The organism is Streptomyces himastatinicus ATCC 53653 (genome assembly GCF_000158915.1).
GTDB classification, from domain to species: Bacteria; Actinomycetota; Actinomycetes; order Streptomycetales; family Streptomycetaceae; genus Streptomyces; species Streptomyces himastatinicus.
Window position 1 is genome coordinate 9,058,595 of the sequence record NZ_GG657754.1, and the last position, 56,006, is coordinate 9,114,600.

General features: G+C 70.6%; 53 protein-coding genes (1 of these 53 cut by a window edge). 26 read left to right on the forward strand and 27 right to left on the reverse strand.

The genetic code is table 11. The features are described 5' to 3' along the window. From SSOG_RS56810 to SSOG_RS38545, 4 genes are all read right to left on the reverse strand, one after another. Window positions 1-1,434, reverse strand: a 1,434-nt coding sequence (locus SSOG_RS56810; RefSeq protein ID WP_483754812.1) for an AfsR/SARP family transcriptional regulator, incomplete at its 3' end; no start/stop codon positions are given. Between the two features lie 60 nt (window positions 1,435-1,494). Continuing rightward, window positions 1,495-2,940 carry a GntP family permease gene (locus SSOG_RS38535; RefSeq protein ID WP_039939710.1) on the reverse strand — a complete coding sequence of 482 codons (1,446 nt, stop codon included), beginning with the start codon at window positions 2,938-2,940 and terminating at the stop codon, window positions 1,495-1,497. Between the two features lie 55 nt (window positions 2,941-2,995). Then, on the reverse strand, window positions 2,996-4,273 hold the full coding sequence (locus tag SSOG_RS38540; RefSeq protein ID WP_009719731.1) for an MFS transporter: 1,278 nt from the start codon (window positions 4,271-4,273) through the stop codon (window positions 2,996-2,998). A 46-nt stretch (window positions 4,274-4,319) separates the two neighbouring features. Then, entirely contained in the window at window positions 4,320-4,991 is a 672-nt protein-coding gene (locus SSOG_RS38545; protein WP_050800099.1) for a GntR family transcriptional regulator, read from the reverse strand. Window positions 4,992-5,226: 235 nt separating this feature from the next. Here SSOG_RS38545 and SSOG_RS38550 point away from each other — a divergent pair, with 235 nt between their 5' ends. Together SSOG_RS38550 and SSOG_RS38555 are read left to right on the forward strand one after the other, a co-directional pair. Next, window positions 5,227-6,039 (forward strand): amidohydrolase family protein, encoded by an 813-nt coding sequence (locus SSOG_RS38550; protein WP_050800100.1) that lies wholly within the window; start codon window positions 5,227-5,229, stop codon window positions 6,037-6,039. Between the two features lie 438 nt (window positions 6,040-6,477). Next, the gene (locus SSOG_RS38555; protein WP_063631615.1) at window positions 6,478-7,275 is read left to right on the forward strand and encodes an AfsR/SARP family transcriptional regulator; all 798 of its coding nucleotides are present in this window, start codon (window positions 6,478-6,480) and stop codon (window positions 7,273-7,275) included. 48 nt (window positions 7,276-7,323) lie between these two features. Here the strand turns inward: SSOG_RS38555 and SSOG_RS38560 are convergent, their stop codons facing one another. From SSOG_RS38560 to SSOG_RS38585, 6 genes are all read right to left on the reverse strand, one after another. Then, a complete protein-coding gene (locus tag SSOG_RS38560; RefSeq protein WP_009719735.1) occupies window positions 7,324-8,073 on the reverse strand; it encodes an SDR family NAD(P)-dependent oxidoreductase in 750 nt (249 codons plus the stop codon). 122 nt (window positions 8,074-8,195) lie between these two features. Next, complete coding sequence (locus SSOG_RS38565; RefSeq protein WP_078510508.1) at window positions 8,196-9,425, reverse strand: class I adenylate-forming enzyme family protein; 1,230 nt, start codon at window positions 9,423-9,425, stop codon at window positions 8,196-8,198. 179 nt (window positions 9,426-9,604) lie between these two features. Then, a complete protein-coding gene (locus SSOG_RS38570) occupies window positions 9,605-10,156 on the reverse strand; it encodes a methylated-DNA--[protein]-cysteine S-methyltransferase (RefSeq protein ID WP_009719737.1) in 552 nt (183 codons plus the stop codon). Between the two features lie 41 nt (window positions 10,157-10,197). Beyond that, the gene (locus SSOG_RS38575; protein ID WP_063631616.1) at window positions 10,198-11,013 is read right to left on the reverse strand and encodes an MGMT family protein; all 816 of its coding nucleotides are present in this window, start codon (window positions 11,011-11,013) and stop codon (window positions 10,198-10,200) included. Beyond that, window positions 11,010-11,597: an RNA polymerase sigma factor gene (locus SSOG_RS38580; protein ID WP_009719739.1), complete on the reverse strand. Its 588-nt coding sequence runs from the start codon at window positions 11,595-11,597 to the stop codon at window positions 11,010-11,012. The genes SSOG_RS38575 and SSOG_RS38580 overlap by 4 nt, the downstream gene beginning before the upstream one ends. Window positions 11,598-11,770: 173 nt before the next feature. Beyond that, window positions 11,771-13,459, reverse strand: a complete 1,689-nt coding sequence (locus SSOG_RS38585) for an FAD-binding oxidoreductase (RefSeq protein WP_245606471.1) — start codon at window positions 13,457-13,459, stop codon at window positions 11,771-11,773. A 305-nt stretch (window positions 13,460-13,764) separates the two neighbouring features. Between SSOG_RS38585 and SSOG_RS38590 the strand changes: the two genes are divergently transcribed. The 16 genes from SSOG_RS38590 to metF all read left to right on the forward strand — a co-directional run bounded on the left by SSOG_RS38590 (window position 13,765) and on the right by metF (window position 33,435). Next, on the forward strand, window positions 13,765-15,228 hold the full coding sequence (locus SSOG_RS38590; protein WP_208867410.1) for an MFS transporter: 1,464 nt from the start codon (window positions 13,765-13,767) through the stop codon (window positions 15,226-15,228). A gap of 82 nt (window positions 15,229-15,310) precedes the next feature. After that, window positions 15,311-15,751 carry a GlcG/HbpS family heme-binding protein gene (locus SSOG_RS38595; protein WP_039939711.1) on the forward strand — a complete coding sequence of 147 codons (441 nt, stop codon included), beginning with the start codon at window positions 15,311-15,313 and terminating at the stop codon, window positions 15,749-15,751. A gap of 90 nt (window positions 15,752-15,841) precedes the next feature. After that, a complete protein-coding gene (locus tag SSOG_RS38600) occupies window positions 15,842-16,489 on the forward strand; it encodes a cupin domain-containing protein (RefSeq protein WP_234364862.1) in 648 nt (215 codons plus the stop codon). 243 nt (window positions 16,490-16,732) lie between these two features. Continuing rightward, a complete protein-coding gene (locus SSOG_RS38605) occupies window positions 16,733-17,341 on the forward strand; it encodes an O-methyltransferase (RefSeq protein WP_234364863.1) in 609 nt (202 codons plus the stop codon). Between the two features lie 33 nt (window positions 17,342-17,374). Beyond that, window positions 17,375-18,190, forward strand: a complete 816-nt coding sequence (locus SSOG_RS38610; protein WP_050800102.1) for a 2-amino-3,7-dideoxy-D-threo-hept-6-ulosonate synthase — start codon at window positions 17,375-17,377, stop codon at window positions 18,188-18,190. Beyond that, entirely contained in the window at window positions 18,187-19,290 is a 1,104-nt protein-coding gene (locus tag SSOG_RS38615; protein ID WP_009719746.1) for a 3-dehydroquinate synthase II family protein, read from the forward strand. The genes SSOG_RS38610 and SSOG_RS38615 overlap by 4 nt, the downstream gene beginning before the upstream one ends. Before the next feature lie 139 nt (window positions 19,291-19,429). Next, window positions 19,430-20,344: a bifunctional transcriptional activator/DNA repair enzyme AdaA gene (locus SSOG_RS38620; protein WP_039942445.1), complete on the forward strand. Its 915-nt coding sequence runs from the start codon at window positions 19,430-19,432 to the stop codon at window positions 20,342-20,344. Window positions 20,345-20,357: 13 nt separating this feature from the next. After that, complete coding sequence (locus SSOG_RS38625) at window positions 20,358-22,067, forward strand: class I adenylate-forming enzyme family protein (protein WP_039939713.1); 1,710 nt, start codon at window positions 20,358-20,360, stop codon at window positions 22,065-22,067. Window positions 22,068-22,110: 43 nt separating this feature from the next. After that, window positions 22,111-23,118 carry a methyltransferase gene (locus SSOG_RS38630; protein ID WP_009719749.1) on the forward strand — a complete coding sequence of 336 codons (1,008 nt, stop codon included), beginning with the start codon at window positions 22,111-22,113 and terminating at the stop codon, window positions 23,116-23,118. 58 nt (window positions 23,119-23,176) lie between these two features. Beyond that, a complete protein-coding gene (locus SSOG_RS38635) occupies window positions 23,177-25,036 on the forward strand; it encodes an FAD-dependent monooxygenase (RefSeq protein WP_009719750.1) in 1,860 nt (619 codons plus the stop codon). A gap of 1 nt (window position 25,037) precedes the next feature. Beyond that, a complete protein-coding gene (locus SSOG_RS38640; RefSeq protein ID WP_009719751.1) occupies window positions 25,038-26,732 on the forward strand; it encodes an FAD-dependent monooxygenase in 1,695 nt (564 codons plus the stop codon). Continuing rightward, window positions 26,729-28,741, forward strand: coding sequence for an FAD/NAD(P)-binding protein (locus SSOG_RS38645; RefSeq protein WP_009719752.1), 2,013 nt, complete (start codon window positions 26,729-26,731; stop codon window positions 28,739-28,741). The genes SSOG_RS38640 and SSOG_RS38645 overlap by 4 nt, the downstream gene beginning before the upstream one ends. Next, window positions 28,738-30,144 carry a nitrosuccinate lyase gene (locus SSOG_RS38650; protein ID WP_009719753.1) on the forward strand — a complete coding sequence of 469 codons (1,407 nt, stop codon included), beginning with the start codon at window positions 28,738-28,740 and terminating at the stop codon, window positions 30,142-30,144. Before SSOG_RS38645 ends, SSOG_RS38650 begins: the two co-directional genes overlap by 4 nt. Window positions 30,145-30,201: 57 nt before the next feature. Next, window positions 30,202-31,425 carry a methionine adenosyltransferase gene (gene metK / locus SSOG_RS38655; RefSeq protein WP_009719754.1) on the forward strand — a complete coding sequence of 408 codons (1,224 nt, stop codon included), beginning with the start codon at window positions 30,202-30,204 and terminating at the stop codon, window positions 31,423-31,425. A gap of 49 nt (window positions 31,426-31,474) precedes the next feature. Then, window positions 31,475-32,458, forward strand: coding sequence for a carbohydrate kinase family protein (locus tag SSOG_RS38660; protein WP_009719755.1), 984 nt, complete (start codon window positions 31,475-31,477; stop codon window positions 32,456-32,458). After that, entirely contained in the window at window positions 32,455-33,435 is a 981-nt protein-coding gene (gene metF / locus SSOG_RS38665) for a methylenetetrahydrofolate reductase [NAD(P)H] (protein ID WP_009719756.1), read from the forward strand. The genes SSOG_RS38660 and metF overlap by 4 nt, the downstream gene beginning before the upstream one ends. Here the strand turns inward: metF and SSOG_RS38670 are convergent. After that, window positions 33,362-33,841, reverse strand: coding sequence for a nuclear transport factor 2 family protein (locus tag SSOG_RS38670; protein WP_050800105.1), 480 nt, complete (start codon window positions 33,839-33,841; stop codon window positions 33,362-33,364). The genes metF and SSOG_RS38670 overlap by 74 nt on opposite strands. Before the next feature lie 131 nt (window positions 33,842-33,972). Between SSOG_RS38670 and SSOG_RS38675 the strand changes: the two genes are divergently transcribed. After that, window positions 33,973-34,752, forward strand: coding sequence for a 2OG-Fe(II) oxygenase (locus tag SSOG_RS38675; protein ID WP_078510509.1), 780 nt, complete (start codon window positions 33,973-33,975; stop codon window positions 34,750-34,752). Window position 34,753: 1 nt separating this feature from the next. Here the strand turns inward: SSOG_RS38675 and SSOG_RS38680 are convergent, their stop codons facing one another. The 8 genes from SSOG_RS38680 to SSOG_RS38715 all read right to left on the reverse strand — a co-directional run bounded on the left by SSOG_RS38680 (window position 34,754) and on the right by SSOG_RS38715 (window position 39,707). Beyond that, the gene (locus SSOG_RS38680) at window positions 34,754-35,413 is read right to left on the reverse strand and encodes an alpha-ketoglutarate-dependent dioxygenase AlkB family protein (RefSeq protein WP_009719759.1); all 660 of its coding nucleotides are present in this window, start codon (window positions 35,411-35,413) and stop codon (window positions 34,754-34,756) included. After that, the gene (locus tag SSOG_RS38685) at window positions 35,410-35,973 is read right to left on the reverse strand and encodes an ABC transporter substrate-binding protein (protein WP_039939715.1); all 564 of its coding nucleotides are present in this window, start codon (window positions 35,971-35,973) and stop codon (window positions 35,410-35,412) included. Before SSOG_RS38685 ends, SSOG_RS38680 begins: the two co-directional genes overlap by 4 nt. Beyond that, window positions 35,970-36,281: an Ada metal-binding domain-containing protein gene (locus SSOG_RS38690; protein WP_009719761.1), complete on the reverse strand. Its 312-nt coding sequence runs from the start codon at window positions 36,279-36,281 to the stop codon at window positions 35,970-35,972. Before SSOG_RS38690 ends, SSOG_RS38685 begins: the two co-directional genes overlap by 4 nt. Beyond that, entirely contained in the window at window positions 36,278-37,015 is a 738-nt protein-coding gene (locus tag SSOG_RS38695) for a 2OG-Fe(II) oxygenase (RefSeq protein ID WP_009719762.1), read from the reverse strand. Before SSOG_RS38695 ends, SSOG_RS38690 begins: the two co-directional genes overlap by 4 nt. Next, window positions 37,012-37,542, reverse strand: coding sequence for a methylated-DNA--[protein]-cysteine S-methyltransferase (locus tag SSOG_RS38700; protein WP_009719763.1), 531 nt, complete (start codon window positions 37,540-37,542; stop codon window positions 37,012-37,014). Before SSOG_RS38700 ends, SSOG_RS38695 begins: the two co-directional genes overlap by 4 nt. A gap of 43 nt (window positions 37,543-37,585) precedes the next feature. Further along, window positions 37,586-38,095: a methylated-DNA--[protein]-cysteine S-methyltransferase gene (locus tag SSOG_RS38705; RefSeq protein WP_039939718.1), complete on the reverse strand. Its 510-nt coding sequence runs from the start codon at window positions 38,093-38,095 to the stop codon at window positions 37,586-37,588. 314 nt (window positions 38,096-38,409) lie between these two features. After that, window positions 38,410-38,709: a hypothetical protein gene (locus SSOG_RS47210; protein ID WP_208867411.1), complete on the reverse strand. Its 300-nt coding sequence runs from the start codon at window positions 38,707-38,709 to the stop codon at window positions 38,410-38,412. A 113-nt stretch (window positions 38,710-38,822) separates the two neighbouring features. Continuing rightward, a complete protein-coding gene (locus SSOG_RS38715) occupies window positions 38,823-39,707 on the reverse strand; it encodes an NAD(P)-dependent oxidoreductase (RefSeq protein ID WP_050800106.1) in 885 nt (294 codons plus the stop codon). 119 nt (window positions 39,708-39,826) lie between these two features. Here SSOG_RS38715 and SSOG_RS38720 point away from each other — a divergent pair, with 119 nt between their 5' ends. Then, window positions 39,827-40,189: a winged helix-turn-helix transcriptional regulator gene (locus SSOG_RS38720; protein WP_009719767.1), complete on the forward strand. Its 363-nt coding sequence runs from the start codon at window positions 39,827-39,829 to the stop codon at window positions 40,187-40,189. Window positions 40,190-40,306: 117 nt separating this feature from the next. On the opposite strand, the gene SSOG_RS38725 is transcribed toward SSOG_RS38720, so the two are convergent. From SSOG_RS38725 to SSOG_RS38740, 4 genes are all read right to left on the reverse strand, one after another. After that, complete coding sequence (locus tag SSOG_RS38725) at window positions 40,307-40,636, reverse strand: hypothetical protein (RefSeq protein WP_009719768.1); 330 nt, start codon at window positions 40,634-40,636, stop codon at window positions 40,307-40,309. 69 nt (window positions 40,637-40,705) lie between these two features. After that, the gene (locus SSOG_RS38730) at window positions 40,706-41,359 is read right to left on the reverse strand and encodes a hypothetical protein (protein WP_009719769.1); all 654 of its coding nucleotides are present in this window, start codon (window positions 41,357-41,359) and stop codon (window positions 40,706-40,708) included. A gap of 67 nt (window positions 41,360-41,426) precedes the next feature. Continuing rightward, window positions 41,427-42,449 (reverse strand): zinc-dependent alcohol dehydrogenase family protein, encoded by a 1,023-nt coding sequence (locus SSOG_RS38735; RefSeq protein ID WP_009719770.1) that lies wholly within the window; start codon window positions 42,447-42,449, stop codon window positions 41,427-41,429. A 35-nt stretch (window positions 42,450-42,484) separates the two neighbouring features. Then, window positions 42,485-43,771 carry an MFS transporter gene (locus SSOG_RS38740; protein WP_078510510.1) on the reverse strand — a complete coding sequence of 429 codons (1,287 nt, stop codon included), beginning with the start codon at window positions 43,769-43,771 and terminating at the stop codon, window positions 42,485-42,487. Window positions 43,772-43,909: 138 nt separating this feature from the next. Between SSOG_RS38740 and SSOG_RS38745 the strand changes: the two genes are divergently transcribed. The 3 genes from SSOG_RS38745 (at window position 43,910) to SSOG_RS38755 (ending at window position 47,820) form a co-directional block, all read left to right on the forward strand. Continuing rightward, on the forward strand, window positions 43,910-44,818 hold the full coding sequence (locus SSOG_RS38745; protein WP_009719772.1) for a helix-turn-helix transcriptional regulator: 909 nt from the start codon (window positions 43,910-43,912) through the stop codon (window positions 44,816-44,818). Window positions 44,819-44,955: 137 nt separating this feature from the next. Then, window positions 44,956-47,004 carry a glycoside hydrolase family 84 protein gene (locus tag SSOG_RS38750; protein ID WP_009719773.1) on the forward strand — a complete coding sequence of 683 codons (2,049 nt, stop codon included), beginning with the start codon at window positions 44,956-44,958 and terminating at the stop codon, window positions 47,002-47,004. Between the two features lie 57 nt (window positions 47,005-47,061). Then, window positions 47,062-47,820, forward strand: coding sequence for a DUF899 family protein (locus SSOG_RS38755; protein ID WP_050800107.1), 759 nt, complete (start codon window positions 47,062-47,064; stop codon window positions 47,818-47,820). 10 nt (window positions 47,821-47,830) lie between these two features. Here SSOG_RS38755 and SSOG_RS38760 read toward each other — a convergent pair whose 3' ends face one another. Further along, window positions 47,831-49,024, reverse strand: a complete 1,194-nt coding sequence (locus tag SSOG_RS38760) for a cytochrome P450 family protein (protein ID WP_009719775.1) — start codon at window positions 49,022-49,024, stop codon at window positions 47,831-47,833. 164 nt (window positions 49,025-49,188) lie between these two features. On the opposite strand from SSOG_RS38760, the gene rutA reads away from it, so the two are divergent. Continuing rightward, window positions 49,189-50,253: a pyrimidine utilization protein A gene (rutA, locus tag SSOG_RS38765; RefSeq protein ID WP_009719776.1), complete on the forward strand. Its 1,065-nt coding sequence runs from the start codon at window positions 49,189-49,191 to the stop codon at window positions 50,251-50,253. Window positions 50,254-50,359: 106 nt separating this feature from the next. Here rutA and SSOG_RS38770 read toward each other — a convergent pair whose 3' ends face one another. After that, window positions 50,360-50,935, reverse strand: coding sequence for a CGNR zinc finger domain-containing protein (locus SSOG_RS38770; protein ID WP_009719777.1), 576 nt, complete (start codon window positions 50,933-50,935; stop codon window positions 50,360-50,362). An 82-nt stretch (window positions 50,936-51,017) separates the two neighbouring features. Here SSOG_RS38770 and SSOG_RS38775 point away from each other — a divergent pair, with 82 nt between their 5' ends. Together SSOG_RS38775 and SSOG_RS38780 are read left to right on the forward strand one after the other, a co-directional pair. Beyond that, a complete protein-coding gene (locus SSOG_RS38775; protein WP_009719778.1) occupies window positions 51,018-52,190 on the forward strand; it encodes an epoxide hydrolase family protein in 1,173 nt (390 codons plus the stop codon). Window positions 52,191-52,235: 45 nt separating this feature from the next. Continuing rightward, window positions 52,236-53,855 (forward strand): ABC-F family ATP-binding cassette domain-containing protein, encoded by a 1,620-nt coding sequence (locus tag SSOG_RS38780; protein ID WP_009719779.1) that lies wholly within the window; start codon window positions 52,236-52,238, stop codon window positions 53,853-53,855. Window positions 53,856-53,872: 17 nt separating this feature from the next. Here the strand turns inward: SSOG_RS38780 and SSOG_RS38785 are convergent, their stop codons facing one another. Both SSOG_RS38785 and SSOG_RS38790 read right to left on the reverse strand, forming a co-directional pair. Beyond that, window positions 53,873-55,090: an acyl-CoA dehydrogenase family protein gene (locus SSOG_RS38785; protein ID WP_009719780.1), complete on the reverse strand. Its 1,218-nt coding sequence runs from the start codon at window positions 55,088-55,090 to the stop codon at window positions 53,873-53,875. Window positions 55,091-55,102: 12 nt separating this feature from the next. Beyond that, window positions 55,103-56,006: the 3' portion of a CaiB/BaiF CoA transferase family protein gene (locus SSOG_RS38790; RefSeq protein ID WP_009719781.1), read on the reverse strand. The gene runs 263 nt beyond the window's last position; the window shows 904 of its 1,167 coding nt (coding positions 264-1,167); its start codon lies beyond the right edge, outside the window; the stop codon is at window positions 55,103-55,105.

A 56,006-nucleotide genomic window follows, 5' to 3' on the forward strand; every position in this document is an offset into this window, starting at 1 on the left:
GATGGACATCGTGCGCAGCCGTGCCGCGGCCAGTTCGATCGCCAGCGGCATCCCGTCCAGCGCCCGGCAGACGCGCGCCATCGTCGTACGGTGGCCGACCGCGAGGTCACGGCGCACCGCCCCGGCCCGGTCCCGCAGCAACTGGACGGCGGGGGAGGACTCGATCTCGTCCGGGCTCGCGTCCCCCTCCGGCAGGCCCAGCGGCTCGACCTGCCACAGCGCCTCCCCGGTGATGCCGAGCGGCTCCCGGCTCGTCGCCAGGATCCGCAGCCGCCGGCACTCCCCGAGGACCCGGTGGGCGAACACCGCCGCGGCCTCGATCACATGCTCGCAGTTGTCCAGGATCAGCAGCGCGTCCCGCTCGCGGATCGCGGCGATGAGCCGGTCCGCCAGCTCCGCCTTCGGGGCCCCGCCCAGCAGGGTGTCCCGCAGGCCCAGCCCGGTGAGCGCCGCCTGCGCCACGTCGCCGTCCGCGCCGATGGCGGCGAGCTCCACCAGCCACGCCCCGTCCGGCAGGTCGCCGAGCAGCGTGCGCGCGGTTTCCGTAGCGAGCCGGGTCTTGCCCGAACCGCCTGGTCCGATCACGGTGGTGAGCCGGTGTTCGGCGATGAGCCCGCGGACGGCGGCGACATCGGCGCCCCTGCCGACGAAGGTGGTCAGCTCGGCGCGCAGATTGGTCTTACGGCTCTCTTCCCGCTGCCCCGGCCCCTGCCTCAACTCGCCCCGCAGCAGCGCGATATGCAGCGCGGCCAGCTCCGGCGAGGGGCCGACGCCCAGTGCGTCGGCCAGGGCCTCCCTCGTGCGCTGGTACACCAGCAGCGCCTCGCTGTCGCGACCGGCCGCGGCCAGGGCGCGCATCAGCGCGGCGACGAGCGGTTCCCGCAGCGGATGCGCGGCCACCAGGTCGGTCAGCTCCGTGACCATCTCCGCCCCGTGCCCGAGGGCGACTTCCGCGTCCGCCCGCTCCTCCGCGGCGGTCAGGCGCAGCTCCTGGAGCCGGGCGACCGCGGCGTCGAACGCGGCGCTCTCCCGCAGACCGATGTCCTGCATGGCCGCACCGCGCCACAGCCCGAGGGCCTCGCCCAGCAGCCGTGCGCGCCGGGGAGGCTCCTCGGTGCGGGACCGGCCCGCGGTGACGAGGCGTTCGAACCGTACGGCGTCGACGGCGTCGGGCTCCACCGCCAGCCGGTAGCCCTCTGTCCGCCCCTCGACGACCGCGCCCGGCAGCGCCTTGCGCAGCCGGGACACCAGGCGCTGGAGGGCGTTCGTCGCATCGGCGGGCGGATGCTCGCCCCAGATCCAGTCGATGAGCGACGCCTTCGGGACGACGTGACCCGGCTTGAGCGCCAGGGCGACCAGCAGTCCGCGCAGCCGCGCGCCGGGGACGTCGGCCGAGCCACCGTCGTCGGTACGCACCTCGAGTGGACCCAGCATCCCGATCTGCACCCGCTGATTTTGCCATGGCCGCCTTCCACGCAGCCGGTAGCCGGAAGTTCAGGCGAGGATCGACAGCAGGAGTGCCATTCCCAGGCCGAGCACGCTGACGAGTGTCTGCACCGCCGTCTGCGTCTTCGCCGCCTGGGTGAGGCTCATCCCGAACGACTCCTTGACCAGCCAGAAACCGGCGTGGTTCACGTAGTTGAGGCCGAGGGAACCGGCGCCGATGGCCACCACGAGCAGCGACGCCTCCAGGCCGCCTCCGGTGCCGATCAGCGGAGCGACGATGCCGGTGGCGGACACGATCCCGACGGTGGCCGATCCGGTCGTCAGGGACAGCAGCAGGGCGATCAGCCAGCCCAGCACGATCACGTTGACGTGGGCACCCTTGGCCGCGGAGGCGATGGCATCACCGATGCCGGAGTCCTGGAGGACCTGGTTGAACGCGCCCCCGCCGCCGATGATGAGCAGGATGGTGGCGACGGACTTGAGGCTGTCGTTCAGCGAGGTGCGGGTCTCCTCACCGGAGCGGCCCTGGTGGACGAGGGTCACGCCGAGGGCGAAGAGTAGGCCGCCGCCCATCGCCACCAGCGGTTCCCCCGCGAAGGTGAGGGCGGCACGCAGCCGGCTGGACTCGTCGAGCGCCGTCTCGGCGACGGCGCGCAGCAGCATGAGCGCGACCGGAACGAGCACGGCGGTGACGGCCAGGCCCGTGGGGACCCCGGCGCGGGGCCGTATCTCGTCGCGATGCTGGGCACCGGGACCGGCCGACGCGACGGCCGGGGTCGGCTCGGGCCCGGCGTGCCGCCCGGCGCCGGTGAACTGGGTGACCAGCGTGGCGTCCGGGCGTACGTCAGCCAGCCGGGGCGCGATCCAGCGGGCGTAGACGGGCCCGGCCAGGATCACGGTGGGGACGGCGCAGACGATGCCGACGGCGAGGGTCAGGCCGAGGTCGGCATGGAGGCCGGTCATGGCGGTCAGCGGGCCGGGGTGGGGCGGGAGCATACCGTGCAGGGTGCACAGCGCGGCGATGGCGGGCACCCCGAGCAGGACGTACGGAGAGCCGTTCGTACCGCCCCGGTCCTCCAGCCTGCGCGCCACGCTGAAGATCAGCGGCAGGAGCACGATGAGGCCGATCTCGAAGAACATCGGAATACCGATGACGAAGGCGGCGGCCACGACGAGCCAGGGCAACCGGCGGGTGCTGGACCGGTCGACGATGGCGTGCGCGATGGCGTCGGTGGCCCCGGAGTCGGACAGCAGACGTCCGAGCATGGCGCCCAGCGCGAGGGTGAGTCCCACGTCGCCGAGGGTGCTTCCGGCTCCTTCCTCGATGGACTCCGTCAGCGTGGCGACGGGTTCGCCCGCCGCGAGCCCGGTGCCGACGGCGACGATGATGAGCGCGACGAACGGGTGGACGCGCAGCCGGGAGTTGATCAGAAAGATCAACGCGGAGAACCCCACCATGAGGGTGAGCAGCAGAAACCAGGTGTGGGCGGTCATGCGCGGATTGCCTTTCGATGTCTGACCGTTGAGCGGGCCGGCGCGGCGCCGGTGTTCAGGCTCCGGTGGGCTGGGGGACCTGCTCGTCGTGCGCACGGAGCGCGGCCGGGCGGTCGAGTTCCCGATGGGAGGTCTCGGGGAGCAGGAGGGCGGCCACGACGGCGATGCCATAGGCCGTTCCGGCGAACAGGCCGATGCTGGCGCCCACACCGATCCGGTCGCTGAGGTAGCCGACGAGGGCGGGGAAGGCGGCCGCGACGATACGGCCGAAGTTGTAGCAGAAGCTCTGCCCGGTGCCGCGCATGGCCGTGGGATAGAGCTCGGCGAAGAGCGAGCCGAGACCGGCGGGAATGCCCGCGGAGAAGAAGCCGAGAGGGATGCCGAGGAAGAACATCTGCGTCTCGGTGATCGGTACGAAGAGGTAGACGACGACCGAGACCAGGCACATCGCCGCGAAGAAGACGATGTTGCGGCGACGGCCGATGCGGTCGGCGAGGAAACCGGAGACGACGTATCCGAAGAAGGCGGCGGCGATGAACACGGCCAGATAACTGCTGGTCTTGAGCACGGACAGATGGTGCTCGGTGCGCAGGTACGTCGGCAGAAAGGTGGTCAGGGCGTAGTAGCCGCCGTGGCTGCCGAGGCCGAGGAAGCCACCGAGAAGGGTGACCCGCAGCAGATCGGTCCGGAAGATGCGCAGCAGCGAGACCCGGTTCCCGGACGTGGCCACCCGCTGCTGATAGATCGGCGGATCGGTGACCTTGCGGCGGATGACGATGACCAGGACGGCGGGCAGCGCGGCCAGCCAGAACATCGAACGCCAGGCCCACTGCTCGGGCAGGGCGGTGAACAGGAAGGTGTACGCGGCCAGTGCGAGGCCCCAGCCCACGGCCCAGCCGCTCTGCACCGCGCCCAGGGCCCGGCCGCGGTGGCGGGTGCCCATGTACTCGCTGACCAGGACCGCTCCGGCCGCCCACTCACCGCCGAAGCCGAATCCCTGGACGCTGCGCAACACCATGAGCTGGGAGTAGCCGGTGGTGAAGCCGATCAGCACGGTCGCGGTGGAGTAGACGAGGACGGTCCACTGGAGCACCCGGACCCGGCCGTACCGGTCCGAGGCCCACCCGGCGAGCCAGCCGCCGATCGCCGTGCAGATGAGCGTGATCGAGGCGAGCCTTCCGGCGGCTCCGGTGCTCAGCTGCCAGGCGGTCATCAGGGTGGGCAGGACAAGACCGAACAGCTGGGCGTCGGCCGCTTCCAGCGTCCACCCCCCGAACGCGGCCCAGAAGGCCCGTCGTTGTGGCCTGTCGGTGTCCCGGTACCAGGCAAACATGAGCGGCTCATTTCTCGTGCGGGGTGCCCGCGCCGGCGGGGGAGTGTCAGCGCAGGTCGATGCGGTAGCGGAAGGTGCGGGCCAGCCCGCGCGAGCGGCGGTATTCCAGCGGAGTGGCGTCATGGGACCGGGCGACACGGTCGATGACGACGACGGGGTCGTGGCGCGCGCACTGGAGCAGCAAGGCGTCCCCCGCGGTGGCCACGTCGACGGTGAGTTCCTCCGTGGCGGCCGCGACGATCTGCCCGCAGGTGCGCTCATAGAGGGGATAGAGAAGGTCGCCCAGGTCGTCCTGGCCGATGCGCTCCATCGGTTCGAACAGCGGGAGCGGCAGCCAGATGTCCTCGACCAGGACCGGCTTCTCCTCGTACAGCCGCAGCCGGTGCAGATGCAGCACCTCGCTCCCGGCTTCCAGGCCCAGGGCGGAGGTGATGGTCTGCGTGCCCACCTGGCGGGCGATGGAGAGGATGCGGCTCTGCGGGAAGCCGTCCCCCGCGGTGCCGAACCGGAAGAACCGGAAGAGGGAGGCCGTCAGGGAGGCGCGCCGGACGAACGTGCCCGACCCCTGCCGTCGCTCCAGCAGCCCTTCCTCGACCAGGTCGCGGAAGGCCCGCCTGATGGTGCCCAGGGACACGTCGTAGTACGCGACCAGAGTGGACTCGGCCGGAAGGGGCTGATCCGGGGCCCATTCCCCGGCCCGGACGCGTTCCGCGATCACTTCACGGAGGCGGGCGTGCAGGGGAAGCCGGGGATCCGTCCTGGCAAGGGCGGCCTGACCTGGGCTCACGGCATCGTCAGGGGCGGGCGACATCGGCTGCATGCCCCACACCCTGCCCCTGTTTCCTACAGACGTCTAGTCCTTCATAGGGAAAATTCTTCTGAGGTGACTTCGACCAAGCCTGCACGCGCCCCCGACGGAGCTGTCGATACGCACGCCCATGTCTCCCCGAGCGATGAGATTCGCCCCCACTCGTCGCTACACCCCGGACTACGACGCCACCCCGGACACTTACCTGTCGCTCCTGGACACCCATGGGCTGGACGGTGGGGTGCTGGTGCAGCCGAGCTTCCTCGGCACCGACAACTCGTATCTGCTGGAAGCCCTGGGCAAGGCCCCCCACCGGCTGTGGGGTGTCGCCGTGATCGACCCCGGGACCTCCCGGGACGAGCTGGACCGGCTGGTGCGGGCGGGCGTGTGCGGCATTCGCCTCAATCTGGTCGGACGCCCGGTCCCGCCTCTCCATGAGGCCGTATGGCAGCGCCTCGGCCGCGCGCTCGCGGCACGGAACCTGCACCTGGAAGTCCAGGCCCGCGCGGAGCAGTGGAACGAGCTGTCGCCGTGGCTGCTCCGCTGGCCCGGACAGGTGGTCGTCGACCACCTGGGCCTTCCTCTCGACACGACCCTTTCCTCTCCCGGGGCGAAGGCGCTCGTCTCGCTGCTGACGGCCGATCATGTGTGGGTGAAGGCGTCCGCGCCCTACCGATCGGCCCGCGCCGCGGCGTCGGCCATGCTGCACCACGTGCTCGATACGGCCGGCCCGGCCAGGACCCTATGGGGCAGCGACTGGCCGTGGACCCAGCATGAGGAGGGCAGGACCTACGCCGACACGTTGTCCTGGCTCATGCGACAGCTCAGCGCCACGGAGATCACCCAGGTGTTGTGCGCCAACCCGCTGAGGCTGCTCACCGGAGGGCGGGCCGGTGATCTGGCCGCGCCGGTCGGGGGATCGGTATCCCGGCGTTCTTCGCGGAAGCTGCGCGGATGATTTATCGGCGCCCACAAGATCCCTCAGGAGATCGTGCCGCGAGGGTTAACTAAGTGTTCCCCTACTTCTGGGAGAGGTAAGCTATGTGCTTTGTATTTGCTGACGCTCCGGGAGGTAATATCGGGCGCAACGGCCGTGGCTGAATTTTCGCTATTGACTCGATTCACTTCCCGGTATCCGGGAGTTCATCTATGGAATCCACGCCTCTTCGAACGGCTTCGCCTTGGCTATTGGGCCTGGTGAGAGCGGTTGTGTGGCCGGAAACCGATTCGCGTGTTTTTTATCTTAAAATGCGTTCCGGTGGTCATGATCGGCCACGTTAGTTGACACATGTACTTGGCAGTCGTAACGTCCCTTGGTAAGGGGAATGAAGTGAATGCCTGCCCATGCAGGCCTCTGATAAAGCATTGCACTATATGCAACGGCAGGGGGAGCTGGATGGGGTATTCCAAGGGAAAAAGTGTGCAGGTTCTCGGTATGTTGCGTATTGCCGACGACGGTGAGGTGGAGAGTCTGGCGTTGGCCCATAAGCCTCGCACCGTACTGGCGATGTTGGTGGCTCACCCCGATCAGGTTGTGTCGCTGCCCGCACTCGTTCGTGAATTATGGGGTGATCACCCTCCGGCCAGTGCTCTCAGGGTCGTCCAGACCTACATCCTCCAGGCACGGAAGGCGCTCAGTCAGGCCACCCGGCTTCCCATCAAGGTCATCATCCAAGAGGCCCTCACGACGCATGCCGGTGGCTACATGTTCAGTGAGTCGTTCGCCCGACTCGACTACCGGATCTATCAAGGGCTTGTCGACTCGGGGCGCAAAGCGCTGGCCAATGGTGATCTTTCTGCCGGGGTCAGCTATCTGGGTGACGCTCTGGGGATCTGGCGAGGGTCGGCGTTCGCTGATGTCGTCGTCGGAAGGATGCTGGAATCCCGCCGGCGGCAGTACGAGGAGTCCCGGTTGGGGGCGTTGGAGACGCTCGCCGAAGCGAAGATCGAGATTGGGCGCCACTTGGAGGTCACCGCCGACCTCGCCGCCCTTACCACCGAGTATCCCTATCATGAGGGGTTGCACTCCCAATATATGCGCGCCTTGGAGAAGGCCGGGCGCCGGGCGCAGGCACTCGAAGTGTTCCATCGCCTGCGCGTCGGGCTCGTGTCCGAGCTGGGTATCGAGCCCGGCCATACGATTAGCCGTCTGCAATACAGCATTCTCAACTCCTCTCCGGTCAACGGCGTCTGACGTGCCCCTATGGGCACGGTTCATTGATCGTCCCTCGGTCCGGCTCCTTTACGCGACGGTGTATCCGCCGTCCACGGCGAAGATGGCTCCTGTCGCATAACTGGCCAGGGGGTCCGTGAAGTTCAGGATCCACCAAGCGATCTCCTCGGCCGTGCCCAACCGGCCCATCGGTATCTGCTCCTGGGTCTGGTGGATGGTCATCACTGCTTGGTCGTCAAGCGCGTTGTTCTCCAGGATCGGCGTCTCGATCGGCCCCGGAGCCACGGAAACCACCCGGACGCAGCTCTGGGCCAATTCGTTTGCCCAGGAGCGGGTGAAGAAGTCGAGCGCCGCCTTGGTGGCGCCATATACGCATAAGCCCGGCCAACCGTGCTGGCCGATGGCCGCGCTGATGTTCACCACGGTCCCTTCCGCACGCTCCAGGCAGGGCAGTGCGGCCTGGGTGATCAGCAGCGGGGCCCGGAGATTCACGGCGATGAATTGGTCGAACTCCGATGGAGTGATCATGCCAAGGTGCGTTGGCCGGAAGACGCTGGCGCTGTTGACCAGGATGTCGATGCCACCGAAGGCCGCCACTGCCTCCGAGATGATCGCCTGAGGGGCGTCCACCTCGCTGATGTCCGCGGTCACCGGTGTGATCGACGGCCGCCCCTTCGCGGTGGCCTTGAGCTTTTCGAGTGTCCTTCCCACGGCCAGCACATTCGCCCCGTGGTCAGCGAAAGCGCGCGCCGTGGCGCGACCGATCCCGCTGCCGGCCCCCGTGATGACGATGGTCTTGCCGGTTAAGGTGGACTCCATCGAAAAGCTCTCCCTGGCTGCCTCGGCGATGTGCTGTACACACTATGAACACCGTATGCGCCCAGGGAGTTGCACACCGTTAAGGGCGGCTTTGTGCGGAAGTGCCCCGCGGAGCGCGCTCGTCAGCCCACGGGATGACCATCCCGCTCGAAGTGCCGCACCAGGGTGCGGTCGGCGAGCAGGATCTGGTCGAGACCGCGAGTGAGCGCACGTCGGTCGGCCAGCGGGTCGAAACGGCCGAGGACCCGCAGCGCTCCGCTCGGATCCTGCTCCACCAGGTCACGGGTCCGCAGCCAGCCGGCCAGGGTGTGCTCACCATCGGGAAGGAAGCGGCCGGGAGGCCCCGCCTGCGGCAGATACGGCGAACGGTCGAGGCGCACCTGCAACTCCCCGTCCACCAGCCGCAGCTGGAGGCCGGGCACCGGCATCCCGACGGTGTCGGGCCCGTACCAGCCGGTGGGGTCCGTGGCGATGATCCCGGTTTCCGTGGTGCCGTAGGCCTGCCCGATCCGCACCCGATGACGCTCGGCGAAGCGGGTGTACACCCGGTGGGCCATCTGCTCACCGCCGGAGATCGCCAGCCGTAGCCGAGGGATCCGCACGGGACGGTCGATCTGGGCGAGAGCGGCGAAGTGCTGGGGGGACCCGATGATGGTGTCGGCCCCCGACCGGATCGCCGTACGCAGCACGGTGCGGCGGCCCGAGTGGGGAGCCAGCAGGACCGTGCTCCGGGTGCTCGTCGCGTACAGCACGCCGCCGACCAGGCTGAAGGAGTGCGCGAGCGGACCGAGGACCAGGACCCGGGACCTTGGCTCGGGCATACCGCCGACGGTCTTGAACCGCTCCAGCTCGGTCAGCAGCGACTCGGGTGTGCGGCCGATGGCCTTGGCGAACCCGGTGCTCCCGGAGGTGAACTGGACCAGGCAGTGATCGGTGGCGGCGGGGCGGCCTCTCAGGAGGCGGCGGACGAAGACCTCGCACTCGTCGTGGAAGGTCTCCTGGCCGTGGCCCGGCGCGTCGAAGGAGACATGGAACTGGGGCCGGCACCAGTCCAGCTGGCGGCCCAGCTCCTTGCCGCGCACATGCGGGCCCATGAGCATGACCTGGGCGCCGCAGGACCACAGGGCGAACAGGGCCCATAGCTGACTGAAGCTATGGGCACCCTGGAGGGCGACGGTGTGTCCGGAACGGATCCCATAGGCATCGAAGAGCCGCCGCATCTGGGCGACTTGGGTACGCAACGTTTGATAGGTGACGCCGTGCCCGGCCTGGGCCCAGAGGGCGCTGCCCGGTGGTGCGCCCAGCAGATCGGCACCCCACCAGTCGGGCTCCGGGTCCACATATGCAGCCATGACGGGTTCCCCTTCCCGCTCCACCGCTCGGCGCCGGAGAGGACCTCATGCGCCGTCTCTGGGAAAACACCGGACAGCCGCCGAAGGTTGCATCGGAGGTGCGTCGGAGTCGCGTCGGAGTTGCAGAGGAGGGGAACCGGTGCGCGGCGGAAAGCGATCGGCGACCGCGAATCTCCCCGTCAGGCGGCCGCTTCCGTCGCGAGCAGGTAGCGCTTGGCGTCGACCCCACCGGCGTATCCGGTCAGCGAACCCTTCGCTCCGACGATGCGGTGGCAGGGCAGCACGACGCACAGCGGATTGGAGCCGAGCGCCATCCCCACCGCCCGCGCGGCACGCGGGCGGTCCAGCGCGGCGGCCAGCTCGCCGTAGGTGGCGGTGCGGCCGTAGGGCACGAACGACTCCAGGGCGAGCACCGTCTGCGCGGTGAACGCGGAGGCGAGCGAGAGGTCCAGGGGAACGGAGAACGAGCGGATCTCCCCGGCCAGATACGCCGCGAGCTGGGCCCGCGCCTCTGTCAGCACGGCCGACTGCCCAGGTGTGGCGTCGGCCTCCGCGCGGAACTCCACCCCGCTGCCGCCCGCACGGGCCGCGCGGCGGCGCACGGCCTCCGCGGTGTCGTACACGCAGGCGAGCAGCGCCTCGTTCGTGGCCGCGAGGACCAGCCGGCCGCACGGGGTCGACTCCTCGGCGAGCGCCACGGACGTCACCCGGGCACGGGCTTCGGACTGCATGGGTTTTCCTCCTTCTCTGCCTTCTCTTCCGCGCCGGAGGCTCAGACCGTAGCGGGACGACAGCTCTTGCAGGCACGGTAGCCCGCCTGCCGGGCAGCCCCGGCGGTACGGAACGGAACCTGGTGCGGCCGGGTGATCCGGCGGGCGTGCGCACAGGTCGGATGACAGTAGATCCGCGTGGTGTCGCTGCCGAGGAAGACGGCCCCGCGCAGGGTCAGCTCCTCCAGCCGGTGCATGTCGATGCCCTCCGCGCTCCGCAGGGCATCTCCGACGCGCTCCGCATAGGCCGCGTCGCACGGCGCCCCGCCCTCATAGGTGACGCGATGGCAGGGGATCAGCATGGGCACCGGATTCTTGGCCAGAGCCTTGACGATCGGCCCGGCGGCGGAGGGCAGCGATGCCTCTCGCGCGAGCCAGGTGATCGGCCGCAGCTGGCCGGAGGGAATCGACCGCACCGCATGGAGCACGGCGCACTCCAGGTCGGTGAGACCTCCCAGGTCGATCGGCAGCCGCTTCGCCCGGCCCGTGCGCAAGGCGGGGCGCAGCCCGGGGAAGGGCGCCGAGGCGCGGATGGCGGTCCGGCCGGTGCGGGCGTGATGCAACCGCTCGAACTCGTCCGCGTCGGTCACCATCGTGTCGACGGCCGAGCCGGTCACCGCGTCCGGGCTGTAGGCCACGTAGAGGCCGCCGGCCGCGCTGTCAAGATGGCTGTAGGTGTCGTAGCGCTCTCGCGGAATTCCTACGCGCTGAAGTACCCTCAGGGCGAAGTCCGCCGGGGCAGGGGCCGCGAGATCGGCCAAGGCGTGCTCCAACTGTCCCTCCGCGGGCCGCTCTTCCTCATCATTCCGGTAGTTCATCTGGTCACCTCCCCCAACACCGCCGCCTCGGGTGTCAAGATCTCACGTAGTGTGCCGATCCCTCTTGATACTTGTGCCTTGACGGTACCCACGGGGCAGCCCTGGGCCTCGGCCATGTCGCTGTAACTCATCCCTATGACATGACGCATCACCACCGCGACGCGGTGCTTCTCGGGCAGCTCGGTGAGCGCGTTGACCAGAACCGTACGGTCGGCGGACGTCGCCGCCCGCTCCTCCGGTCCCGGACTCTCGTCTACCCAGGTGTCGCAGGCATCCTCCGCTCGGGTGGCCGACACCGGGTGACGGACGCTGGTACGCACATGATTGCGCCAGACGTTCGCCGCGATCGTCATCAGCCAGGCCCGGGGTTTCAGCTTGCGCCGACGCTCCGGGGAGTAGGTCTGGAGCGCCGAATAGGCACGTAAGAAGGTGTCCTGGCCCAGGTCGTCCGCCTCGGCGGCCGATCCCGAGACCCGGAACAGAAAGGCACGCACCGCCGAGGCGTGGACCCGGACCAGCTCTGTGAAGCCGTCATCCAGATCTGACGCCAGGCGCTCGGTCAGCTGCTCCGCCATATCGTCCATCAGCTACAGAAACACCGGGACTTCAGCAATGGTTGCACAGCCCGCGCCGCGATGCCCGGGAGCGGAGCCGGAGCGGTAGGCAAAAGGGCCGCACCGGCCGCCGGAATCGGCAGCCGGTGCGGTGTCCGCGCAGCGTGCGGGCGGGGCAGTGCGCGCGGGTCAGCGTGTACGGGTCAGTCGGGCAGCCCCACCGACTGGCTGTGCCGGAAGATGTTCCGCGGGTCGTACTTCTTCTTGACGGCCTGGAGCTTCGGGTAGTTCTCCTTGTAGTACAGGTCGTGCCACGGCACCTTCGACGTGTTGTACTTCGGGTCGCCGAGGTCGATGTCCGGGTAGTTGACGTAGCAGCCGTCGGTGACGTCGTTCGGCACCGGCACGCCGCCGGTCTCGGCGTAGACCTCCTGGTAGCACTCCCGGATCCAGGCCAGCGACTTGGCCTCGTCGGCCGCCTCCGTCCAGTACAGCATCCACGACATCTTGAACGCCGAGCTGCGGTGGGAGGATGCCGTCGCGTCCTGGGCCACCGCGTTGACCTGGCCGCCGAAGGAGCTCAGCTGCACCGATGCGGTGGGGTTGTCGATGGCGTCGCTGGTCAGATGCTTGTAGAGCGCGTCGAGATGCGAGTCGGGGAAGTTCGCCCGCATATAGGCGGACTTGAAGTCTCCCTTCAGCGTCGGGTCGTTGAGCGTCAGGGTCGAGGTGCCGAGGTAGCGGGTCGCCTGGAGCCACGGCATGCGGCGCGGCTTCACCAGCTCGGGCATGGCGGCCAGCTCACCCGTCCTGGTGGTGGCCGCCTCGTGGGCGACGGACACGCCCTTGCTGATGGCGGCCACGAAGTCCGCCAGCTTCTGCTCGGCGTTCGGCACCGTGGCGTCCATCTGGGTGATCATCCCGATGGCGCCGTTCGACCGGTGGTTCAGCCCCAGGTAGCTGCACATCCCGGCGTACGGGTCGCCCGGAGCGCTGTGCGCGACGTGCCAGGCGCCGTAGTTCTTCACCAGGGTGTCGAAGTCCTTGCGGGAGAGCGAGCTCCACGGCCAGGAAACGGCGTTGATGAGCACCTCGGCCGGAGGGCGGGGGAGCAGGGTGGACGGCTCGGAGCCCTTGGCGTCCGGGCTGCGGAACCAGTAGCGCGTGACGATGCCGAAGTTGCCGCCGCCCCCGCCGGTGTGCGCCCACCACAGATCGCGGTTCGGGTCCGACTCCTCCCGGGTGGCGACGACCGCCCGGGCCGTGCCCGAGGCGTCCACGACGACCACCTCGACCGCGTACAGATGGTCCACGACGAGGCCCAGCAGACGGCACAGCATCCCCCAGCCGCCGCCGCTGACGTGGCCGCCCGCGCCGACCTGGTGGCAGATGCCCGCGGGGATGACGACGCCCCAGCGGCGGTAGAGCCCCTCGTAGACGTCGAGCAGCTGGCACCCCGACTCGACCATGAACGCGTTGCGCTCGGTGTCGAAGTCGACCTGGCGCATCTCCGACAGGTCGACCACGACCTTCGCGTCCGGGTGGTAGACGAAGTCCTCGAAACAGTGGCCGCCGCTGCGCACCGCGAGGCGCTTGCCCTCCTTCACCGCCTGCTGGGTGACCTTCACCACCTGGTCGGTCGTGGTGACCAGATGCACCTTCTCGGGCTTGCCTATGTACCGCTGGTTCCAGCCTCTGACCACGTCCGCGTAGTTCCGGTCGCCGGGTGTGATCGCGACGGCGTCCCCCGCCGCCGCGGCACGCGTCGTGGCGTCCCGCGTCGTGGCCGCCGCCGCGGTACCGGCCGTGCCGCCGAGCAGCATTCCTCCTCCAACGGAGGCGCCCCCGTAAAGGAAACGTCGCCGTTCCATCCCGCCTCTGCTGTCTGTCATCACATGGCCTCTCTGGCCGTCGTCGTGGAGGCTGCGAGCCGGTTCCGGCGCAGCGCGCGACGGCCGCGGGCGACGCTACTTGCCGCTCGACGGGCCCCTCACCCGGAATATTGCTCCGCAATTCGGGGGCGGAAGCCGTCGGTCACTCGGCTTCCGCGGCGATGCAACCCCCCGGCGCCCGACGGTGTTTCTCCTCCCGTCGGCTCGATCACGGGCCGCGCCGTGGGCCGATGTCCGGCCCCAAGACGCACAGCGGCGCGGTGCCAGCCGACGGACGCGAGAGTCGCCAGAGGAGAGGAAAGCGCATGACCGAGCTCGATGCCATCAGTGAGGCGCGGGACAAACCCGCAGAGGATCGGATGACGCCCCGGCACCGGCTGATCCTGGTCCTCCTGCTCGGCGCCCAGTTCATGCTCGCCGTCGACTTCTCCGTGCTGAACATCGCCGTGCCGACCATCGGGTCCGACCTCGGCTTCGAGCTGAGCACCCTTCAGTGGATCGTCACCGGCTTCATGCTGCCCGCCGCGGGCTTCACGCTGCTGTTCGGCCGCATCGCCGACCTCTTCGGCCGGCGGAACCTCTTCCTGGTGGGCATGCTGATCCTCGGTGTCGCGTCGCTGGTCGGCGGCCTCGCCCAGTCGCCGGGCATGCTCCTGGCCGGCCGCATCGGGCAGGGTCTCGCCACGGCCATGGCGACGCCCGCCGCGATGTCGCTGCTCACCACGTCCTTCCCCGAAGGCCCCCTCCGCCAGCGTGCCCTGGGGCTCAACGGCACCCTTCTCACCGGCGGCTTCGCGCTGGGCTCGGTGCTCGGCGGGGTGCTGACCGAGCTGCTGAGCTGGCGCTGGGCATTCCTGATCAACCTGCCGGTCGTGGTGCTCATCCTGGCGTTCGCCCCGCGCGTCCTGAGCGACAGCAGCGAGCGGACCCGCAGCCGCCTCGACGTTCCCGGCGCGGTCACCGTCACCGGTGGTCTGGTCAGCCTGGTCTACGGCATCTCCGCGACCGAGCAGAAGGGCTGGGGCGACCCCGTCGTCATCGGCTGCCTGATCCTCGCCGCGGTGCTGCTGGTCGCCTTCTGGTTCATCGAGCTGCGCAGCTCCAACCCGCTGGCCCCGGTCAGCGTGCTCAAGCGGCCCACCGTGCGCTGGGGCAACTTCGCCGGGCTCCTCGTCGTCAGCATGCCCAGCGCGGTGGTCTTCCAGATGACGCTCTACCTCCAGGACGTGCTCGACTACAAGCCGCTCGCCTCGGGTCTGGCGTTCGGCGGGTCCAGCATCGCCGCCATCGCGGGCGGCCTCCTCGCCCCCAAGGTGATCGGCGCCATCGGCAGCAAGCGCACCCTCGTCACCGCCCTCACGGTCCAGGGACTCGGCCTCCTGGGGCTGCTCACCGTGGACCAGGGCGACTCCGGGATCTACATCGTCCTCATCGCCGTCGCGATCGCCTTCTTCGGCCACGCCATGGGTCTCGTCTCCTACACGGTCATCGCCACCTCCGGCCTGCCCAATGAGGAGCAGGGTCTGGCGACCGGTCTGAGCACGATGAGCCAGCAGATCGCCCTCACGCTCGGCACCCCGGTGCTGGCGGCCGTCGCGGTCTTCGGCGCCGACGCGACCGAGGGCGTGGAGGCGAGCATCGCCGACACCCTCGACGGCATGCACTTGGCGGTGCTCGTGGGCGCGGTGGCGAGCCTCGCGGTCGCTGCCCTCGTGGCCGCCTTCTTCCGCTCCGGTGCCGCGGCCCGGAGCGAGGAGTCGACCGCCTGAGTCCGGCTCCCGCGCCGCCCGATCCGTTCTTCCTTCCCCGTTGTTCCCTCCGGCTCCGGCCGGTCCTACGAAAGGCACACCCATGACCACTGTCGAGCAGCTCGGCGCCACCGTCACCGAGACCCGCACGATCACCCTCGCCGGCGCCCAGCAGGGCATCACCGCGGCGCTGCGCAAGGCCGAGGAGCTGGGTGCTCGGGTGGCGATCGTCGTCCTCGACGCCGGCGGCCACGTTCAGGCGCTGGCGCGCATGGACGGTGCCCCGGCCGTGGCCACCAGCGTCGCGCAGAACAAGGCGAGCACCGCGCTCGTCGTCCGCACGCCCACCAATGAATTCGCGGAGGCCATCAAGCAGGACGCGGTCCTGGTGAGCAGCCTGGCCAGCCAGCCCGGTATGGCGCTGTTCTCCGGTGGTCTGCCGCTGGTTTCCGACGGCACGCCGGTCGGCTCCATCGGCGTCAGCGGCGGAATGGGGGACGAGGACCTGAATGTCGCCCGGGCGGGAGCCGCGGCCATCGTCTGACCGGACGGTGGCGGTGAATGCGAGGGCAAGAATGTGAGTGCGCGCCCAGGGCCTTGGCGCGCAGGCTGTAGTCACGTTGCGAGAAGCGTCGTGGACGAAGGAGAGATTCCGGTGAACGTCAGCCCTGGAGAGGTCTACGAGAACCCCCGTTGCGGAGAGCGGATCGTGGTCCGCACGCCGGCCTCGGAAACCGGGGGCAAGCGCTCGGTGATGGATCTGTATGTCGAACCCGGCGGCTTTGCCGCGGGCGAGCACATTCATCCGATCAGCCATGAACGCTTCACCCTCGTGCGCGGAAAGCTCGCAGTCATCCAGGGCGGCCGTAAGACGGTGCTCGACAAGGTGGGACAGAGTATTCTGATCCAGCCGGGAATCGAGCACCGTTGGTGGAACCCGACGGGTGACAAGACCTACGCCATATGCGAGGTCATCGGAAACGGGACGCGCTTCGAGCAGATGGTGATGCGTCAGCTCTTCTGCCTGGCGGTGGACGGAAAGACGAACGCCGAGGGGATGCCCAAGCTGCTCCAGCGAGCCGTGACCTCCCTGGAGTTCCAGGATGTGCTGCGGTTCGTCAAGCCGTCCTGGAAGCGCCAGCGCATTCTCTACGAGATCCTCGCACCGGTCGCCCGTCGGCTGGGGTACGTGGGGTGCAATCCCGAGTACATGAATCGCAAGCCGTCGGAGATAGCGGTCCTGGAGGATCTTCCCGACGAGGTTCTGGCCTGGCACTACTGACCCGGCACCTCTGACCTCCTGGCACCTCTGACCTGGAGCATCCCGGGCTGAATCGGCCGCTCGCAGGCCCGGGAAAGGCAGCACAGACCACTCTGTGGTTTGTGCTGCCTTTTTTCATGCCCAGAGATAAGCGAAATCCTTAATTCCACTTTTCTAGACAGTTATTAGACGGCCTCTAGTGCCGCCTCTGGAAGACTTCTTGGCATGAGACCAACGACGGTATCTGAGCGCTTGTATTCGTACATGGTCGAAAACAGCGTCCCGGTCGATGAGCCGCAGCGGAATCTCATTCAGCGGACCGCCGGAGTCGGTGAGCGGTCGCGGATGCAGATCGGCACTCCGCAGGGCTCGTTCTTCACCTTCCTCACGCAGATCATGCAGGCACGGAATGCGATCGAGGTGGGCACCTTCACCGGGTACTCGGCCCTCTGCATCGCCAAGGGGCTGCCGGTCGACGGCCATCTCCTCACCTGTGATGTGAGCGAGGAATGGACCAGCCTCGGCAGGGAGGCATGGAAAGAGGCGGGCGTCGACGAGAAAATCGAACTCCGCCTCGGCCCGGCCCTGGAGACGCTGCGTTCCCTGCCGGCCGATCCGGTCGTGGACCTGGCCTTCATCGACGCGGACAAGCAGAGCTACACCGCCTACTACGAGGAATTGGTACCCCGCTTGCGTCCCGGCGGCGTCATCCTCGTCGACAACGTCTTCTGGTTCGGAACCGTCGTCGACGACCGGGACGGAGAGGGCGCCACGATGCACGCCTTCAACGCCCATGTGGCGGCGGACGAACGCGTCGAGGCCGTCATTCTGTCGATCGGCGACGGATTGACGATGGTCCGCAAAAGGACCTGACGCCCACATATCGGCAGCACAAGGGAGTGTCTGATGCCGAGCACGTCTTCATCGGGTAAATCACTACGACTGGCCAGACTTTCCGGGCACGGCGACGAGCGCTATCTCTTCGTGCCACTCGATCACTCCGTCTCCGACGGTCCGATCGCGACGGTGAGCGGCTTCCAGGAACTCGTCCGTGACGTGGTCGACGGCGGGGCCGACGGAATCGTCGTCCACAAGGGCCGGGCCCGGGCGCTCGCCCCCGAGCTGCTCGCGGATTCCTCGCTGCTCATCCACCTGAGCGCCAGCACGGCACACGGCCCGGACGTCAACGCCAAGGTGCTCGTGGGCGACGTCGACGAGGCCATCAGCCTCGGGGCGGACGCGGTGAGCGTGCACGTCAACATCGGCTCCGACACCGAGGCCGACCAGTTGACCGACCTGGGCACGGTGGCCGCGGCCTGCGACCGCTGGGGGATGCCGCTGCTGGCGATGATCTACCCACGTGGTCCGCGGGTCACCGATCCCGCCGACCCGGCGCTGGTGGCGCACGTCGTCAACATCGCCGCCGACCTCGGCGTCGACATCGTCAAGACCGTGTTCGCCTCCCCCGTGGAGCGCATGGCCGAGGTGGTCGAAAGCTCCCCCATCCCCATCATCGTCGCGGGCGGTGGGGACGCCTCGCAGAGCGTCCAGGACTTCGCGGTCTCGGCGCTCGCGGTCGGATGCAGCGGACTCGCCGTCGGCCGGCGCGTCTTCAACTCGGCCTCCCCCCGCACGACGGTTCAGGAGCTCGCCGAGATCGTTCATGGGCCCCAGGGCTCTCCCGTCCCCATCCAAAACTCGCGAATGGCAGGTGCACTGTGAAGCTCAGTTGGGTCGACATCCGCTCGGTCGGTTCCGCGAAGGACGCCATCGTCCAGGAGGCGATTCACGCCCGGGTGGAGGGCATTCTCGCCGCCGACCCGGCGGACCTGGAGAAGCTGCCGCCGACGGTGAAGAAGGTCCTCTTCCCGCAGGGCCAGACGCTCCCCGAGAGCTTCGGCGCGGCGGACGTCGTCATCGTCGACCCCGCCAAGCACGGGGAGCCGGCCGAACTGGCCCTCGCCCACCCCGATGTGGAGTTCGGCCGGTTCGTCGAGATCATCGACGCCGAGACGCTGGAGGACGCCTGCCAGTCCGGCCGCGTCGACAAGTGGAGCGTGCTGCTCTTCCGCGACCCCACCAAGATCCCGCTGGAGATCGTGATCGCGGCCGCCGCCCGTGCCAACGGCAGCCTCGTCACCATCGCCAAGGACGTGGAGGAAGCCGAGATCATCTTCGGGGTGCTGGAACTCGGCTCCGACGGTGTGCTGATGGCCCCGGCGAAGGTCGGCGACGTCACCGCGCTCAAGGCCGCCGCCGAGGGCGGCATACCCGACCTCGAGCTGGTCGAGCTGGAGGTCACCGCCACCACCCACGTCGGCATGGGCGAGCGGGCCTGCGTGGACACCGCCACCTACTTCGGCAAGGACGAGGGCATCCTGGTCGGCTCGCACTCCAAGGGCATGATCCTCTGCGTCAGCGAGACCCACCCGCTGCCGTACATGCCCACCCGCCCGTTCCGGGTCAACGCCGGTGCCATCCACTCGTACACCGTCGGCCAGAACGAGCGCACCAACTACCTGAGCGAGCTGAAGGCGGGCAGCAAGGTCACCGCCGTGGACATCCACGGTAAGACCCGTCTGGTCACCGTCGGCCGGGTCAAGATCGAGACGCGTCCGCTGCTCTCGATCGACGCGGTCGGCCCCGACGGCCGCACGGCCAACCTGATCCTCCAGGACGACTGGCACGTCCGGGTGCTCGGCCCGGGCGGCACGGTGCTCAACAGCACCGAGCTGAAGCCCGGCGACAAGGTGCTCGGCTATCTGCCGGTCGAGGACCGCCACGTCGGCTACCCGATCAACGAGTTCTGCCTGGAGAAGTAGCACCCCCCCGGGCGGGCCGGTGACACGCACGGCGCCACCGGCCCGCCCGGGCGGGAGCGGGGCCCCCTCCCCGCACTCCCCGCACGCGTACCTCCGAACGACCCCCACAACGGAATCAGTGCATCCCGGAGGAACAGCCTTGGACGGGACAGTGTCGTCCTACGTCGATGACGACGAGCGGTGGAGAGCCGTTCTGCGCCGAGACCGGCAGGCAGACGGAGTCTTCTACTACTCGGTGCGGACGACGGGCATCTACAGCCGGCCCTCCTGTGTCTCCCGGCCGGCGCGCCGGGCGAACACCGTCTTCTTCACCGACCCGGAGGCCGCCGAACGCGCCGGATACCGGCCGTGCCGCCGGTGCAGACCGCGCGAGGACAGCGCGCACGCCTCCTATGTGACCGCCATCGCCAAGACCTGCGAGCTGATCCACGAGGCGAGCGAGACACCGAACCTCGACACCCTCGCCGAGGCGGCCGGTTTCAGCCGCTTCCACTTCCACCGGGTCTTCAAGCGGCTGACGGGAGTGACCCCGCAGGCGTACGTGGCCACCTGCCGCGCCGACCGGCTGCGCCGGGTGATCTCCGAGGCCGAGACGGTGACCGAGGCCATCTACCGGTCCGGCTTCACCTCCCAGGGCAACTTCTACGCCGTGTCCCAGCAGATCCTGGGCATGACGCCGACCAACTTCCGTACCGGCGCGGACTCCATCGCCATCAGCTTCTCCCTGTCGGGGAGCCCCCTGGGCCCCGTCCTGGTCGCGAAGACCGAGAAGGGGATCTGCTCCGTGCTCACCGGCGACCAGCTTCCCGGCGACGCACTCACGGGCGACGCCGAAGCAGCGCTCGTCGGACGGCTGAGGAAGCGCTTCCCCAAGGCGCATCTCATCCGCGCGGGCCGGGAGTTCGACGATCGGGTCGCCGCCGCCGTACGCCAGTCGGAGCCGCCGAGGCTGGGCCGGGACCTGCCGCTGAACATCCGCGTCACGGCCATGAGCGAGCGCCTCAGAAAGGCACTTCGCGAGACACCGAGCGAACCATCCGTCCAGACACGGTGAAAGAGGATTGGTGATGTTACTTTTTGGCACCCATCGGTCGGCGGCCCAGCGACTGCGGCTGCACACCGATCGCGGGCTCGGCGCGGGCAACTTCTTCTGGCGCGCCTGGTCGATCGCCAAGGACCGGGACCGGCCGCTCCTCTATCACCCGGATGTGACCGCCCCCGGCTGGGCGGAGACCGAGCCGCCCGGCATCTCCCTGAACGACATGCGCATCACCGTCATCCGGTATGCCACCTGGTACCGCGACCACGGAGTGCGGCCCTCCTCCCACGTCGGGGTCTACACCCGCGACGGGCTGGCCGGACTGCTCCATCACATAGCGATCAACAGCCTCGGCGCCGCCGCCGTGCACTGCAACCCCAAGATGGCGTCACCGACCGCGGCCGACTACTTCCAGCGCACCCAGACGACGGTCCTCGTCGGTGACAAGGACCTGCTCGACGGCTGCACCGAGGCCTGGTCGCAGCAGGGCATCGCCACCGCCAGGACCCCGCTGCTCCAGGACATCCGGCAGCTGGACGAGACCGCCCCGCTGCCGCCCGCCCCGCTGCCCGGATTCCCCTACCGCCATGGGCCGGACGACCTGGTGATGGTCTCCCACTCCTCCGGGACCACCGGCCGCCCCAAGGCACCGATCTTCAGCCACCGCGGGTTCTTCATCGGCAAGCGCGAGCGGCTGTGGAGCTTCCCGTCCCTGCGCACCGACCGCATGCTGACCGCCCTCCCGCACAGCCACTCGTCGGGCATCAGCTATCTCAGCATGGCGCTGCTGCTGGGCATCCCCACCCTGATCCTGGACGATCCGAACGGACGGTCCGTGGCCCAGGCGATCAACCAGTTCCAGCCCACCTTCGTCCTCGGCTTCCCGCTGACCCTCGCGGAGATCGACGTCGCGGACATCGACCCCCGCGCCGCCCGGAACATCCACTCGTGGAACGGCATGGGCGACGCCTCGCACGAGCGGCACATCAGGCCCCTGATGGGCCTGGGCTCCCGCCCCGGCAAAACCGGCTCCCAGTACAACGACGGCCTGGGCTCCTCCGAGATGGGCATGGTGCTCTTCCGGCAGGTGTACGTCCCCGAGTCGACCGAGTACGGACGGCTCATCGGCCACCCGGCCGGTGTGGTCCGCAAGGCCGCCGTCCTGGACGAAGAGGGGAACGAACTGCCCGACGGGCAGGCCGGGATGCTCGGCGTCCGCACCCCCAGCGTCACCCCCGGCTACTGGGACGACCCCCAGCTCAGCCAGGACTCCCTGCTGAGCGGCTACTTCCTCACCGGTGACATCGTCCGGCGGGACGAGCAGGGCCGTTTCTTCCACCTCGACCGCACGCCCGACGTGATCCACGCGGCCGACGGGCCCGTGCACAGCCTCCCTCTCGAAGAGGTCCTGCTGCTGACCACCCAGGCGCTGGACGCCGCGGTGGTGGGCGTCGAGGACCCGGATGCCCCGGGGAAGGCGGCCCCCGTCGGCATCGTCCTCTTCCGGGACAACGGTGGGGACGGCCCGGAGCGCTCCTCCGACGCCCTGCTGGAGGCCGTGAACGCCGAACTCGGCCGCAAGCGAATGCCGTTGCTGCGCGCGCTGCTCATCGCCGCCGACCGCGAAGAACTGCCCGTGGGCGTCACCGGCAAGGTGCTCAAGCGGCAGCTCCGCGAGCGCCACCGCACCCTGCTGCACGACGCCGCCGCCCACGGGGCCGCGCCACGGGCGAACTGACCACCACCGCCCCACCCGATCCACCCGATCAGAAGGGCCAGTCATGCACGACGGACACGCCGCGCGCCAAGTCGTCGACATCATCACCGGCTCCTGGCAGTCACAGGCGCTCTACGCCGCGGTCGCCCTGGAGATCCCCGACCACATCGCCGCCGGGCACACCACCGACACGGCCCTGGCCACGGCCACCGGCTCGGGCCCGGACGGCATCACCCGGCTGATGCGGCTGCTGCTGGCCATGGGCGTCTTCGACCGCTCGCCGGAGCACGGTTACGCGCTGACGCCGGTGAGCGAGGTGCTCCGCGCCGACAACGACGCGTCGATGCGCGACATGATCCAGCTCTACGGCGAGGAGTTCCACACCGCGTGGGGAGCGGTGGTGCCCGCCGTCCGCACCGGATCCTCCGGCTTCGAACACGCCCTCGGCACCTCCATCCACGCGTATCTGGCGAACGCGCCCGGCGCGGGCGCCAAGTTCCAGCGCGCCATGAACGCGGGCAACGTCTTCTTCCCCGATGTCCTGGACGCGTTCGACTTCTCCCGCTGCACCACGGTCATGGACGTCGCGGGCGGCAGCGGCCAGTTCCTGTCGATGGTCCTGCGGGCCCACCCGCATCTCCACGGGGTGCTCCTGGACCTGCCGCATATGATCCCCGTCGCCCACGCCCACCTGGACGCGGCCGTGGGCCCCGACCGCTATGAGGCCGTCGAGGGGGACATCTTCGCCTCGGTGCCCGAGGGCGCCGACGCGTACCTCCTCTCCAGGGTGCTCCAGGACTGGGACGACGACCGGTCCGTGACCCTCCTGTCCAACATCCGCAAGGCGCTGCCCGAGGACGGCCGACTGCTCGTCGTGGAGCGGGTCATCCCCGAGGAAGGCGCCCCGGAGCTGCTTCCGCTCCTGTACGACCTCCATCTCCTCATGGCCGCGGGAGGGCGCGGGCGGACCCTGGACGGTTACCGCGACGTCCTCACCGCGGCCGGGCTGCGCCTGGAATCCGTCCACCCGCTGGCCCTCGAAACCACGTTGCTGGTCGCGGCCGCCGCCTAGGCGCCGCGCCGGGCCCCCGACGCCGACGACTCACGAGAAGGCGAATACGAGGCACTCGATGAACCTCTCACCCCCAACCCGACCGAGCGACGACCCCCGGGTCCTGGACGTCCCCGTGCTGATCATCGGCGGCGGCGGCGCGGGCCTGACGGCGTCCGTCTTCCTCTCCGACCTCGGCGTCGGCTCGTTGCTCGTCGAGCGCCACGCGACGACGTCGATCCAGCCCAAGGCGCATATCCTCAACGCCCGCACCATGGAGATCTTCGGCCACCACGGACTGGCCCGGGACATCTACGCCGAGGGCTCCCCGCCCGCCAACTGCGGCGCCATGGCCTGGCTGACCAGCCTCGGCGGCGACGAGCCGTACGACCGCAAGGTGCTCCACCGCGCCGATGCCTACGGCGGCGGCGACCTGGCCGAGCGGTACGCCGAGGCGTCCGCGTACCCCCACGCGAACCTCGGCCAGCGCTGGCTGGAGCCGCTGATCCGCCGCCATGCCGAGGAGCGCAACCCGGGCGGGATCCGCTTCGGACACGAGATGGTCGAATTCGAGGAGGACGGGGACAGCGTCACCGCGACGATCCTGGACCGCGACGCGGACCGTACCTACCGCGTCCGCGCCGGATATCTGATCGCCGCCGACGGCGGCCGCTCGGTGAGCAAGCGGCTCGGCATCCGCATGCTGGGCACCCCCACCTTCCTGGAGTGGATCAACCTTCACATCCGGGCCGACTTCTCCGAGTTCGTCCCCTTCGACGACACGGTGGTCAACCGCGTCTCCAGCCTCGCCGACGACGGCAGCCTGGAGCACTGCGGTGTCGTGCCCATGGGCCCCAAGCAGTGGGGACGCCACTCCGAGGAGTGGACGCTGATGTTCTCCCGGCCGCCCGGCACCCGGGAGGCGGCCGAGCTGGACGACGAGACGGTCGTCAAGATGGTCCGCCGGACGCTGAAGCTCCCTCAGGACCATCCGATGGAGGTGCAGAGCATCAGCCGCTGGCCCGTGGAGGGCACGGTCGCCGAGCACTTCCGCTCCGGTCGCGTCTTCCTCGTCGGCGACGCCGCCCACCGGCATCCGCCGTCCGGCGCGCTCGGCCTCAACACCGGCGTCCAGGACTCCCACAACCTGGCCTGGAAGCTGGCCCGGGTGCTCTCCGGCGACGCCGCGCCCGCGCTGCTCGACAGCTACGAGGCCGAGCGGCGCCCGGTCGCCGAACGCGTCGTCGAGCGGGCGCTGTTCTCGCTGTTCAACCAGATCGCCTTCACCGCGGGCACCGGCGTGGTCCCGGGGGCCCGCCCCGAGTGGAACCGGGCCCAGATGACCGCCCTGTTCTCCGACACGCCCGACGGCCGGACCCGGCGCGCGGTCCTCGCCGAGTACTTCGAGACCAACCGGATCACCACCGCCCACCTGGGCCTGGAGATGGGCTACGACTACGCCGAGGCCGGGTTCGTCACCGACGACGGCACCGAGCGGCCCGAGCCGGATCCGCTCGGCCTCGACTACGTTCAGTCCTGCCGCCCCGGCGGCCGGATGCCGCACGCCTGGCTGCGGCGCGGCGGGGAGCGGACGGCGACCCACGATCTCATCGACCACGGGGCGTTCCTGCTCCTGGCCGGTGCGCGGGGCGAGAGCTGGGTGCGCGCCGCGGCCGAGATCTCCGGAACCCACGGCCCGGCCGTCACCGCCCACGCCGTGGGCCCGGACCACGAGGTGGCCGACCCCGACGGCGTATGGGCCGCCCTGCGCGGCCACGGCGAGGAAGGGGCCGTCCTGGTCAGGCCCGACGGGTTCGTCGCCATGCGGCTGCCCTCGGCGTCGCCGGACCCGGTGCGGGACCTGCGCCGGGGGCTCGACGCGGCCCTGGGCCGCGCCGTCCCCGTCACCGCCGCGCCGGGTGCGGAGGGGGACCGCTGACATGACCGACGTCCAGCGCACTCCCGTCGCCATCGTGGGCGCCGGCCCGGTGGGCATCATGCTCGCGCTCTTCCTCGACCGCTACGGCATCGAGTCGGTCCTGTTCAACGCCGAGCCCACCATGGAGGACAAGCCCCGGGGCAACACCCACAACGCCCGCACCATGGAGCACTACCGGCGCCTGGGCATCTCCGGCCAGATCCGGCGGCTGGGCCCGCCCGCCGATCACACCCTCGACATCGCCTACTTCACCCGCTACAGCGGCTTCGAACTGTCCCGGCTGACGCTGCCCTCGCCGGGGGAGCGGATGCGGGCGCTCGCCGGTACGCCCCGTACCGACCAGACGCCCGAGCCGGTGCACCGCGCCAACCAGATGTACGTCGAGAAGTTCCTCTTCGAACACGCCATGACCCGCCCCAACATCACCTTCCGCTTCGGCTGGCGGGTGACCGGCCTCAAGCAGAACGCCACCGGCGTCACCCTCGAGGCCGAGAGCGTCACCGGCGGGGCCCGGGAGACCTGGCGGGCGCCGTACGCGGTGGGCTGCGACGGCGGCCGCAGCTTCGTACGCCGCGCCCTGGGCGTGCACTACGAGGGACCCGGATCGCTGGAACAGGAGATCCTGGGGCGCCGCGCCACCGCCGCCCATCTGCGGCTGCCGACCTTCCACTCGGACGTGTTCACCGGCCGCCGCGCCTGGAGCTACTGGTCGCTCAACCCCGACCTGGTCATGAACCTCATCGCGCTCAACGGCCGCGACGAGTTCTTCCTGCTCACCAGCTCCGTCGACCCGGACACCACCAACGCCGCGGAACTGTCCTCGCTGGTACGCCGCGCGGCGGGCACCGCGCTGCCCGTCGAGGTGCTCAGCCACCGCCCCTGGACACCGGGCGCCGCCCTGGTCGCCGAGCGCTTCACCGTGGGCCGGGTGTTCCTCGCGGGCGACGCGGCCCATCTGTTCACCCCCAACGGCGGCTTCGGCATGAACACCGGCGTGGACGACACGGCCAACCTCGCCTGGAAGCTGGCCGGGACGCTCCAGGGCTGGGGCGGCCCCGGACTGCTCCGCTCGTACGAGAGCGAGCGGCGGCCGATCGCCCTGCGCAACACCGCCGCCGCCCGCGAACTCAACACCGGCCTCGCCGACATCGAGCGCCCCCGCGTCATGGAGGACGACTCGCCGGAGGGTGCGACGGCGCGGGCCCGGGTCGGCGCGCTCGTCCGCGCCTACGGGGAGCGCACCCACTCCATCGGCGTGCAGCTCGGCGCCCGGTACGACGGCTCCCCGCTCATCGATACCGACGAGGAGCCGCCGAGCGACTCCATGGGCACCTACACGCCCACCGCCATCCCCGGCGGACGCGCCCCGCACGTATGGCTCGACGACTGGCGCGGCCCCGGCAGCTCGCTCTTCGACCGCTTCGGCCCCTACTACACGGTGCTCCGGCTGGGCCCCGAGCCGCCACCCGTCAAGGAGTTGGAGGCCGCCGCCCAGGCCGCCGGGATGCCGCTGCGCACCCTGGACGTCGAGGATCCGGTCGTCCGCGACCTCTACGAGCGCGATCTCGTGCTCATCCGCCCCGACCAGCACGTCGCCTGGCGCGGCAACGCCCTGCCCACCGACCCCGGCGACCTCGTGGCCCAGGTGACGGGACAGCGGGCGGCGGGCGCGGCGCGTGACGGGGACTCCGCATGAGCCGGCACAGCACGAGCCGGGGCGAACTGAAGGTGGGAATCGTCGGCGTCGGGCCCCGCGGTCTGTCGGTGCTGGAGCGGATCTGCGCCAACGAGCGCAAGTCCGGCTCGCACCGCGAGGTGTCCGTACACGTCGTGGACCCCTTCCCGATGGGCGCCGGGCGGGTCTGGCGCACCAGCCAGTCCGAGCAGCTGCTGATGAACACGGTCGCCTCGCAGATCACCCTGTTCACCGACGACAGCGTGGAGATGGACGGCCCGGTGGAACCGGGCCCCAGCCTCTACGAGTGGGCCCGCGCCCTTGGCCCGGACGACAACGACGGCGCCGACGAACGCACGCTGGCCGAGGCCCGTCGGCTCGGCCCCGACGCGTACCCCACCCGGGCCTTCTACGGCGTCTACCTGAACAGTGTCTTCCGCCAAGTGGTGGCCGACGCCCCGCCCCACGTCACCGTCACGGTCCACCAGGCCCAGGCCATCGGCCTGGACAACAGCGGACCGCTCGCCGACGGTCCGCAGACCCTCACCCTCGACAACGGCGACCGGCTGACCGACCTGGACACGGTCGTCCTCGCCCAGGGCCACGTCCCCGCCCTCCCCGCGCCCCACGAGGAGGAACTCGCCCGTACCGCCGCCGAGCACGGCCTGCTCTACATCCCGCCCGCCAACCCAGCCGACGTGGACCTCAGCGGCATCGAACCGGGCCAGACCGTGCTGCTCCGCGGCCTCGGGCTGAACTTCTTCGACCACATGGCCCTGCTCACCGCCGGCCGGGGCGGCACCTTCCGGACCGAGGACGGACGCCTCGTCTACGAGCCCTCCGGCCGGGAGCCCAAGATCTACGCGGGGTCCCGGAGGGGCATTCCGTACCACGCCCGCGGAGAGAACGAGAAGGGCGCCCACGGGCGTTACCCGCCGCGGCTGCTCACCCCCGCGGTGATCGCCGGGCTGCGGCGGCGGGCCGTCGACGGCGAGCGGGTGCACTTCGGGACCGACCTGTGGCCGCTGATCGCCAAGGAGGTCGAGAGCGTCTACTACGGCACCCTGCTGGAGGTACGGGGCCGCGCCGCGGACCGTGAGCCGTTCACCGAACGGTATCTGGCCGCCCCGGCGGGCGAGGCGGAGCGCCGCCTGCTGGACGCGTACGGCTTCGCGCCGGACGACCACTGGAGCTGGGACGCCCTCGCCCGTCCGCAGGGCAACCGGACGTACCCCAGCCCGGCCGCGTTCCGGCAGTGGCTGCTGGACTACCTCCGCGAGGATGTGCGCGCCGCCCGCGCGGGCAATGTGAGCGGCCCGCTCAAGGCGGCCCTGGACGTGCTGCGCGACCTCCGCAACGAGATCCGGCTCGCCGTCGACCACGGCGGCCTGGAGGGCAACTCGTACCGCGACGAGCTGACGGCCTGGTACACCCCGCTCAACGCCTTCCTCTCGATCGGGCCCCCGGCCTCGCGCATCGAGGAACTCGTCGCCCTCATCGAGGCGGGCGTGGTCCGGATCATCGGGCCCGGCCTCCAGGTCACCGTCGACGAGACCCTCCCGTCCTTCGTCGCCGGGTCGGACACCGTGCGGGGCGGGCGGATCCGGGCGAGCGTCCTCATCGAGGCCCGGCTGCCCGAGCCGGACCTGCGCCGCACCGCCGACCCCTTGCTGCGCCATCTGCTCACCACGGGGCAGTGCCGCCCGTACGACATCCCGGGCACCTGCGGGACGACCTACCGGACCGGCGGACTCGCGGTCACCGAGCGGCCGTACCGGACCGTCGACGTCCACGGCAGCCCTCATCCGCGCCGGTTCGCCTACGGGGTCCCCACCGAGGCCGTGCACTGGGTGACCGCGGCCGGGATCCGGCCCGGCGTCAACTCCGTGACGCTCGGCGACTCGGACGCCATCGCGCGCGCCCTGCTGAGTATCCGGGCCGCGAACTCGCCCCTCCAGGTGGTGCGGGGCGGGGCGCCGCAGGGGGGCCACGACGGGCTGCACGGCAGCCAGAGGGAGGCGACCGCATGACCGCTCCGTTCGACGGCGGCCGGGACACCGGGCTGCTCTCACCCGTGCGCGCGGGCACTCCCGTCGAGGCGGACGTGGCGGACGAGGCATGGCTCCAGGCGATGCTCGACGCCGAGGCGGCCCTGGCCCGAGCCCAGGCCACGTTGGGAACCGTCCCGGCGGAGGCCGCGGCCGCCATCACGGCGCAGGCCCGCGCGGACCGGTTCGACCCGCGGGCGCTGGCCCTCGTCGCCCGTGAGACGGCGAACCCCGTCGTGGGCCTCGTCCAGGTGCTGACCCGAGCGGTAGCGGCCACCGCCCCCGCGGCGGCCGAGTACGTCCACCGCGGCTCCACCAGCCAGGACGTCTTCGACACCGGGGCCATGCTGGTGGCCGCCCGCGCCCTGCGCCGGATACGGGCCGATCTGGACCGGACGTGCGCCGCGCTGGCCGTGCTCGCCACGGACCACCGCGACACGCTCATGGTCGGCCGGACCCTCGCCCTGCACGCCGTCCCCACGACCTTCGGGCTCAAGGCGGCCGGCTGGCGCCATCTGCTGCTGGACGCCGTCGCACGGATCGACCGCCTGCTCGACGGGGGCCTGCCGGTCTCGCTCGGCGGCGCCGCGGGCACCCTGGCCGGGTACCTCGAATACGCGGCGCTGGACGACGGGCCGCGGGGGGAGTCCGGCACCGCCGAGTACCTCGACCGGCTGGGCGCCGCGTTCGCCGAGGAGACCGGGCTCGCCCGGCCCGTGCTGCCGTGGCATGCGCTCCGTACGCCGCTCGCCGACCTCGGGGCCGTGCTGTCCTTCACCGCGGGGGCGCTCGGCAAGATCGCCGTGGATGTGCAGTCGATGACCCGGACCGAGGTCCAGGAGGTCACCGAACCGGCCGCCCCCGGACGCGGCAGCTCCTTGTCCATCCCGCACAAGCGCAACCCGGTGCTCTCCACCCTGATGCGCAGCGCCGCCCTCCAGGTCCCGGTGATGGCCACGGGGCTGACGCAGAGTCTGCTGTCGGAGGACGAGCGGTCCGCCGGGGGCTGGCACGCCGAGTGGCTGCTGCTGCGCGAGTGCCTGCGGCTGGTCGGCGGGGCGGCCCACACCGCCGTCGAACTCGCGGAGGGCCTGGCCGTCCGTCCCGCGCGGATGCGGGACAACGCCGATCTGACCGGTGCCCGGGTGGCGTCCGAGCGGGTCGCGGCCGTGCTGGCGCCCCGGCTCGGCAAGGCCCGGGCGAAGCATCTGCTCTCCGAGGCGGCCGCGGAGGCCGAGCGGGACGGGCTCCCGCTCGCCGAGGTGCTCGCCGCGCTCCCCGACGTGGCCGCCCATCTGGGCGCCGAGGACCTGCGCGAACTGCTCGACCCGGCCCATTACACGGGCGCGGCGGGGCCGTTGGTGGACCGCGCGCTCAAGCGCTGACCGGCACCCGCCCACCTCACCCCACCCGTCCGTATCACCTCAGCGGAGGAACTCACCATGGCACTGCGCCTGTTCACCTCGGAGTCCGTGACCGAGGGCCACCCCGACAAGATCGCTGACCAGATCAGCGACTCCATCCTCGACGCGCTCCTGAAGGAGGACCCGGCCTCCCGGGTCGCCGTCGAGACCCTGATCACCACCGGCCTGGTCCATGTCGCCGGTGAGGTGACCACGAAGGCGTACGCCCCGATCGCGACGCTCGTCCGCAACGCGATCCTCGACATCGGCTACGACTCGTCGGACAAGGGCTTCGACGGCGCCTCCTGCGGCGTCTCGGTGTCCATCGGCTCGCAGTCCCCGGACATCGCCCAGGGTGTCGACTCCGCCTATGAGCTGCGGGTGGAGGGTGCCACCGACGGTGACCTAGGGGACGAGCTGGACAAGCAGGGCGCGGGCGACCAGGGCCTGATGTTCGGCTACGCGTGCGACGAGACGCCCGAGCTGATGCCGCTGCCGATCAACCTGGCGCACCGGCTCTCCCGCAGGCTGTCCGAGGTCCGGAAGAACGGGACCATGCCGTATCTGCGGCCGGACGGCAAGACCCAGGTCACCATCGAGTACGACGGCCACAAGGCGGTCCGTCTGGACACGGTCGTCGTCTCCTCGCAGCACGCACCCGACGTCGACCTCGACGCGCTGCTGACGCCGGACATCCGCGTGTTCGTGGTCGAGCCGGTCCTGCGGGAACTGGCCGACTGCGGCATCAAGCTGGACACCGAGGGCTACCGGCTGCTGGTCAACCCGACCGGCCGCTTCGAGGTCGGTGGCCCGATGGGTGACGCGGGCCTGACCGGTCGCAAGATCATCATCGACACCTACGGCGGCATGTCCCGTCACGGTGGTGGCGCGTTCTCCGGCAAGGACCCGTCCAAGGTCGACCGCTCCGCCGCGTACGCGATGCGCTGGGTGGCGAAGAACGTCGTGGCCGCGGGTCTCGCGCAGCGCTGCGAGGTTCAGGTCGCGTACGCGATCGGCAAGGCCGAGCCGGTGGGTCTGTTCGTGGAGACCTTCGGTACCGCCACGATCGACGCGGAGAAGATCGAGAAGGCCATCTCCGAGGTCTTCGACCTGCGTCCGGCCGCGATCATCCGCGACTTGGACCTGCTGCGTCCGATCTACGCCCAGACGGCGGCCTACGGTCACTTCGGCCGTGAGGACTCCGACTTCACCTGGGAGCGCACCGACCGCGTCGACGCCCTCCGCGCGGCGGCCGGGCTGTAGTCCACAGGTTTTTGTGACCCCACCGACCGCTCCCAAGGAGGACACCGACGTGCGCATCGCCGTCACCGGATCGATCGCGATAGACCATCTGATGGTCTATCCCGGTCGGTTCGCCGAGCAACTGATCGCCGGACAGCTCGACAAGGTCTCGTTGTCGTTCCTCGCCGACGATCTGGACATCCGGCGGGGAGGCGTCGCCGCGAACATCGCCCTCGCCCTGGGCAGGCTCGGGCTCAGCCCCCTCCTCGTCGGCGCGGCCGGGCTCGACTTCGCCGCCTACGGCTGCTGGCTGCGGTCCAACGGCGTGGACACGGAGTCCGTGCGGGTCAGCGAGACGCGCAGGACCGCGCGTTTCGTGTGCACGACGGACGCCGACCAGAACCAGATCGCGACCTTCTACGCCGGTGCCATGGCCGAGGCGAAGGAGATCGCGCTCGAACCGACCGTGCAGCGCGCCGGGGGCCTCGACCTCGTGGTGATCGCCCCCAACGACCCCGAGGCCATGCTGCGGCACACCGACGAGTGCCGCAGCCAGGGGTACGCCTTCGCCGCCGACCCCTCGCAACAGCTCGCCCGCACCAGCGGGGACGAGGCGCGCAGACTGGTCGAGGGCGCCCGCTACCTGTTCACCAACGCCTACGAGGCGGCGATGCTCCGGGAACACACCGGCTGGAGCGAGGGCGACGTCCTGGACCGGGTCGGCACCTGGATCACCACGGACGGAGCCGAGGGCGTCCGCGTCCGGGCGAAGGGGCGGCCGACGCTGGAGATCCCCGCCGTCCCGACGTCCGGGGTGGTCGACCCCACCGGCGGCGGCGACGCGCTGCGCGCCGGATTCCTCGCCGGACTCGCCTGGGGGCTCGGCCATGAGCGGGCCGCCCAACTCGGCTGCGCCCTGGCCACGGTGGTCCTGGAGTCGGTCGGCACCCAGGAATACCAGCTCTCCGCCGACGACCTGGTGAGCAGGGTCGACAAGGGCTACGGCGGCGAGGCCGCCCAGGAACTCGAACCCCATCTGGCGGGGTCGGCATGACCGCGCCACCCCGTACGTACCCGACCGGACGCGACCTCGCCGAGCCACCGGCGACCGCCTCCGCGACGCGGGCGCGCGCACCGCGCCGGAACCTGGCCGAGGTGCTCGCCGCGGGCGAGCGCTCGTACTCCTTCGAATTCTTCCCGCCGAAGAACGAGGCGGGGGAGCGGACCCTGTGGAACGCGATCCGGCGGATCGAGCGGTACGCGCCGACCTTCGTCTCGGTGACCTACGGAGCGGGCGGCTCGTCGCGGGACCGGACCATCGGGCTGACCAAGCGGATGGCCACGGAGACCACCCTGCGGCCGGTCGCCCACCTCACGGCGGTCGGGCACTCGATCGGTGAACTGCGGAACATCATCGGCCAGTACGCGGACGCCGGAATCCTCGACGTCCTCGCCCTGCGCGGCGACCCGCCCGGCGACCCCCGCGGGCCCTGGCTCGCGGAACCGGACGGGCTGACCTACGCCGATGAACTGGTCGCGCTCATCCGTGAGTCGTGCGACTTCAGCATCGGAGTGGCGGCCTTCCCGGAGCGCCATCCGCGCTCCCCGGACTGGGACAGCGACATCCGGCACTTCGTGGCCAAGTGCCGGGCGGGTGCCTCCTACGCCATCACGCAGATGTTCTTCGACGCCGAGGACTATCTGCGGTTGCGCGACCGGGTGGCGGCCGCGGGCTGCGACATCCCGATCATTCCCGAGATCATGCCCGCGACCGACTTCCGCCAGGTGCGCCGCTTCGCCGAACTGAGCGACGCCCACTTCCCCGACGACCTCGCCCGGCGGCTGGAGGCCGCCCAGGGCGACGCCGACGAGGGACGCCGGATCGGGGTCGACCACGCCACCGCCATGGCCCGGCGGCTGCTGGACGAGGGCGCGCCGGGCCTGCACTACATCACGCTCAACCGATCGACCGCGGCGCTGGAGATCCATCGGAATCTGGCGCCACGACCCGTCCGCCACACGCCTCGCTGATCGCGGCGGGGTCCCAGTAGTAGGGCCGGATCTCGCGGATGCGGCCGTCCCGGAGGGTCACCGTCTGCACGATGGAGGTGACCACTTCGCGGCCGGTCGCCCGCGCGACGAAGCGCACCCGGTTGGTCGCCACCACGGTGTCGCGGTCGACCAGCTGCCGCTGTTCGAGGAATTCCATCGACTGCCAGAGCTCGCCCATGACGCCGATGAACCGCTCCATGCCCTCGGGCCCGTGCCATACGCCCGTGAAGGGCAGCCCCGGCGCCTGGTGCAGCTCCACCTCAGGGTCCAGGCACGCGGCGATCCCCTCGAATCCGGCCTGGCCGGGGCCGCCCGCCATGACGTAGGCGCGCTCGGCCTCGTAGAATCGCTGCATCACGGCGATGGCGCTGTCGTTCGAAGACATGGTGTGACGACTCCCGGGGAAACTTCCGACGCTACGTTCTCGTATCCCAGCCAAGCGCCCGGGCCCCCGCATTGCTGGCGGGATTCGGCCATCGCGCTCCGCGGCCGCGTCCAGCCGGAAGACTGTCGGCCATGGACCAGACCGAACTGCCCCTCGACCTGCCCGGCGGTACCGCGGGCGCCGGGGACGCACCGCACACCGCCCACGATGCCGTCCCCGCCCTCGCGGACCTGGACTGGCCCGCGCTGTACGCCCAGCTGAACGAGAACGGTGTGGCCCTCACCCCTCCGCTGCTCTCCCGCGCGCAGTGCGAGACGCTCATCGCCACCTTCGACGAACCCGCGCTGTTCCGCTCGACCGTGGTGATGCAGCGCTACGAGTTCGGCCGCGGTACCTACAAGTACTACGCCGACCCCGCCGCCGTACCGCTCGTCCAGACCCTGCGCGAGAAGCTGTACCCGCCGATGGCGTGGATGGCCAACCAGTGGGCGCCCCTGCTGAACGAACGCACCTTTCCCGCCGGCCTGGACGAACTGCTCGCCGAATGCGCGGACAACGGCCAGCGCCGGTCCACCCCGCTCATCCTCGACTACGGCCCCGGCGACTACGCCTGTCTGCACCAGGACATCTACGGGGACATCGTCTTTCCGCTCCAGATCGCCTTCATGCTCAACGAGCCCGGCCAGGACTTCACCGGCGGGGAGAACGTCTTCGTGGAACAGCGCCCCCGTTCCCAGTCCCGCGCCATCGTCCTCACCCCGCGCCTCGGCCAGGGCATGATCTTCCCCGTCCGCCACCGGCCCGCGCGGGGACCGCACGGCTACCGCCGCCACCCCATGCGGCACGGCACCAACGCCGTGGTCACGGGGCGCCGGACCACGCTCGGCGTCATCTTCCACAACGCCCGCTGAGTCAGTCCGTGAGGCCGGTGACGCGCATGGTGATGTTCAGCCGCCCCGACGCGAGCCCGGTGTCGGGGTCGGCGGTGCCCTCGTACACCTTGGGCACGCCGTGGTAGACGTACCGGGAGGGGCCGCCGAAGACGAACAGGTCGCCGGAGGCGAGTTCGATATCGGTGTAGGGCTTGGTGCGGGTCTCGGTGTTGCCGACGCGGAAGACGCAGGTGTCGCCGATGGACAGCGAGACGACCGGCGCCGAGGACCGCTCGTCCTTGTCCTGGTGCATGCCCAGCTTGGCCTGACCGTCATAGAAGTTGATCAGCGCGGTGTCCGGGGTGTAATCGGCCGCGCCCTGCGCGTCGCCGTAGGCGTCCAGCAGCGCGCGGCGGCCCAACTGGACCATCCAGTCCGGGAATGCGGCGACGCGCTCCCCGTTCACATCGTCGGCGTTGCGGGTGTACTTGTACGGCTGCCAGTGCCAGCCGATGCACACCGTCTGCACCGACATGACGCCACCGCGCGGCAGGCGGGTGTGGCGGATGGGGACCGGACCGGTGGCCCAGGCGCGGCAGGCGGTGACGAGTTCGCGCTGCCGCTCCAGGGTGAGCCAGCCGGGCAGGTGCACCGCCCCGGGGGCGATCTCCATGGCGGGGCGGGGGATCAGGGCGGTCATGCGGTGCTCCCGGGCGGCGGATAGGAGGTGACCCAGCGGTGGCGTACGGCCCAGGTGCCGCCCTCGGCGGTGGCACCGCGCAGGCCGTGCAGGGTGTCCGGCCCGGCCAGCGCGGGGAGGCGGGAGTCCCTGAGCGCGGCGAAGGCGACCGTGCGGGCCGGGTCCCAGTCGGTGGAGTGGCGCAGCCGGCGGGCCAGCTGGGCGAAGCCGAGCGGGGCCGCGGCCATGACCCAGGCGTCGGGCTCCTCGGCGGTCAGCCGACGCGCGGGGCGCAGCCAGGACGCGGCGCTCTCCGGCCAGTCCACCCTGGCGAGGACCTTCGCGCCGCGCGCCTTCCACGCTGCCGTAAAGGCGTCGGCGGCGGCGCGGGAGGCCGGGTCACGGCTGTGGCCGACGGCGACGGTCTCGATGCGGCTCCTCGCGGGGGTCAACAGGCCGATGAGGGCGTCGAGTTCGGCCGCGGTGTGCGGGGCGGGGCACGGCAGATCGCCGTACGCGGCCAGTTCCTCCGCGGGGATCAGGGGCGATCCGGATGCCGGTGGTCCCGTGAGACTGCTCATGGTGTGGTGGTGTTCTCCCGGTCGGCTTTCCACAGGGCGTACTTCCCGGGCAGGCATACGGCGCACGGCCGGTATCCGGCGGCGATCGCGGTGGCCTCGTCCGTGAAGAACACCCGGTGTTTCACATAGTGGCCGCGGGCGATGGCCCGCAGCGCGGAGGGGCAGTCCAGACGCCCGTAGAGCCGCATGCCCCGGTGTCCGCCGAGACGGCCCGGAGCGGCGCTGCGATACGGCACCCCGTCGGCGCCGATCAGGGTGTGCGGGCGCTGCTCCGGGACCCGGGCGGAGTCGGCCGGGGCGGGCGTCATGCGGCGTCGTGGAAGACGAGGCCGAGGGTGTGGCGGTGTCCGGAGCGGACGGTGCTCACCCCGTGCCGCATGGGCCCGTTGGCCCAGCCGCGCTTGGAGGCCACGGGGCGGTCCCGGGTGGTGAAGATCAGCCCGTGGCCCTTGGGCAGGGTGGTGGACGATCCCCTCGACTGGGCGCGGGGGCGCTGCTCGGTCATGATGAACTCGCCGCCCGTGAAGTCCTCGCCGGGGGCGTCGAGGCCCACCACGACCTGGAGCGGGAAGAGCATCTCGCCGAACACGTCCCGGTGCAGGGCGTTCCAGTCGCCACGGCCGTAACGCAGCAGGATCTGGGCGGACTTGGCCTGCCCCGCCTCGTGGCACATCGTCAGCCACTCCTCGAGGGTGTCGGGCCAGGGCGAGGGCCGGTTCAGTTTCTGGGCCCAGTCGCGGGCGATGGGCAGCAGCCGCGGATAGAACGCCTCGCGCAGCTCGCGGACCAGGTCCGGGAGGTCGTGGGTGAAGTAGCGGTACTGGCCCGAACCGAAGCGGTAGCGGGCCATGTCGATGGTCGTGCGGAAGCGTTCGGTCTCGTCGTACAGCCCGGCGATGCGGTGGCATTCGCCGGGGGTGAGGAGCGGCCCGGTGAGGGCGTGGCCGAACTCGCCCAGTTCGTCGGTGAGCGCGTCCCAGTCGTCCGCCGCGACGCGGTCGGCCACCTGGTCCTGCCTCGCGGAGCTGATGGTGTCGGTCATGAGGTGCCGTTCCTTTGCGGTGCCGCGGACTCGTGTACGTGCTCCAGGTCCAGCAGCTGTCGTTTGCGCTCCAGGCCACCGGCGTATCCGGTCAGCGCGCCATTGGCGCCGATCACGCGGTGGCAGGGGCGGACGACCAGCAGCGGGTTGGCGCCGATCGCCGTGCCGACGGCGCGGACCGCGGCACGCGGGGCGTCGATCCGGGCGGCGATCTCGCCGTAGCTGAGGGTCGTGCCGTAGGGGATGGACTCCAAGGACGTCCAGACGCGCTGCTGGAAGGCGCTGCCGCCGGTGACGTACTCGATGTCGAAGCGGGTCAGCTTGCCGTCGAAGTACGAGCGGAGCTGGCGCGTGATGTCGGCGAAGGCGTCCGCGTCCTCGGTCCAGCCGTCCTGGACGGCGGGGCGGCGCTTCTGGTCCGGCACCGACAGGGAGGCCAGTGCGGTGCCGCCCTTCGCGGTCGCCGACTCCTCGCCGACCAGGAGCAGTTCGCCCAGGGGGCTGTCCATCGTGGTGTAGACCGTCATCGGCCTCGTTCCTCCGGTGATTGGTCGGATGTGCCGGTGCGGGTCACATGAGGGTCGGCTGGAGCACGCCCTCGTGGGTGAGGAGCTGCACCTTGCGCTCGACCCCTCCGGCGTAACCGCGCATGGTCCCGTCCGCGCCGATCACCCGGTGGCAGGGCCGCACCAGCAGCAGCGGGTTCGCACCGATCGCCGTGCCCACGGCCTGGACCTGCCCACGGGGGACGCCCAGACCATCGGCGAGCTGTCCGTAGGTGGTCGAGGTGCCGTAGGGGATCTCCTCCAGCGCGTGCCATACGCGCTGCTGGAACTCCGTGCCGCCGCCGGGCGTGAACGGGATGTCGAAGGCGGTCAGCTTGCCGTCGAAGTACGCGCTCAGCTGCCGGGCGATCTCCACGAACCGGTCGGGTGCGTGGCGCCACTCGGGCCGTACGGCCGGGGCGTTCTTCTGCCCGGGCATGGACAGCGAGGTCAGGGTGACGGTGTCGTCCGGTGTCTCTTCGCCCACCAGGAGCAGTTCGCCCAGGGGGCTGTCCAGTGTGGTGTAGATGGTCATCGTCGTGCTCTCATCGCTCGTCCGCTGTGGCTTCACTGTCAACGATGGGGGGTCGCGGCCGGGATTGCTGGCGGTATTCGGACATTACGCTGGGGTGCGGCGGCCCTGCATGGACAGCCACGTCGCCCCGCCGTCCAGGGGCCGACCGCGACGGCGCCCCGGCGAGGGTCGCGGTGAGCGTGCGCAGGCCGGGGCACCGGGAGACCAGCGGGGCGAGCGCCGGGTCGGCGTCGAGATTCCGCTACGTCGCCGTGGTCAGGTCGCGCGGAGCGCTCAGATGCAGACGGCACCCCGGCCAGCCGTCCCCCGGGGACTCACTGACCTCGGCGCAGGGTGCGCCGGTAGATGCGCGCACCGCGCTCCCCGGTGAGCCGCTCGATGCCGTCGATGGCCCGGTTGCCGAGGTAGTCGAAGACCTCGGAGGCGGCGTACGGGCCCCGGCCCCCGCGGACGGCTGGGGGCGGGCGTAGGTCTGCCGGACGGTGTCGTTGAACTGCCGCACACAACCCGGCCGCGAAGGCGATCTCGGCGGCCTGGATGTCCGTCGTCTCCAGCGGGATCCGCGCCACGGCGATGGCCCCGGCGCCCACCTCGGCGTTCAGCTGCCGTCGCACCTGCCGCGCGCGGTACCCCAGCCGCGCCGCCAGCCCGGCCACGCCCTCGCGGCCGCAGACCGCTGACCACCGGCCGGGGCCGCGCTCCCGCGCTCAGCAGGCGCGGCGGGAGGTCACACCCGGTGGCGCGGGGCGCGGATCCCGTCGATGATGCGGGTCCAGTTGTCGCCGCCGTGCCCGTCGTCGATCGCGCGCCGGTAGTGCGCCTGAACGGCTTCCGGGAGCGCGAGGTCGAGGCCGAGCGACGCGCTGGTCTCCACGATGTGGTCGGACGTCGCACCCATCATCGTGACGGTGCTGAGGGCGCCCGGATGTTCCCCGGCGTCCAGCGCGGCGCCGGGAGTCTCCTCGCCCGCCGCCACGATCGCGCTGACCGAGTCGGTGAGGGAGAGCAGCTCCGGCAGCACCTCCTGGGCCTTCATCCCCGCACTGCCCAGCATCGCCGTCGCGTGCATCAACCCGGACAGCGTGGTGAGGAACAGCGCGAGCTGCGCCTGGTACATCATCTGGGCGAGGCCCGGATCGTCGCCCAGATACTTCGGCGCGCCCAGCAGCGCCAACGCCGCCCGGTGGCGCTCCAGCGCCTCGTCGGGGCCGCTGTAGTAGATGTACGACGCCTCCGTGCCGACCATCGGCGCCGGGACCATGACCCCGCCGGTGAGGAACGTGGCGCCGTGGCCCGCCGCCCAGGCGCTCGCCTCGCGGGTCCGGTCGGGGGTGTCCGAGCTGAGGTTGACGAGCGTCCGCCCGGTGAGCGATCCGGCGGCGTCGCCCAGGATGTCGTACATCGCGCGGTAGTCGGTGAGGCTGAGAACCACCAGCTCGCTCGCCTCGACGGCGGCGGACGGGGTGGCCGCGAGCGTGGCGCCGTCGGCGACGACGCCGTCCGCCCGGCCGGCGGTGCGGTTCCAGACGGTGACCGGATGACCGGCGGCCAGCAGGGCGCGGGTCATGGCCTGGCCCATCGGGCCCAGCCCGAGGACGGTGACGGGGCTCATCTGCCCGGAGAATGGGGTGTGTTGTTCGTTCACCTCTCCATGATCGGAGCGCCCCAGTACTCTCGGAAGTACCCACTAATTACTGCGGTACTTACCTTTTTGTAAGGAGCGGCACGGCGATGGCCAGGACTCCGAGAAGCGGTCCCTACATCTGCGGCATCGATGCCGCCCTCGACGTGGTGAGCGGCAAGTGGAAGGGGCTGATCCTCTGGGAGCTCGACGCCCACCGCGTACGCCGCTTCTCCGAACTCCGCCGCGGCCTGCCGGGCGTGACGGAGAAGATGCTGACCCAGCACCTGCGCGAGATGGAGAAGGACGGCCTCGTGCACCGCGAGGTCTACGCCGAGGTGCCGCCCCGCGTGGAGTACTCCCTGACCGAGCACGGGCACACCCTCAACCAGGCGCTCGGCCCCCTCGGCGCCTGGGGCACCCAGCGGATCCGCCGCGAAGGTTCCGAAGTAGTCGACGTGCCAGCACCCTGACGGAGCGCGCTGATGCGCGAGGCCGCCAAGAGCCTGTGGCTTCACGGACCCGACTGGGACGGCATCGCGACCGGCCTGGAGAGCCGGGCCGACGCCCTGGAATCCGGCTGACACCCCCTAGGGGAGGTCGCGGCGGACCAGGGCCTGGTGGATCGGCTCCCCGGTGGTTCGGGCGTAGGCCAGCCGTTCCCGTACCTCGTGGAGTGTGCGGGGGCGGTAGCCGGGGCCTCCACAGCAGCTCTTGTGGAACCGCACCCCCGCGTGCAGCAGCACGGAGAGCACCCGCCACCCCGCCGTGTCCCGGCGGGGAGGCGGCGCGAAGGCGGACCCCACATGGATCATCGACCGTGCGCAGCGCGGGCACAGCCGGTCGTAGGCACCGAGGTAGGGCTGCTTGTACGACGCCCGGCACGGCAGGCACACATACGAGGTCTTCGCGTGAGGCATGCGCTCAGGCTAAATGCCCGAGTACTGGCGAGCGACGAGATTTCCGGGGCGCCACCGCGGGTTCGCCGTTCAGGGCGTGCGGCCGCGCGTGCGCCGGCGGTGGCCCCTGACGTCGGCGCGGGTGATGTGGCCCGTGGGGCGCTGGGACTCGCCGAGCCAGAGGTGGGGGACGTGGCTGCGGACCGCGTCGACCACCGGCGGCTGGTTGGGGGCGGTGAGGGTGACGCGGTGGCGCAGGCGGGGGAGGCCCGGGTGCAGGGGCTCCTCGTCGCGGACCAGGCCCCACAGGACCGGGTCGTCCCGGTCGATGGGGCCGTTGGGGTACAGCTCCAGGGAGTAGATCTTCCCGTTGCGCCCGAACTCGCTCCAGTAGAGGGCGATTCCGGCGAGGCCGTTCCAGGGGATGACGTTCCGGGCGTCCCCCTTTTCGAACCAGAGGCCCGTGTGGTCGATGAGGATCCGGCTGCGGCGGTTCGCCCAGAAGCCCACGAAGAGGATGACTCCGAGGACACCGAGGGCCACCATGAACGCGAGCCCCACGAACCCGCTGACGGTGGACTCTCCCTTCTGCTGCCCCGTGGCGACCAGGACGGCACCGAAGCTGCCGACACCGCCGATGGCCATGAGGACGATGGAGCAGGGGAGCCCGGTCATGGCGCTGCGGCGCCCGATGCGTATGACCGTGGCGTTCCGCGCGGGGGAGGGCGTGTGCGGCGACGACATGGTGCGTGAGCTTAGTTGGCCCTGATGCCCGGCCCCACGGAGGGCCGGGCATCCCGCGGACGAGGAATCAGACGGTGAGCAGGGCCTTGATGGCGCGGCGCTCGTCCATGGCCCGGTACGCCTCGGCGGCCTCGTCGAGCGGGACGGTGAGGTCGAAGACCTTGCCGGGGTTGATCTTCCGCTGCCAGATCAGGTCGATCAGCTCGGGCAGGTACTGGCGTACCGGGGCCGGGCCGCCGACCAAGTGGACCTGGGAGAAGAAGAGTTCCGCGCCGTTGAGGGAGACGTCGTGGTTGACGCCCACGAAGCCGACGTGTCCGCCGGAGCGGGTGCTCCGGATGGCCTGCTCCATGGACTCCTGGGTGCCGACCGCCTCGACGACGGAGTGGGCGCCCAGACCGCCGGTCAGCTCCTTGATCTTCGCCGCGCCGGCGTCGCCGCGTTCGGTGACGATGTCGGTGGCGCCGAACTCGCGGGCGAGCCGCTGGCGCGGCTCATGGCGGCTCATCGCGATGATCCGCTCCGCGCCGAGCTGCCGCGCGGCCAGGACGGCGAGCAGGCCGACCGCGCCGTCGCCGACGACCGCGACCGTCTTGCCCGGCCCGGCCTGGGCGGCCACCGCGCCGAACCATCCGGTGCCCAGCACGTCGGAGGCGGCCAGCAGGCTCGGGATCAGATCGGCGTCGGGCGTGCCCGGCAGGGGGACGAGGGTGCCGTCGGCGTGGGGGATCAGGGCGCGTTCGGACTGGGTGCCGACCTCGGCCATGAACACGCGGTGGACGCAGGAGGAGGGGTAGCCGGAGCGGCAGATCTCGCAGGTGCCGCAGGAGGCGACGAACGAGCCGAGGACGAACTGTCCGGGCTCGACGTTCTCGACCTCGCTGCCCACCTCCTCCACGACGCCCACGTACTCGTGCCCCATCGGCACGGGACCGTCGACGGAGTCGATACCGCGGTAGGGCCACAGGTCGGAGCCGCAGACGCAGGCCGCCGACAGCCGGATGATCGCATCCGTCGGGGCGGTGATCTTCGGGTCGGCGACCTCCTCCACCCGGACGTCGCCGGGAGCGTGCAGGACAGCAGCGCGCATGAGGGTTACTCCTAAGGATCAGTGAATAAGGTGGTTCAGGTGTTTTCGGGGTGTGCGGCGGCCGCACGGGCGACGACCGCGCCCGTGGGTCCCGCCGATCGGCGTCGTTGGACGACGGCGATCGCGATCGTGGGGATCAGCGTGAGCGCGGCGATGGCGGTGCCCACGGCGGCGGGACCCGTGACTCCCAGCGGCGAACCGAGAGCGAGCCCGGCGATCCAGGAGCCGACGGCGGTGCCGAGGTTGAACGCCGACACGGTCAGCGCGGACCCCAGGGTGGGGGCCCGGCCCGCGAAGCGGACGCCCAGGGAGATCAGCACCGGGTTGGCGCCCAGCCCGAACAGCCCCAGCAGCGCGACCAGCGCGATCGTGGGCGCGGCGTAACCGGACAGCAGGCAGATCGCCGCCAGCAGGACCGTGGTCGCCGCGGCGGCCACGATCGTCGTCGCGTACGGACGGTGGTCTCCCAGACGGCCTCCCACCAGGAAGCCCGCCAGCGCGCCGACACCGAAGCCGCCCAGGACCAGCGGCACCAGACCGGCGGCCAGCTGGGCCCGGTCGGTCAGCAGCGGCGAGACGTAGGTGTACGTCGAGAGCACACCGCCGGTCGTGGTCGCGCAGGCCGCCAGCGCCAGCCACAGGCGCCCCGAGCGCAGAGCGGACAGCTCGGTACGGACCGAGACCGCCTCGTGCACGGAGGCATCGCGCGGAACGTGGCGGCCGATGAGCGCCATGGCGGCCACCACGAGGGCGGCGAGCGCCCAGAACGGTCCCCGCCACCCCATGAGCTGCCCGGCGAAGGCGCCGAGCGGCACACCGACGACATTGGCGAGCATCGCACCGGCACCCACGACGCCCAGGGCGCGGGAGCCCGCGGCGGGACCGGCGGCACGGGAAGCCACCACGTTGGCCACGGCCCAGAACGCGCCGGTCGCCAGCGCCGTCAGGAACCGCGCCGCCAGCAGCACCGCGAAGCCGGTGCCGAGCGCCACGACGACATGCCCGGCCGCGAACACGCCCAGGGCCAGGACCAGCGTCGACCGTCTGGGCAGCCGCAGCGTCAGCATCGCCATCAGCGGCGCGCCGACGATCATCCCGACCGCGAAGACCGTGATCAGCAGCCCGGCCCGCGCCACGCTGATCCGTACATCGCCCGCGATCTCCGGCAGCAGGCCCGCCACCACGAACTCGGTCGTGCCCATCAGGAACGTGCCCAGGGCGAGCACGTACACGACGAGCGGAAGCCGGGTGGGCGGATTCTCGCGGTCACCGACGTCTCGTACGTCGGCGGGGGCGTGGAGGGTTCCTCCTCGCGTGGTCATACATCGTCTCCGCAGCGGATCGAACTTCATGGTGCGCACCCCACGAAACCCCTCCTGTCGCAGGCGTGGGAGGCCGCGTTTATGGGGGGTACAAGCTCAACCCCCCTCCGCCGGGATCCGGGCCGTAGCGTGGAAGGCATGGAACACCGCTCCGACAACCGCGCCGACATCCGTGACTTCCTCTCCCGTCGGCGCGCCCAGCTCACCCCGGAGCAGGTCGGGCTGCCCACCAGCGCCCGGCGCCGGGTGCCCGGGCTGCGCCGCGAGGAGGTCGCGGTCCTCGCGGGGGTGAGCACGGAGTGGTACACCCGGCTGGAGAAGGGCCACATCAGCGGCGTGTCCGAGGACGTCCTCGACGCGGTGGCCCGCACCCTCCAGCTGAGCGAGGACGAACGCACCTACCTGTTCGACCTGGCCAAGGCCGCCCAGCCCAGGCCCGCGGCCCGGCGCCGCCGCAAGGCCGTCGAGGTCCCGCCCCGTGTCCAGTGGCTGCTCGACTCCATGACCCTGTCCGCGGCGTTCGTCAGCAACGGCCGCCTGGACATGGTGGCCACCAACGCGCTCGCCCGCGCCCTGTTCGCGCCGATGTTCCACAGCGACACCACGGACGAGCGCGGTCGCCCCAACTTCGCCCGGTTCTACTTCCTCGACCGCGGCTCACACGACTTCGTCGACAACTGGGACGACGGCGCCGAGATCACCGTCGCGCTGCTGCGTGCCGAGGCGGGGAGGTTCCCCAACGACAAGGCGCTGCGCGAGCTGGTCGGCGAACTGTCCACGGTCAGCGCCGAGTTCCGCACCCGGTGGGCCGCCCACAACGTGCGCATCCACCACGGCGGCGTCAAACGCTTCCACCACCCCGACGCGGGTCCCCTGGAACTCACCTACCAGCCGCTGAACCTGCCCATGTCCGCCCACGAGGCACACTCCCTGACCATCTACACCGCCGAGCCCGGCACCGCGGACGAGGACCGGCTCAAGCTCCTCGCCAGCTGGGCGGCGACCCGATCCGAGGCAGCGGGCTCTCCCGCGGACAGGGACCTCTAGGCGCTTCAGGGCCCGGGCCGTGGGTATGTGTTCCCGGAACGCCGCGCACCAGGAACCGCGCCCGCCCCATCGCTCACTCCGCTCCACGTGTCACCGTCGTGCACCGCCGCCGTACGCCATGCCACGCCACGGAGGAGATGTCCATGCGCCGTAGCTCAGGTCCAGTGGCCGCCGTGATCGCGTTCCTCACCTTCTTCGGGCTGCTGCTGCCCACCGGCGCCACCGCCGCCACCGATGCCAGGGCCGTCGGCCCGTTGCCGTCCGTCGTCCCGCGCCCGCAGGAGATGGCCCGGCTGGGCCCCGACGTCAGGGTGCCCGCCGAGGTGCGCGTGGTCTACGGCGACGGGGTGGACCAACCCACGCGCGAACTTGTCGCCTCCGTCTTACGCCGGGCCGGGGCGCGGCATCTGCGGGGCGGTTCCGGGCCGGGGCTGACGGTGACCGTCGGGCGGCTCGCCGACGCGCCGGTCGCGAAGGCGCTGCGGGCCGCCGGGGGCCGGGCGCCCGCGGAACTGCCAGCGGAGGGGTACGCGCTCGCCGCGCGCGGCCGCGCGGTGGCGCTCGCGGGCGCGGACGCCGACGGGACGTACTACGCGGCGCAGACGCTGCGTCAGCTGGTCACCGGCAGCCGAACCGGCAGGGCGATCGCCTCGGTGGCGGTCGTGGACCATCCGCTGATGCCGCTGCGCGGGGTGATCGAGGGGTTCTACGGAAGCCCGTGGACCCACGCCGAGCGCATGGACCAGCTGGCGTTCTACGGGGACGTCAAGATGAACACGTACGTCTACGCGCCCAAGGACGACCCGTACCACCGGGAGAAGTGGCGCGAGCCGTACCCGGCCGACAAGCTCGCCCAGCTCGGTGAGCTGGTCCGGCAGGCCATCGGCCACCACGTACGGTTCACCTTCGCGCTGTCCCCCGGCAATTCCCTCTGCTACAGCGATCCCGCCGAGTTCACGGCGCTCCAGGCCAAGCTGGGGGCGCTGTACGACCTCGGGGTGCGCAGCTTCTCGGTGCCGCTGGACGACATCAGCTACACCCGGTGGAACTGCGCCGCCGACCGCGCCGCCTACGGCGAGCCCTCGCAGCGGGCCGCGGGCGAGGCGCAGGCCGATCTGCTGAACCGGGTGCAGAAGGAGTTCCTGGACACCCGCGAGGGCACCGCACCGCTCCAGACGGTGCCGACCGAGTACGGCGACGTCACCGATACCGCGTACAAGAAGGCCCTGCGCGAGCGGCTGGACCCGCGGGTCGAGGTCATGTGGACCGGCACCGATGTGGTGCCGCCGCGGATCACCGTGGCCGACGCCACGCGGGCCGCCGGGGTGTGGGGGCGCAAGGTGTTCGTCTGGGACAACTACCCCGTCAACGACTACGGCCAGGCCGAGGGCCGACTGCTGCTCGCCCCGTACGACGCCCGGGAGTCCGGTCTGCACCAGCAGCTCTCCGGTCTGGTCCTCAACCCGATGAACCAGGCCGCCGCCAGCAAGGTCGCCCTGTTCGGCGGGGCGGACTTCGCGTGGAACGACACCGCGTACGACCCGGACCGCACCTGGCGGACCGCCGCCGCGTATCTGGCCGGGGACGATCCGGACGCGGCCACCGTGTCCGCGCTGCTCGCCTTCTTCGACACCCAGCACCTCGCGCCCACCTTCGGTGACGAACCCTGGCAGCCCCAGGCGCCCGAACTGGCCGCCCGGCTGGCCCGGTTCCGCACCGACTGGGACGCCGGACGGCAGCGGGCGGCGCTGAACGCCCTGCGCCCCTCCGCGGCGCTGCTGGCCACCGCGCCGGCCACCATCAGGGCGGACGTGGCCGACCGCGGCTTCGTGGCGGACTCCGCGCCCTGGCTGGACGCGCTGGCGCTGTGGGGCCGCGCGTACGTACGCACCCTGGACGCGCTGGGCGCCCGGCTCGACGGCGACACCCAGCGGGCGCGGCGGTGGTTCGCCGAGGCGTCTTCGCTGGCCGCGCGGGCGGGGCGGATCCGCACCATCCCGGGCGAGACCCGCCCCGAGGGCCCGGTCCGCGTCGCCGACGGAGTGCTCGACACCTTCATCGCGGCCGCGCCCGGACTCGGGGGCCGCCTGCCGGCGATGAGTTCCGCCGGGCCGCGAGTCTCTACTGGTGAGCACCGGAGCACGCCGTACGCTGCCCGGCACGAGACACCGCGGAGGACACCATGACGACCACGCCCGGGCAACGCGAGCAGCGACCTCCCCGGCAAGCCGCCCGTCGTCGACCTGGCCACCTGGCAGGCGGCGCGGGCGGACCTGCTGGTCCGCGAGAAGGCGCACACCCGGGAGGGCGACGCGATCGCCGCGGCCCGGCGGCGGCTGCCGATGGTCGAGCTGGACGGCACGGTCGAGGTCACCGGCACCGACGGGCGGCCGGTCCCGTTCCTCGACCTGTTCCAGGGCCGCGACGAACTCGTGGTCTACCAGCACATGTGGTACGACGGCGCACCGCACCAGGGGCAGTGCGAGGGCTGCACCACCACGGCCTGGCATGTGCGGGACGCCGTCTACCTCAACGCCCGGGGCGTCTCGTTCGCCGTCCTGACCTCGGGCCCGTGGGACGAGGTGGCTCGCTACGTGGAGTTCATGGGCTACACCCAGCCCTGGTACTCGGTGCGGGGCGTGGAGGCGCCGGTCGGCGGCGAGATGGGGCACCTCGCGTGTTTCCTGCGCGACGGCGACCGGGTGTTCCTCACCTACTCCACGACGGGCCGTGGCAACGAGCGGGTCAACGGCTCCCTCGGCCTGCTCGACATGACGCCCTACGGTCGCGGGGAAGCATGGGAGGACAACCCCGAGGGCCGGTCCGTGATCGGCGATGTCCGCGAGGGGCACCCGGCCGTGGGCGGTCAGGCGTGCTGGTCCTGGCGCACGGACGCCGACGGGAACGCCACCTGGGGACCGACCAGCCGTCCCGTACCGCAGTGGACCCGCCCCGGCGCGACCCCCGTGGAGACCCTCGGACGGCAGGGCGACCACCACTGACCCCCGGCTCTCAGAGGGACACGGGAAGTGCGGACAGACAGCGGCTCCGCGGTGAGACGAACCACCGCAGCTCGTCCGGGGAACCGATCAGCGATACGTCGGGGAACCGCCGCAGCAACGAGGTCACCGCGACGCTGTTCTCCAGCCGGGCCAGCGCCGCGCCGGGGCAGTAGTGGGGCCCGTGCCCGAAGGCGAGATGCGGGTTGTCCTTCCGGTGGGGGTCGAAGACTGACGGATCCTCGAAGCGCTCCGGGGCGCGGTTGGCCGACGCCCAGGAGAGCCAGACGCGGTCCCCGGTCGCCACGTCGGTGCCCCCGATCCGCAGGTCGTGGGTGGCGAAGCGGCGAACCGCGAGCATGGTGGGCGAGTTCCAGCGCAGTGCCTCCTCGGTCAGCGCGTGCGGGGGCAGTTCCCCGGAGGCGAAGGCGGCCCGGTGCGCCGGGTGGGTGAGCAGCGCCATGACGGTGGTGGCGATCAGGCTTCCGGTGTTGTGGTAGCCGCCGAAGAGCAGCAGGAAGGCCATGGCCACCAGCTCGTCGGCGCTGAGCCGGTCGTCGTTCTCCTGGGCGAGGACGAGTTCCGACAGGAGGTCGTCCGCGGGGTGTTCCCGCTTGCGGTCGATCAGGGTGACGAGGAAGCGATGCATGTGCCGCATGGCTTCCCGGGACTGCTGGGCGGCTCGGGGATCCGGGCTGAGCAGGGTGTTCGTCCACTCCCGGAAGTCGGGCCTGCTGCCCGGGGGAATGCCGAGCACACGGCAGATGACCTCCATGGACAGCGGCATGGCGAAGTCGGCCACGACATCGGCGCGTGGGCGGGACGCCATCCGGTGCAGGAGCTGGTCGGTGATCTCCTGGACGTCGTCGCGCAGCAGCCGGGTGCGGCGGGCGGTGAACGCTCCGTTCACCAGCCGCCGGAGCCGGGCGTGGTCCGCGGCGTCCCTGTTGAGAAGGTGACTGTCCAGTTCGGGCGGCAGGGACGCCCCGTCCCGGCCGCCCGTCCGGGCATGCCGCTTGTCGAGCGACAGCGCGGGGTTCATGGCCGCGTCGCGCACCTGCTGGTATCCGGTGACGAGATGGAGTGGGGCACCGTCCGCCGCGACGGCCCGGTGGACGGTGCCGTCACGCCTCAGGGCCGTGTAGGAGGCGTGCGGATCCGAGAAGAAGCGCTCGTCGAGGAGGACGGGATCCGGTAAGGACGACATGTGGGGGCTCCGTGGGTGTCACGTGGTGTCGGTCATGATCGTGCCACGAACGCCGTCGTCGGCGAGGCGGACTTGATCATGGCCCGGCATCGCGTGGCACGGTTGCAGCTCCGGATCACACACAGGATCACACCGGATCACCAACGGGATCGTTCAGGAGCGGCATGGACATCGGCGTCTTCATCCCCATCGGCAACAACGGCTGGCTCATCTCGAAGAGTTCTCCGCAGTACATGCCGTCCTTCGAGCTGAACAAGGCCATCGTGCAGAAGGCCGAGGAGCACGGTCTCGACTTCGCCCTGTCGATGATCAAACTCAAGGGGTTCGGCGGCGAGACCGAGTTCTGGGACCACTGCCTGGAGTCGTTCACGCTGATGGCGGGCCTGGCCGCGGTGACGGAGCGGATCAAGCTGTACGCCTCGACACCGATCCTCGCCCTGCACCCGGCGATCACCGCGCGCATGGCCACGACGGTCGACTCGATCGCCCCCGGCCGGTTCGGCGTCAACATCGTCACCGGCTGGGCGCCCGGCGAGTACTCCCAGATGGGCCTGTGGCCCGGGGACGACCACTTCGGCAACCGCTACGACCGGGCCGCGGAGTACGTCACCGTGATGAAGGAGCTGTGGCACGACGGGGTCAGCAACTTCAAGGGCGAGTTCTACACCCTGGACGACTGTGTGCTGTCCCCCGGTCCGGCGAACGGCCACATCGACATCGTCGCCGCCGGGCAGAGCAACACCGGCATGAAGTTCTCCGCCGAGCACGCCGAGTACAACTTCATCCTGGGAAGCGGCGTCAACACCCCGCTCGCGCTCTCGGACACCACGGCCACCCTCGTGGAGGCGGCGCGCGAGACCGGCCGCGACGTCGGAGCCCTCTCGCTGTTCATGGTCATCGCGGACGAGACCGACGAGGCCGCCCAGGCGAAGTGGAAGGACTACCACGACAACGCCGACCACGCGGCGCTGGCGTACATGGCGGGGGAGACGGCCACGGACACGACCTCCGAAGGCTCCTCGACCGCCAGGACCATCTCGCTGCCCGAGGGCGCCGTGAACTTCAACATGGGCACGCTCGTCGGCTCGTACGAAACCGTCGCGGCGATGCTCGACGAGGTCGCCGGGGTCACCGGCACCAAGGGGATCATGCTGGTGTTCGACGACTTCCTCGAGGGCATCGAGAACTTCGGTACGCGCATCCAGCCGCTGATGCGGTCCCGGTCGTGACCAGGGCAGGGCGAGAATGACCGCGGCGGTGTCGTTCTGGTCATCCCCGGACTCCCGGTTTCCAGCAAGGTCGTGATGCCTGAGCTGTCCATCGGGAGATCGGTCATCACCCCGCTGATCCGGGGTTCTTGCGCTGGTTGGCATAGAAGCGCGCCTTCTTCTGACGATTCCCGCACGTGTTCATGTCACACCATTTGCGGGTGCGACTCTGGCTGGTGTCGAAGAAGGCGGCTTGGCAGGTCGGTGACGCGCACAAGGCCAATTTCCCGTCTCGTTCGCCCGCGATGATGCTGATCGCGTCGGCGGCGATCACGCTGAGGGCATCTTCCACGCAGGAAGCCGGGCTGAGCCGCCATCGCCGCTCACCCTCGGGCGTCAGGATCGCCGCGGCCCGACCCTGAACGCTGTAGTCATTGATGACCTGGACAGCGGACGCAGGGAGAGCGTCCTGGAGCGCGGCCGCTGTCGCGGCGGCGTGAATCGACTCCCTCAGTTCCCGGGCGAGGTCGAGCTGGGCAGTGGTGCAGGACGCCACGGCGAGGTCGTTCACCGCCAGCCAGTCGACCAGTCGGTGCGGCGTGGGAATGCGCTCCACAGCGTCGCCATGCCGCTCCGAGAGGGTCCCCGTGAAGCTGGTCGCGAGCACCTTGCCGAGGCGGAAGTCAGGAAATCCAGCACGCATGGAACCACCTTAGGGGGTTGCGGCGTGGCTCGGAGCACTGCTAGAACCGTCTTAGGCGGTTCCACGATGGCCAGGAGGTCTCATGCCCCGTCTGACCAGTGACGTTCAAGCGTTTGAAGCCCACGCGCCTGACGCTGACCTCGACGATCTGCGCGCGCGACTGGCCGCGGCGCGACTACCGGAGGCTGAGACGGTCTCTCGCGCCGCGCCCGGCCCTCGCCGATGGGAACAGGGCGTTCCGCTCGCCGACCTCGTCGATGTCGTGCACTACTGGCGCACCGGATACAACTGGCGGTCGTTCGAGGAGCGCCTCAACCGGATCGGCCAGTTCCGCACGACCATCGATGATCTGGGAATCCACTTCCTGCACCGCCGGTCCGCGCGCGCGGATGCCACTCCTCTGCTCTTGACGCACGGCTGGCCGGACAGCATTGTCCGCTTCATCGATGTGGTGGACGAGCTGGCCGATCCGAAAGACGCGGGCACGCCGGCGTTCCACGTCGTGGTCCCGTCGCTCCCAGGCTTTGGGTACAGCGACAAGCCGGCCACCACCGGGTGGGGAACCGAAAAGATCGCGGCCGCGTGGGTGGAGCTGATGGGAAGGCTCGGCTACAGCGAGTTCGCAGCCCACGGCGGTGACTGGGGAGGCAATATCACCACGGTCCTCGGCGGCAGGTTCCCGGCCCACGTTCTCGGCATCCACACGACGTTCGCGGAGGGACCGCCCGGGCTGACGACGGACGGGCTGACGGCGGTCGAGCGCAAGTGGGCCGAGGGAACCCGCGATTTCTGGCGCCACCGCGCGGCGTACGCGAAGCAGCAGGCGACCCGGCCGCAGACCATCGGCTACTCGCTCGTCGACTCACCGGTCGGGCTTCTCGCCTGGATCCTTGACAAGTTCGCCGAGTGGTCGGACACCGAAGACAGCCCGTTCGAGACGATTTCCAGAGACCGCATTCTCGACGACGTCACCCTGTATTGGCTGACGCGGACCGGCGCGTCGTCGGCCCGCATTTACTACGAAAGCCACAACGCGCTCGATCCCGAACTTCGGGTCGACGTCCCGTCGGCCATCACCATGTATCCCCGCGACGTCGAGAAGTGTCCGCGCCCCTGGGCACAGGAGCGGTACCGGCAGATCGTCCGATGGAGTTCGCCCGAAAGCGGGGGGCATTTCCCGTCGCTGGAGGTTCCCGGGTATTTCGTCAAGGACCTGCAAGAGGGCCTCGGGGCAGTGCTGGCCGCGCATCGGTAAAAATGGCTTGCCGGTCATGGCGCGGTGACAAGAGAATGCCGGATCATGGGACATCTGGAGGCCGCGCATCTCGCCTACTTCCTGCCGGACGGGCGGTTGCTGCTCGGCGACGTCTCCTTCCGGGTGGGCGAAGGCACCGTTGCCGCCCTGGTGGGGCCGAACGGAGCGGGCAAGACCACACTGCTGCGGCTTCTCTCCCGCGAGGCGGAACCCCATGAGGGGACGGTGACCGTCAGCGGCTCACTGGGCGTGATGCCGCAGTTCGTCGGTTCCGTGCGGGATGAGCGGACGGTGCGGGACCTGCTGGTCTCGGTGGCGCGGCCCGCGCTGCGGCAGGCCGCCCGAGCGGTCGACGAGGCGGAACTCGCGGTCATGGAGCGGGACGACGAGGCGGCCCAGATGGGTTACGCCCAAGCGCTCAGCGACTGGGCCGAGGCGCGTGGCTACGAGGCCGAGACCCTCTGGGACATGTGCACCATGGCGGCGCTCGGGGTGCCGTACGAGAAGGCGCAGTGGCGCGCGGTCCGCACGCTCAGCGGGGGCGAGCAGAAGCGACTGGTGCTGGAGGCGCTGCTGCGGGGCCCCGACGAGGTCCTGCTGCTCGACGAGCCGGACAACTACCTGGATGTGCCGGGCAAGCAGTGGCTGGAGGAGCGGCTCCGGGAGACACCCAAGACCGTGCTGTTCATCAGCCACGACCGGGAACTGCTGTCCCGCGCGGCCGAGCGGATCGTCAGTGTCGAGCCCAGCCCGGCGGGCAGCGACGTATGGGTCCACGGCGCCGGTTTCGCCACGTATCACACGGCCCGGGACGAGCGGTTCGCACGGTTCGAGGAACTGCGGCGGCGCTGGGACGAGAAACTCGCCCAGCTGAAGCGTCTGGTGCTGGACATGCAGCGGTACGCGGCGCGAAGCGATGAGATGGCGTCGCGCTATCAGGCGGCGAAGACCCGGCTGCGGAAGTTCCAGGAGGCGGGCCCGCCTCCGGAGCCACCCCGCAAGCAGGACATCACGATGCGGCTGGCGGGCGGGCGCACCGGGGTCCGGGCGCTGACCTGCCGGGGGCTGGAACTGGAAGGGCTGATGCGCCCCTTCGACCTGGAGGTCTTCTATGGCGAGCGGGTGGCCGTCCTGGGGTCCAACGGATCGGGCAAATCCCACTTCCTGCGGCTCCTGGCCGGTGAGGACGTCGCCCACCGGGGGGAGTGGAAACTGGGCGCGCGCGTCGTGCCCGGCCACTTCGCGCAGACCCATGCGCGCCCCGAGCTGACCGGCCGCACCCTCGTCGAGATCCTGTGGACCGACCATGCCCGGGACCGGGGCCGGGCGATGAGCGCCCTGCGGCGGTATGAGATGGAACGCCAGGGCGACCAGCTCTTCGACCGTCTCTCGGGCGGCCAGCAGGCCCGTTTCCAGATCCTGCTGCTCGAATTGTCCGGGACGACCGCGCTGCTGCTGGACGAGCCGACCGACAACCTGGACCTGGAGTCGGCGGAAGCGCTTCAGGAGGGTCTGGAGGCGTACGAGGGCACGGTGCTGGCGGTCACCCACGACCGCTGGTTCGCGCGCTCCTTCGACCGCTTCCTGGTCTTCGGCTCGGACGGCGTCATCCGCGAGACGGCGGAGCCGGTGTGGGACGAGCGCCGTGTCGACCGGCTCCGCTGACACGGACTCAAACGGACTTACACGAAGGCGCTCCGGCCGGTGATCGACTTTCCGACGATCAGGGTGTTCATCTCACGGGTGCCCTCGAAGGAGTAGATGGCCTCGGCGTCGGCGAAGAACCTGGCGATGTCGTGGTCCAGCAGGATTCCGTTGCCGCCGAACACCTCCCGGCTCCAGGCCACGACCTCCCGCATCCGGGCGGTGACGAACGCCTTGGCGAGGGCGGAGTGTTCGTCGTGGAAGATGCCCGCGTCCTGCATCCGGGCGAGCTGCACGAGCATGCCCCAGGACGCGGTGATGTTGCCCAGGCTCTTGACCAGCAGGTCCTGCACCAGCTGGAAGCCACCGATCGGGCGGCCGAACTGGTGGCGCTCCCGGGCGTAGTCCAGCGCCAGTTCGTAGGCGCCGACCATCACGCCCAGCGCCTGCCACGCCACTCCGCCCCGGGTGGCGCGCAGGATCTCCGCGACGTCCCGGAAGGAGCCGATGTTCTGGAGGCGGTCGGCCTCCGGCACCCGGACGTCGGTCAGGGTGATCTCGGCGTTCTCCACGATCCGGAAGGCGAGCTTGTTCTCGATCTTCACCGGGCTGAAGCCGGGCGTGCCCTTCTCGACGACGAAGCCCTTGACGTGGTTGTCGTCGACGTCCCGGGCCCACACCACGACGTAGTCGGCGAAGGTCGCGTTGCCGATCCACTTCTTGGCGCCGTTCAGGACCCAGGTGCCGCCCTCGCGCCGGGCGGTGGTGCGCATGCCGCCCGCGACATCGGAGCCGCCGAGCGGCTCGGTCATGGCGAACGCGCCGATCTTGTCCATCGCGGCCATCGCCGGAAGCCAGCGGTCGCGCTGCTCCTGGTCGCCGCCCGCGTGGATGGAGTACATCGCCAGGCCATTGTGGACGCCGAAGAAGGTGGACACCGAGGCGTCGGTGCGGGCCGTCTCCAGGGCGAGCATGCCGGACAGGAGGTTGCTGACAGCGGGGCGGTGCGCGCCGTAGCCCTCGTAGGGAAGTCCGGCGAGGCCGCTGTCGCGGAACAGGGCGATCAGCTCCCGCGGGAACTCGCCCCGCGCCCAGCTCTCGTTCACCAGCGGCTTGACCCGGTCGCGCATGAGGGAGCGGGCCGTGAGGAGGAGCTTGCGCTCCTCGTCCGGCAGCAGCGACTCGTAGTGGTAGAAGTCGGCGGTCAGTTCGTCGGCGATCGGTCCGACGGCCGACGGCTGCACGGTGGTGGTCATCTCGGTTCTCCTTCAGCGAGTGGCGTCGAACTCGGCGAGGACTTCCGCGGTGTCCTGGCCCGCGACCGGCGCCAGGCGGCGGATCGTGGCGGGGGTGGCGGAGAAGCGCATCGGGATGCCGATGGTGCGGACCGTGCCCTCGGTCGGGTGCTCGGCGGTGTCGAGGAGGTGGCCGTCGCGGACGTACGGATCCTCATGGGCGCGGTCCAGTTCCAGCACCGGGGCCATCGGGATGCTGTGCTTCGCGCACACCTCCGTCCACTCCGCGGTGGTCAGCGCGGGGGCGCAGGCGTCGATCAGCGCGGCCAGGTCCTCGTGGTCGTCGCTGTCGATCGCCTCACCGCCCACGCGCGGGTCCTCGGCGAGGTCCGGGCGTCCGGCGGCGGCGAAGAAGTCGCGGAAGTTCCGCGGGTTGTACGGGATCACGCAGGCCAGACCGTCCTTGGTGCGCACCGCCTTATGCCCCTTGGCCATCGACAGCGGGAAGCCGGTGGGGCCCAGCTCGGGCTCGTAGGTGTGTCCCGCCAGGTGCTCGACCAGGTTGAACGCGATCAGCGTGTCCGTCATGGGGATCTCGACGAGCTGGCCCCGGCCGGTCCTGTCCCGGTGCAGCAGGGCGGCGAGCACGCTGTAGGCGATGGTCAGCGAGGAGACCTTGTCGCCGATGATGGTGGGCAGGTAGACGGGCTCGCCCAGCGCCCGGTCGGCGATGTCGACCAGGCCGGACGCGGCCTGCACGGTCTCGTCGTAGGCGGCGTGGCCGACCCGGTCCGAGTCGCTGCGGAACCCTTGCGCGTGTGCGTAGACGAGCCGCGGGTTGCGGGAGGCGATGTCGTCGTAGGACAGGCCCAGACGGTGCAGCGCGCCGGGCCGCATGTTCGTGATCAGCACATCGGCGGTGTCGATCAGTTCGAGG

Coding starts and splice junctions, on each gene's coding strand:
- SSOG_RS38575 (WP_063631616.1), bottom strand. CDS start 11,013: ATGAACTACCGGAATGATGAGGAAGAGCGGCCCGCGGAGGGACAGTTG.
- SSOG_RS38640 (WP_009719751.1), top strand. CDS start 25,038: ATGACCGACGTCCAGCGCACTCCCGTCGCCATCGTGGGCGCCGGCCCG.
- SSOG_RS38560 (WP_009719735.1), bottom strand. CDS start 8,073: ATGGAGTCCACCTTAACCGGCAAGACCATCGTCATCACGGGGGCCGGC.
- metK (WP_009719754.1), top strand. CDS start 30,202: ATGGCACTGCGCCTGTTCACCTCGGAGTCCGTGACCGAGGGCCACCCC.
- SSOG_RS38570 (WP_009719737.1), bottom strand. CDS start 10,156: ATGCAGTCCGAAGCCCGTGCCCGGGTGACGTCCGTGGCGCTCGCCGAG.
- SSOG_RS38555 (WP_063631615.1), top strand. CDS start 6,478: ATGGGGTATTCCAAGGGAAAAAGTGTGCAGGTTCTCGGTATGTTGCGT.
- SSOG_RS38585 (WP_245606471.1), bottom strand. CDS start 13,459: ATGACAGACAGCAGAGGCGGGATGGAACGGCGACGTTTCCTTTACGGG.
- SSOG_RS38705 (WP_039939718.1), bottom strand. CDS start 38,095: ATGACCATCTACACCACACTGGACAGCCCCCTGGGCGAACTGCTCCTG.
- SSOG_RS38670 (WP_050800105.1), bottom strand. CDS start 33,841: ATGTCTTCGAACGACAGCGCCATCGCCGTGATGCAGCGATTCTACGAG.
- SSOG_RS38685 (WP_039939715.1), bottom strand. CDS start 35,973: ATGAGCAGTCTCACGGGACCACCGGCATCCGGATCGCCCCTGATCCCC.
- SSOG_RS38715 (WP_050800106.1), bottom strand. CDS start 39,707: ATGAGCCCCGTCACCGTCCTCGGGCTGGGCCCGATGGGCCAGGCCATG.
- SSOG_RS38780 (WP_009719779.1), top strand. CDS start 52,236: ATGGGACATCTGGAGGCCGCGCATCTCGCCTACTTCCTGCCGGACGGG.
- rutA (WP_009719776.1), top strand. CDS start 49,189: ATGGACATCGGCGTCTTCATCCCCATCGGCAACAACGGCTGGCTCATC.
- metF (WP_009719756.1), top strand. CDS start 32,455: ATGACCGCGCCACCCCGTACGTACCCGACCGGACGCGACCTCGCCGAG.
- SSOG_RS38700 (WP_009719763.1), bottom strand. CDS start 37,542: ATGACGGTCTACACCACGATGGACAGCCCCCTGGGCGAACTGCTCCTG.
- SSOG_RS38565 (WP_078510508.1), bottom strand. CDS start 9,425: ATGGCTGCATATGTGGACCCGGAGCCCGACTGGTGGGGTGCCGATCTG.
- SSOG_RS38645 (WP_009719752.1), top strand. CDS start 26,729: ATGAGCCGGCACAGCACGAGCCGGGGCGAACTGAAGGTGGGAATCGTC.
- SSOG_RS38540 (WP_009719731.1), bottom strand. CDS start 4,273: ATGTTTGCCTGGTACCGGGACACCGACAGGCCACAACGACGGGCCTTC.
- SSOG_RS38610 (WP_050800102.1), top strand. CDS start 17,375: ATGCCGAGCACGTCTTCATCGGGTAAATCACTACGACTGGCCAGACTT.
- SSOG_RS38580 (WP_009719739.1), bottom strand. CDS start 11,597: ATGGACGATATGGCGGAGCAGCTGACCGAGCGCCTGGCGTCAGATCTG.
- SSOG_RS38680 (WP_009719759.1), bottom strand. CDS start 35,413: ATGACCGCCCTGATCCCCCGCCCCGCCATGGAGATCGCCCCCGGGGCG.
- SSOG_RS38725 (WP_009719768.1), bottom strand. CDS start 40,636: ATGCCTCACGCGAAGACCTCGTATGTGTGCCTGCCGTGCCGGGCGTCG.
- SSOG_RS38720 (WP_009719767.1), top strand. CDS start 39,827: ATGGCCAGGACTCCGAGAAGCGGTCCCTACATCTGCGGCATCGATGCC.
- SSOG_RS38605 (WP_234364863.1), top strand. CDS start 16,733: ATGGTCGAAAACAGCGTCCCGGTCGATGAGCCGCAGCGGAATCTCATT.
- SSOG_RS38750 (WP_009719773.1), top strand. CDS start 44,956: ATGTCCATGCGCCGTAGCTCAGGTCCAGTGGCCGCCGTGATCGCGTTC.
- SSOG_RS38630 (WP_009719749.1), top strand. CDS start 22,111: ATGCACGACGGACACGCCGCGCGCCAAGTCGTCGACATCATCACCGGC.
- SSOG_RS38695 (WP_009719762.1), bottom strand. CDS start 37,015: ATGACCGACACCATCAGCTCCGCGAGGCAGGACCAGGTGGCCGACCGC.
- SSOG_RS38735 (WP_009719770.1), bottom strand. CDS start 42,449: ATGCGCGCTGCTGTCCTGCACGCTCCCGGCGACGTCCGGGTGGAGGAG.
- SSOG_RS38760 (WP_009719775.1), bottom strand. CDS start 49,024: ATGTCGTCCTTACCGGATCCCGTCCTCCTCGACGAGCGCTTCTTCTCG.
- SSOG_RS38535 (WP_039939710.1), bottom strand. CDS start 2,940: ATGACCGCCCACACCTGGTTTCTGCTGCTCACCCTCATGGTGGGGTTC.
- SSOG_RS38740 (WP_078510510.1), bottom strand. CDS start 43,771: ATGACCACGCGAGGAGGAACCCTCCACGCCCCCGCCGACGTACGAGAC.
- SSOG_RS38650 (WP_009719753.1), top strand. CDS start 28,738: ATGACCGCTCCGTTCGACGGCGGCCGGGACACCGGGCTGCTCTCACCC.
- SSOG_RS38785 (WP_009719780.1), bottom strand. CDS start 55,090: ATGACCACCACCGTGCAGCCGTCGGCCGTCGGACCGATCGCCGACGAA.
- SSOG_RS38635 (WP_009719750.1), top strand. CDS start 23,177: ATGAACCTCTCACCCCCAACCCGACCGAGCGACGACCCCCGGGTCCTG.
- SSOG_RS38590 (WP_208867410.1), top strand. CDS start 13,765: ATGACCGAGCTCGATGCCATCAGTGAGGCGCGGGACAAACCCGCAGAG.
- SSOG_RS38770 (WP_009719777.1), bottom strand. CDS start 50,935: ATGCGTGCTGGATTTCCTGACTTCCGCCTCGGCAAGGTGCTCGCGACC.
- SSOG_RS38625 (WP_039939713.1), top strand. CDS start 20,358: ATGTTACTTTTTGGCACCCATCGGTCGGCGGCCCAGCGACTGCGGCTG.
- SSOG_RS38675 (WP_078510509.1), top strand. CDS start 33,973: ATGGACCAGACCGAACTGCCCCTCGACCTGCCCGGCGGTACCGCGGGC.
- SSOG_RS38595 (WP_039939711.1), top strand. CDS start 15,311: ATGACCACTGTCGAGCAGCTCGGCGCCACCGTCACCGAGACCCGCACG.
- SSOG_RS38550 (WP_050800100.1), top strand. CDS start 5,227: ATGAGATTCGCCCCCACTCGTCGCTACACCCCGGACTACGACGCCACC.
- SSOG_RS38775 (WP_009719778.1), top strand. CDS start 51,018: ATGCCCCGTCTGACCAGTGACGTTCAAGCGTTTGAAGCCCACGCGCCT.
- SSOG_RS38690 (WP_009719761.1), bottom strand. CDS start 36,281: ATGACGCCCGCCCCGGCCGACTCCGCCCGGGTCCCGGAGCAGCGCCCG.
- SSOG_RS38745 (WP_009719772.1), top strand. CDS start 43,910: ATGGAACACCGCTCCGACAACCGCGCCGACATCCGTGACTTCCTCTCC.
- SSOG_RS38730 (WP_009719769.1), bottom strand. CDS start 41,359: ATGTCGTCGCCGCACACGCCCTCCCCCGCGCGGAACGCCACGGTCATA.